49 protein-coding genes and 1 pseudogene (1 of these 50 running past the window's edge) are annotated in these 57,671 nt (G+C 61.8%); 17 read left to right on the top strand and 33 right to left on the bottom strand.

Features of this window, described 5'->3' with window-relative positions:
* From E4M07_RS00250 to E4M07_RS00230, 5 genes are all read left to right on the top strand, one after another.
* Nucleotides 1–2,791 carry the 3' portion of a hydantoinase B/oxoprolinase family protein gene (locus tag E4M07_RS00250; protein ID WP_136656283.1) on the top strand. Its footprint begins 845 nt before the window's first position, so only the last 2,791 of its 3,636 coding nucleotides appear in the window; its start codon lies off the left edge, out of view; its stop codon occupies nt 2,789–2,791.
* A 103-nt stretch (nt 2,792–2,894) separates the two neighbouring features.
* On the top strand, nt 2,895–4,151 hold the full coding sequence (locus tag E4M07_RS00245) for a DUF3419 family protein (protein WP_136656282.1): 1,257 nt from the start codon (nt 2,895–2,897) through the stop codon (nt 4,149–4,151).
* Nucleotides 4,148–4,792 (top strand): class I SAM-dependent methyltransferase, encoded by a 645-nt coding sequence (locus tag E4M07_RS00240; RefSeq protein ID WP_136656281.1) that lies wholly within the window; start codon nt 4,148–4,150, stop codon nt 4,790–4,792. Before E4M07_RS00245 ends, E4M07_RS00240 begins: the two co-directional genes overlap by 4 nt.
* Before the next feature lie 60 nt (nt 4,793–4,852).
* The gene (locus tag E4M07_RS00235) at nt 4,853–5,653 is read left to right on the top strand and encodes a GH25 family lysozyme (protein ID WP_136656280.1); all 801 of its coding nucleotides are present in this window, start codon (nt 4,853–4,855) and stop codon (nt 5,651–5,653) included.
* Nucleotides 5,654–5,694: 41 nt separating this feature from the next.
* The gene (locus tag E4M07_RS00230; protein ID WP_136656279.1) at nt 5,695–6,891 is read left to right on the top strand and encodes a lytic murein transglycosylase; all 1,197 of its coding nucleotides are present in this window, start codon (nt 5,695–5,697) and stop codon (nt 6,889–6,891) included.
* A 3-nt stretch (nt 6,892–6,894) separates the two neighbouring features.
* Here the strand turns inward: E4M07_RS00230 and E4M07_RS00225 are convergent, their stop codons facing one another.
* Nucleotides 6,895–8,271, bottom strand: coding sequence for a cation:proton antiporter (locus E4M07_RS00225; protein WP_281404976.1), 1,377 nt, complete (start codon nt 8,269–8,271; stop codon nt 6,895–6,897).
* A 156-nt stretch (nt 8,272–8,427) separates the two neighbouring features.
* Nucleotides 8,428–8,688 (bottom strand): hypothetical protein, encoded by a 261-nt coding sequence (locus E4M07_RS00220; protein WP_136656277.1) that lies wholly within the window; start codon nt 8,686–8,688, stop codon nt 8,428–8,430.
* Between the two features lie 173 nt (nt 8,689–8,861).
* Between E4M07_RS00220 and E4M07_RS00215 the strand changes: the two genes are divergently transcribed.
* Nucleotides 8,862–9,806 carry a DMT family transporter gene (locus tag E4M07_RS00215; protein ID WP_136656276.1) on the top strand — a complete coding sequence of 315 codons (945 nt, stop codon included), beginning with the start codon at nt 8,862–8,864 and terminating at the stop codon, nt 9,804–9,806.
* A 470-nt stretch (nt 9,807–10,276) separates the two neighbouring features.
* On the opposite strand, the gene E4M07_RS00210 is transcribed toward E4M07_RS00215, so the two are convergent.
* The 7 genes from E4M07_RS00210 to E4M07_RS00180 all read right to left on the bottom strand — a co-directional run bounded on the left by E4M07_RS00210 (nt 10,277) and on the right by E4M07_RS00180 (nt 16,643).
* Nucleotides 10,277–10,867: an NAD(P)H-dependent oxidoreductase gene (locus E4M07_RS00210; RefSeq protein ID WP_136656275.1), complete on the bottom strand. Its 591-nt coding sequence runs from the start codon at nt 10,865–10,867 to the stop codon at nt 10,277–10,279.
* Nucleotides 10,868–11,007: 140 nt separating this feature from the next.
* Complete coding sequence (metF, locus tag E4M07_RS00205) at nt 11,008–11,931, bottom strand: methylenetetrahydrofolate reductase [NAD(P)H] (RefSeq protein WP_136656274.1); 924 nt, start codon at nt 11,929–11,931, stop codon at nt 11,008–11,010.
* Nucleotides 11,932–11,933: 2 nt separating this feature from the next.
* Complete coding sequence (locus tag E4M07_RS00200; RefSeq protein ID WP_136656273.1) at nt 11,934–12,953, bottom strand: metalloregulator ArsR/SmtB family transcription factor; 1,020 nt, start codon at nt 12,951–12,953, stop codon at nt 11,934–11,936.
* A gap of 185 nt (nt 12,954–13,138) precedes the next feature.
* A complete protein-coding gene (locus tag E4M07_RS00195) occupies nt 13,139–13,735 on the bottom strand; it encodes an MOSC domain-containing protein (RefSeq protein WP_136656272.1) in 597 nt (198 codons plus the stop codon).
* 12 nt (nt 13,736–13,747) lie between these two features.
* The gene (locus E4M07_RS00190; RefSeq protein ID WP_136656271.1) at nt 13,748–14,428 is read right to left on the bottom strand and encodes an SDR family oxidoreductase; all 681 of its coding nucleotides are present in this window, start codon (nt 14,426–14,428) and stop codon (nt 13,748–13,750) included.
* Nucleotides 14,429–14,452: 24 nt separating this feature from the next.
* Nucleotides 14,453–16,102: an energy-dependent translational throttle protein EttA gene (gene ettA / locus E4M07_RS00185; RefSeq protein ID WP_136656270.1), complete on the bottom strand. Its 1,650-nt coding sequence runs from the start codon at nt 16,100–16,102 to the stop codon at nt 14,453–14,455.
* A 193-nt stretch (nt 16,103–16,295) separates the two neighbouring features.
* Nucleotides 16,296–16,643, bottom strand: a complete 348-nt coding sequence (locus E4M07_RS00180; protein WP_136656269.1) for a hypothetical protein — start codon at nt 16,641–16,643, stop codon at nt 16,296–16,298.
* A gap of 104 nt (nt 16,644–16,747) precedes the next feature.
* Here E4M07_RS00180 and E4M07_RS00175 point away from each other — a divergent pair, with 104 nt between their 5' ends.
* The 4 genes from E4M07_RS00175 to E4M07_RS00160 all read left to right on the top strand — a co-directional run bounded on the left by E4M07_RS00175 (nt 16,748) and on the right by E4M07_RS00160 (nt 20,622).
* Entirely contained in the window at nt 16,748–17,485 is a 738-nt protein-coding gene (locus tag E4M07_RS00175; protein WP_136656268.1) for a hypothetical protein, read from the top strand.
* A 41-nt stretch (nt 17,486–17,526) separates the two neighbouring features.
* On the top strand, nt 17,527–18,495 hold the full coding sequence (locus E4M07_RS00170; protein WP_136656267.1) for an alpha/beta hydrolase: 969 nt from the start codon (nt 17,527–17,529) through the stop codon (nt 18,493–18,495).
* A 146-nt stretch (nt 18,496–18,641) separates the two neighbouring features.
* Complete coding sequence (locus tag E4M07_RS00165) at nt 18,642–19,451, top strand: tellurium resistance protein TerC (protein WP_136656266.1); 810 nt, start codon at nt 18,642–18,644, stop codon at nt 19,449–19,451.
* The gene (locus E4M07_RS00160; RefSeq protein WP_136656265.1) at nt 19,444–20,622 is read left to right on the top strand and encodes a CaiB/BaiF CoA-transferase family protein; all 1,179 of its coding nucleotides are present in this window, start codon (nt 19,444–19,446) and stop codon (nt 20,620–20,622) included. Before E4M07_RS00165 ends, E4M07_RS00160 begins: the two co-directional genes overlap by 8 nt.
* A gap of 6 nt (nt 20,623–20,628) precedes the next feature.
* Here E4M07_RS00160 and E4M07_RS00155 read toward each other — a convergent pair whose 3' ends face one another.
* The 15 genes from E4M07_RS00155 to glpD all read right to left on the bottom strand — a co-directional run bounded on the left by E4M07_RS00155 (nt 20,629) and on the right by glpD (nt 38,029).
* Nucleotides 20,629–20,967 (bottom strand): TIGR01244 family sulfur transferase, encoded by a 339-nt coding sequence (locus E4M07_RS00155; RefSeq protein ID WP_136656264.1) that lies wholly within the window; start codon nt 20,965–20,967, stop codon nt 20,629–20,631.
* A 74-nt stretch (nt 20,968–21,041) separates the two neighbouring features.
* Entirely contained in the window at nt 21,042–22,613 is a 1,572-nt protein-coding gene (locus E4M07_RS00150) for a hydantoinase B/oxoprolinase family protein (protein ID WP_136656263.1), read from the bottom strand.
* Between the two features lies 1 nt (nt 22,614).
* Nucleotides 22,615–23,700 carry a Xaa-Pro peptidase family protein gene (locus E4M07_RS00145; RefSeq protein WP_246660327.1) on the bottom strand — a complete coding sequence of 362 codons (1,086 nt, stop codon included), beginning with the start codon at nt 23,698–23,700 and terminating at the stop codon, nt 22,615–22,617.
* Nucleotides 23,701–23,746: 46 nt separating this feature from the next.
* Complete coding sequence (locus E4M07_RS00140) at nt 23,747–24,577, bottom strand: aspartate/glutamate racemase family protein (protein WP_136656261.1); 831 nt, start codon at nt 24,575–24,577, stop codon at nt 23,747–23,749.
* A gap of 24 nt (nt 24,578–24,601) precedes the next feature.
* Nucleotides 24,602–26,263, bottom strand: coding sequence for a hydantoinase B/oxoprolinase family protein (locus E4M07_RS00135; protein WP_136656260.1), 1,662 nt, complete (start codon nt 26,261–26,263; stop codon nt 24,602–24,604).
* Between the two features lie 10 nt (nt 26,264–26,273).
* A complete protein-coding gene (locus E4M07_RS00130) occupies nt 26,274–28,340 on the bottom strand; it encodes a hydantoinase/oxoprolinase family protein (protein WP_136656259.1) in 2,067 nt (688 codons plus the stop codon).
* A complete protein-coding gene (locus E4M07_RS00125; protein WP_206057146.1) occupies nt 28,340–28,840 on the bottom strand; it encodes a GAF domain-containing protein in 501 nt (166 codons plus the stop codon). Before E4M07_RS00125 ends, E4M07_RS00130 begins: the two co-directional genes overlap by 1 nt.
* Nucleotides 28,830–29,660, bottom strand: a complete 831-nt coding sequence (locus E4M07_RS00120) for an ATP-binding cassette domain-containing protein (protein WP_136656258.1) — start codon at nt 29,658–29,660, stop codon at nt 28,830–28,832. The genes E4M07_RS00125 and E4M07_RS00120 overlap by 11 nt, the downstream gene beginning before the upstream one ends.
* Nucleotides 29,657–30,529: an ABC transporter ATP-binding protein gene (locus E4M07_RS00115; RefSeq protein WP_136656257.1), complete on the bottom strand. Its 873-nt coding sequence runs from the start codon at nt 30,527–30,529 to the stop codon at nt 29,657–29,659. Before E4M07_RS00115 ends, E4M07_RS00120 begins: the two co-directional genes overlap by 4 nt.
* Nucleotides 30,526–31,359 carry an ABC transporter permease gene (locus E4M07_RS00110; protein WP_136656256.1) on the bottom strand — a complete coding sequence of 278 codons (834 nt, stop codon included), beginning with the start codon at nt 31,357–31,359 and terminating at the stop codon, nt 30,526–30,528. The genes E4M07_RS00115 and E4M07_RS00110 overlap by 4 nt, the downstream gene beginning before the upstream one ends.
* Nucleotides 31,356–32,387, bottom strand: a complete 1,032-nt coding sequence (locus tag E4M07_RS00105) for an ABC transporter permease (protein ID WP_136656255.1) — start codon at nt 32,385–32,387, stop codon at nt 31,356–31,358. The genes E4M07_RS00110 and E4M07_RS00105 overlap by 4 nt, the downstream gene beginning before the upstream one ends.
* 86 nt (nt 32,388–32,473) lie before the next feature.
* Entirely contained in the window at nt 32,474–34,078 is a 1,605-nt protein-coding gene (locus E4M07_RS00100; RefSeq protein WP_246660326.1) for an ABC transporter substrate-binding protein, read from the bottom strand.
* 43 nt (nt 34,079–34,121) lie between these two features.
* Complete coding sequence (locus tag E4M07_RS00095; protein WP_206057145.1) at nt 34,122–34,763, bottom strand: cupin domain-containing protein; 642 nt, start codon at nt 34,761–34,763, stop codon at nt 34,122–34,124.
* Nucleotides 34,764–34,945: 182 nt separating this feature from the next.
* Nucleotides 34,946–36,436: a glycerol kinase GlpK gene (gene glpK, locus E4M07_RS00090; protein ID WP_136656254.1), complete on the bottom strand. Its 1,491-nt coding sequence runs from the start codon at nt 36,434–36,436 to the stop codon at nt 34,946–34,948.
* Between the two features lie 69 nt (nt 36,437–36,505).
* The gene (gene glpD / locus E4M07_RS00085) at nt 36,506–38,029 is read right to left on the bottom strand and encodes a glycerol-3-phosphate dehydrogenase (RefSeq protein WP_136656253.1); all 1,524 of its coding nucleotides are present in this window, start codon (nt 38,027–38,029) and stop codon (nt 36,506–36,508) included.
* A 337-nt stretch (nt 38,030–38,366) separates the two neighbouring features.
* On the opposite strand from glpD, the gene E4M07_RS00080 reads away from it, so the two are divergent.
* The 3 genes from E4M07_RS00080 to E4M07_RS00070 all read left to right on the top strand — a co-directional run bounded on the left by E4M07_RS00080 (nt 38,367) and on the right by E4M07_RS00070 (nt 43,353).
* Entirely contained in the window at nt 38,367–39,548 is a 1,182-nt protein-coding gene (locus tag E4M07_RS00080) for a YeeE/YedE family protein (protein WP_136656252.1), read from the top strand.
* 363 nt (nt 39,549–39,911) lie between these two features.
* Nucleotides 39,912–41,864: a nucleoside-diphosphate sugar epimerase/dehydratase gene (locus tag E4M07_RS00075; RefSeq protein WP_169054033.1), complete on the top strand. Its 1,953-nt coding sequence runs from the start codon at nt 39,912–39,914 to the stop codon at nt 41,862–41,864.
* A gap of 73 nt (nt 41,865–41,937) precedes the next feature.
* Entirely contained in the window at nt 41,938–43,353 is a 1,416-nt protein-coding gene (locus E4M07_RS00070; RefSeq protein ID WP_136656250.1) for a mannose-1-phosphate guanylyltransferase/mannose-6-phosphate isomerase, read from the top strand.
* Between the two features lie 5 nt (nt 43,354–43,358).
* Here the strand turns inward: E4M07_RS00070 and E4M07_RS00065 are convergent, their stop codons facing one another.
* The gene (locus tag E4M07_RS00065; protein ID WP_136656249.1) at nt 43,359–44,291 is read right to left on the bottom strand and encodes a GDP-L-fucose synthase; all 933 of its coding nucleotides are present in this window, start codon (nt 44,289–44,291) and stop codon (nt 43,359–43,361) included.
* Between the two features lie 5 nt (nt 44,292–44,296).
* Complete coding sequence (gene gmd, locus E4M07_RS00060; protein ID WP_136656248.1) at nt 44,297–45,382, bottom strand: GDP-mannose 4,6-dehydratase; 1,086 nt, start codon at nt 45,380–45,382, stop codon at nt 44,297–44,299.
* A gap of 814 nt (nt 45,383–46,196) precedes the next feature.
* Here gmd and cysD point away from each other — a divergent pair.
* From cysD to E4M07_RS00040, 4 genes and pseudogenes are all read left to right on the top strand, one after another.
* Nucleotides 46,197–47,102: pseudogene (gene cysD / locus E4M07_RS29450) on the top strand (sulfate adenylyltransferase subunit CysD); the annotation flags it as partial.
* Complete coding sequence (cysN, locus tag E4M07_RS00050; RefSeq protein ID WP_136656246.1) at nt 47,102–48,985, top strand: sulfate adenylyltransferase subunit CysN; 1,884 nt, start codon at nt 47,102–47,104, stop codon at nt 48,983–48,985. The pseudogene cysD and the gene cysN, both read left to right, overlap by 1 nt.
* A 99-nt stretch (nt 48,986–49,084) precedes the next feature.
* Nucleotides 49,085–49,873, top strand: a complete 789-nt coding sequence (locus E4M07_RS00045; protein WP_246660325.1) for an ABC transporter permease — start codon at nt 49,085–49,087, stop codon at nt 49,871–49,873.
* Entirely contained in the window at nt 49,813–50,556 is a 744-nt protein-coding gene (locus E4M07_RS00040; RefSeq protein WP_246660324.1) for an ABC transporter ATP-binding protein, read from the top strand. Before E4M07_RS00045 ends, E4M07_RS00040 begins: the two co-directional genes overlap by 61 nt.
* A gap of 193 nt (nt 50,557–50,749) precedes the next feature.
* Here the strand turns inward: E4M07_RS00040 and E4M07_RS00035 are convergent, their stop codons facing one another.
* From E4M07_RS00035 to E4M07_RS00005, 7 genes are all read right to left on the bottom strand, one after another.
* Nucleotides 50,750–52,627 carry a hypothetical protein gene (locus tag E4M07_RS00035; RefSeq protein WP_136656245.1) on the bottom strand — a complete coding sequence of 626 codons (1,878 nt, stop codon included), beginning with the start codon at nt 52,625–52,627 and terminating at the stop codon, nt 50,750–50,752.
* Nucleotides 52,605–53,300 (bottom strand): HAD family hydrolase, encoded by a 696-nt coding sequence (locus E4M07_RS00030; protein ID WP_206057143.1) that lies wholly within the window; start codon nt 53,298–53,300, stop codon nt 52,605–52,607. The genes E4M07_RS00035 and E4M07_RS00030 overlap by 23 nt, the downstream gene beginning before the upstream one ends.
* Nucleotides 53,284–54,300: a C-terminal binding protein gene (locus tag E4M07_RS00025; RefSeq protein ID WP_136656243.1), complete on the bottom strand. Its 1,017-nt coding sequence runs from the start codon at nt 54,298–54,300 to the stop codon at nt 53,284–53,286. The genes E4M07_RS00030 and E4M07_RS00025 overlap by 17 nt, the downstream gene beginning before the upstream one ends.
* On the bottom strand, nt 54,300–55,079 hold the full coding sequence (locus tag E4M07_RS00020; protein ID WP_169054032.1) for an aldolase/citrate lyase family protein: 780 nt from the start codon (nt 55,077–55,079) through the stop codon (nt 54,300–54,302). Before E4M07_RS00020 ends, E4M07_RS00025 begins: the two co-directional genes overlap by 1 nt.
* A gap of 17 nt (nt 55,080–55,096) precedes the next feature.
* Complete coding sequence (locus E4M07_RS00015; protein ID WP_136656241.1) at nt 55,097–55,861, bottom strand: cytidylyltransferase; 765 nt, start codon at nt 55,859–55,861, stop codon at nt 55,097–55,099.
* Between the two features lie 15 nt (nt 55,862–55,876).
* Entirely contained in the window at nt 55,877–56,695 is an 819-nt protein-coding gene (locus tag E4M07_RS00010; protein ID WP_136656240.1) for a hypothetical protein, read from the bottom strand.
* Between the two features lie 2 nt (nt 56,696–56,697).
* A partial coding sequence (locus E4M07_RS00005; protein ID WP_136656239.1) for an IS256 family transposase occupies nt 56,698–57,671 on the bottom strand: 974 nt, incomplete at its 5' end.

Genomic DNA, 57,671 nt, shown 5'->3' with positions numbered 1-57,671 from the left:
TGCCGGCTTCGATCATGTGATCGGCTTCGACATGGGCGGCACATCCACCGACGTCGCGCATTTCGACGGCGACTATGAGCGCGCCTTCGACACCGAGGTTGCGGGCGTGCGCATCCGCGCGCCGATGATGCGCATCCACACGGTCGCCGCCGGCGGCGGATCGATCCTCCACTACGAGGCCGGCCGGTTCGGCTGCGGACCGGATTCCGCCGGCGCAGATCCGGGCCCGGCCTGCTATCGCCGTGGCGGGCCGCTGGCCGTCACCGACGCCAACGTGATGCTCGGCAAGCTGCAGCCTGATTTCTTCCCGGCGATCTTCGGCCCGGAGCAGGACCAGCCGCTCGACACGGATGTCGTGCGGCGCAAATTTTCCGACCTTGCTGATGAAATCGGTGACGGGCGCGCGCCCGAAGAAGTCGCCGAGGGTTTCGTCAAGGTCGCGGTCGAGAACATGGCCAACGCCATCAAGAAGATATCGGTCCAGCGCGGCCATGACGTCACCCGCTACCTGCTCAACTGCTTCGGCGGCGCCGGCGGCCAGCATGCCTGCCTCGTTGCCGACGCGCTGGGCATGGAGGCGATCCTCATCCACCCCTTCTCCGGCCTGCTTTCGGCCTACGGCATCGGCCTCGCGGGCCTGTTCGCATCGCGGCAGCAGGCGCTTGTCAAGCTGCTCGAGCTGCAGACACAGGACGACATCACGCGCATCATCGACCGTCTGTCGGCGGAAGCGCACGACGAACTCGTGGCGCAGGGCGTTCCCAGCGACGCCATAGCATGGCGCCCGCTCCTGCATCTGCGCTACGACGGCACCGACACGCCGCTGACCGTCGATTTCAGCGACCGGCAGCAGGACAGCGCCCGCATCGCTTTCGAGGCGGCGCACAAGGCGCAATTCGGCTTTATCTACGACAACAAGCCGGTCATCGTCGAAGCCGTCGCCGTGGAGGCCGAGGACGGGCGCAGCAACGCCGCCGCCGAGCCGGATCTGCCGCTCGTGGCGGGCGCGCCGGAAATCAGCGAGACGCGCCGGCTCTTCACCGGCGGCGCCTGGCGCGACGCGCCGGTCTACCTGCGCCGCGATCTGCTTCCCGGCCACACGCTCAAGGGCCCGGCGCTGATCATCGAGGCCAACCAGACCATCGTCGTCGAACCCGGCTGGCGCGCCGAAATCAACGCCAAGGACCACGTGCTGATCCAGCGGCACGAACAGATGGCCCGGCAGGAGGCGATCGGCACCCACGACGCCGATCCGGTCATGCTCGAAGTGTTCAACAATCTTTTCATGTCGATTGCCGAACAGATGGGTATCACGCTGCAGAACACCGCCTATTCGGTCAATATCAAGGAGCGGCTGGATTTCTCCTGCGCCGTGTTCGACCGCAACGGCGCACTTGTCGCAAACGCCCCCCACATGCCGGTGCATCTGGGCTCCATGGACCGTTCCGTCGAAACGATCATCCGCCTGAACGAGGGCAATATCCGCCCCGGCGACGTCTTCGCGCTGAACGCGCCCTATAATGGCGGCACCCATCTGCCGGACATCACTGTCGTCACGCCGGTCTTTGACGATGCCGGGGAGTCGATCCTCTTTTATGCCGCCTCGCGCGGCCACCATGCCGATGTCGGCGGTACGGCCCCGGGCTCCATGACGCCGCTGGCGACGACCGTCGACGAGGAAGGCGTGCTCATCGACAATTTCCTCGTCGTCGACCGCGGCCATTTCCGCGAGGCCGAACTGATCGACATGCTGACCGATCACCCCTACCCGGTCCGCAACGTGCAGCAAAATGTCGCCGACCTGAAGGCCCAGATCGCCGCCAACGAGAAGGGCGTCGCGGAACTGCGCAAGATGGTCGACCATTTCGGCCTGGAGGTCGTCGAAGCCTATATGGGCCATGTCCAGGATAATGCCGCCGAAAGCGTGCGGCGGGTCATCGACGCGCTGTCCGACAGTTCCTACGAATATGCGACCGACACCGGGCAGATCATCCGGGTGAAGATCTCCGTCGATCGCGAGGCGCGCACCGCGACGGTGGATTTCACCGGCACGTCGCCTGTCATGGAGAACAATTTCAATGCGCCGGAACCGGTGACGCGCGCCGCGGTGCTTTACTGTTTCCGGGTGATGGTCGAGGGCGCCATTCCGATGAATGCTGGCTGCCTGCGCCCCATTGACATCGTCCTGCCGGACGATTGCATGCTGAAACCCGCCTACCCGGCCGCCGTGGTCGCCGGAAACGTGGAAACCTCGCAGCACGTCACCAACGCGATCTTCGGGGCGCTCGGCGCCCTCGCCAACAGCCAGGGCACGATGAACAACCTGACCTTCGGCAACGACCGCTACCAGTATTACGAGACCATCTGTTCCGGCTCGCCCGCCGGCCGCATGAATGACGGGCGCGGCTTCAACGGCACCTCGGGCGTGCATGTCCACATGACGAACTCCCGCCTGACCGATCCCGAGATCCTGGAGATGCGCTTTCCCGTGCTGCTCGAAGATTTCCACATCCGCAAGGGTTCCGGCGGAACCGGCCGGTTCAATGCCGGCGACGGCACGATCCGCACCATCCGCTTCCTGGAGAAGATGGAATGCGCGATCCTGTCGTCGCACCGCAACCGGCCGCCGGAGGGAATTGACGGCGGCGGCAGCGGCGAGGTCGGCAGGACCGTTATCCGCCGTCTCGACGGCAGCTATGACGAATTGAAAGGCTGCGACCAGACGGTGCTCGAAGCCGGTGAGGCGGTGGTCCTGACGACGCCGACCGCGGGCGGCTTCGGCAAGAGCTGAACCACGGTCCCCAGGCGAGTCACCGAACCGTCATCGACCTGTCATCCATGTGTCACGACGCGGGAGTACCCGCGTTCCTGCAAATGCGACACACAGGTGATTCATGTCCGATGCGGTAAATGAAGCGGATCTTGCGACCAGCACGATCCGCAATCTTGGCAACGCAGTCTACCAGAACCGGCTCCTATCCCGGCAGGGCCTTTCGGAACGTCTTTTCGCATATTTCTTCACCAGTCTCGTCTATCCGCAGATCTGGGAGGACCCGCAGGTCGACATGGAGGCCATGGCGCTTGATGAGAGCCACCGCATCGTCACCATCGCCTCCGGCGGCTGCAACGTCCTTGCCTATCTCTCCCGCCGCCCCGTGCGCATCGACGCGGTCGACCTCAATGCCGCCCATGTGGCACTCAACCGGCTCAAGCTGACCGCCATGCGGCACCTGCCCGGCCACGGCGATGTGGTGCGCTTCTTCGGCAAGTCCGACCAGGCGCACAACAGCGCCGCCTATGACCGCTTCATCGCACCACATCTCGACGCGAAATCGCGCACCTACTGGGAGCAGCGCACCTGGCGGGGCTCACGGCGGATCGCCGCCTTCAACGGCAATTTCTACAGGACCGGCCTGCTGGGCTGGTGCATAACGGCAGGCCATCTCGTTGCGCGCCTGCACGGCGTCGATCCCGCCGAGATCATGCAGGCGCGGTGTTTGCGCGAGCAGCGGCATTTCTTCGACGAGCGCCTGGGCCCGCTGTTCGAGCGCCGTCTGGTGCGCTGGGCGACCGGGCGCAAGGCCTCGCTGTTCGGCCTCGGGATACCCCCGGCGCAATATGACGAGCTGTTGGCCGCCGGCGATGACGGCACGATGGCCTCGGTGCTGAAAGAGCGCGTCGAGAAACTGGCCTGTCATTTCCCGCTGCGGGAGAACTACTTCGCCCGCCAGGCCTTTTCGCGCGGCTATGGCGACGATGAAGGCGCCTGCGCGCCGCACTATCTGGACGCCGACCACTATGAGGCGATCCGCGACGGTGCCGAAAACGTCACCGTGCACCACTGCAGCTACACCGATCTGCTGAAGCGCAAGCCGGATCGCTCGGTCGACCGCTATGTTCTTTTGGACGCGCAGGACTGGATGAACGCCGAGCAACTCAATGCGCTCTGGGTCGAGATCACCCGCACGGCGGCGCCCTGCGCCCGGGTCATCTTCCGCACCGCCGGCAAGCCGTCCATCCTGGACGGCAAGGTGTCCGGGGACCTGCTTTCGAAATGGGACTACCGCGCCGGGGAATCCGAGCGCCACTGTCGCCGCGACCGCTCGGCGATCTATGGCGGGTTTCATCTTTACGCTAAACTCGGATCATGAGCAGCACGACCCATGCGGCGCTGATGGACGGGGTCTACCGGCGTCAGAAGCACATTTACGACGCGACGCGCAAATATTTCCTGCTCGGCCGCGACCGGATGATCGGGCAGTTGAGTGTCCCGCCGGGCGGTACCGTTCTGGAACTGGGCTGCGGCACCGGCAGGAACCTCATCCTGGCGAACAGGCACTATCCAGAGGCGCGTTATTACGGCCTCGACATTTCCGCCGAGATGCTCGATGCCGCCGAGAAGGCGACGGCCAGGGCCGGATTCCGGCCGGACCTCGCCCGCGCTGACGCGACCGCCTTCGACGCGCGGGAGCTCTTTGACCGCGACCGCTTCGACCGGATCTTCATCTCCTACGCGCTGTCGATGATGCCGGCCTGGGAACTGGCGATCGACCGCGCGCTGGAACTTCTCGCGCCGCACGGCTCCCTGCATATCGTCGATTTCGGGCAGCAGGAGCGGCTGCCCGAATGGTTCCGTGGGGGTCTCCACGGATGGCTCGGGCGCTTCCATGTCAGCCCGCGCGAAAAACTGTTTGAAATCGTTTGCGAAAAAGCAACCGATATCGGCGCAGCATGTTCCTGTGAGCCGCTTTATCGCGGCTTTGCCTGGCACGCGGTCGTTCAAACGACGTGACCGGCACGGAATTGTCCATTACAAGACGATGCAGTGATTCGTGATTCGGCCCGCTTCGATATGCTCCGATTTGGATTTGCTCTGATCCCGCTGCTCGCGCTGCTTATGTCTTGCACGACCAACGATCTGGGCCTTGAACCGCAGGTTTCGCCCTCGCGCTACGGCGATGCCGATCCCCAGTATTTCGGTGAAAGACACCCGGCCACCCATGAAATACACGGGATCGACGTGTCGAAATGGCAGGGCGACATCGATTGGAGAAGGCTCCGCAGGGCCGACATCGCCTTTGCCTATATCAAGTCCACGGAAGGCGGCGACCACCGCGACGAGCGTTTCCTCGAATACTGGCACAACGCCAATCGCGCCGGAATCCCACGCGGCGCCTATCACTTCTACTATTTCTGCCGGCCGGCCGGCGAGCAGGCCGAGTGGTTTATCGCGAATACGCCTGCCGATCCCTCCGCTTTGCCGCCCGTGCTGGATATCGAATGGAACCACCATTCACCCAGTTGCAAGAAGAGACCGCCGCCGCACACGGTGCGCAGCGAGATGCGCATATTCCTCGAGCGGGTCGAGGCGCATTACGGCAAGCGGCCGCTGATCTATACGACGGTCGACTTCCACCGGGAAAACCTTGAAGGCCATTTCAGCGATTATCAGTTCTGGGTCCGGTCCGTCGCCGACCACCCGGACGCCGTCTATCGCCGGCGCACGTGGCACTTCTGGCAATACACCGGCACCGGGCGATTGCCGGGCATAGACGGCGATGTGGACATCAACGTCTATGCGGGCGACCAGGAACAATGGACAACATGGCTGACGGGCGCGACAGGCCAACAAAATCCCCAATTCGAACGGTAACCGAAGAACAGGCAGTCAAACATCTTCAGACGGGACAAGACATGAAAACACCGATCACGCGCTCCGCAGTCAAAATCCTTGGTGCCCTCTCCATTGCGCTGGCGTCGCCGTCCCTTGCCGCCGAATGCGGCGGCAATCTCGGCCAGTTCCTGAACAGCGTGAAGCAGGAGGCCGTATCGCAGGGGATCTCGGCGCGCGCCGCCAACCGGGCGCTGGCAAATGCCGCGATCGACAACAAGGTCCTGCGGCGCGACCGGGCGCAGGGCGTCTTCAAGCTGACTTTCCTCGAGTTTTCGCGGCGCGTGATCAGCCAGAACCGAATGGATCACGGCCGCAGGAATATGGCGAAATACGCCGCCACATTCGATCGGGCTGAACGCGAATACGGCGTCCCGCGCGCGGTGATCACCGCCTTCTGGGGACTTGAGACCGATTTCGGCGCCGTCCAGGGGGATTTCAATACGATCAATGCGCTGGTCACGCTCTCCCACGACTGCCGCCGGCCGGAACTCTTCCGTCCGGAACTCATCGCCGCGATCAGGATGGTGGAGAACGGCGACCTCGATCCGGTGCGCACGACCGGAGCCTGGGCCGGCGAGATCGGACAGGTGCAGATGCTGCCCGTCGACATACTCCAGTTCGGTGTGGACGCCGACGGCGACGGTCAGGTGCGCCTGAAGGCGAGCGCGCCCGACGCCATCCTGACAGGCGCCAATTTCATCCGCCATCTCGGCTGGCAGGCCGGCCAGCCCTGGCTCCAGGAGGTTGTCGTCCCGTCCGACCTCGACTGGCAGAACACCGGCCTCGGCAAGGCGCTGCCGGTCGGTGAATGGTCGGCTCGCGGCGTAGAGGCCCGCGAAGGCTCCCTGCCCTCCAACGACATGTCCGCGGCGCTGCTCCTGCCGCAAGGCCGCAATGGCCCGGCATTCCTCGCCTATCCGAATTTCTCGATCTACCTGGAATGGAACAAGTCGTTCATCTATACGACCAGCGCCGCCTATTTCGCGACCCGCCTCGCCGGGGCCAGCCGCTATGACGCAGGCAATCCGGATCCGGGTCTTTCCGATGCACAGATGAAGAACCTGCAGCGGATCCTGGCGGGCAAGGGACACGATGTCGGCAAGATCGACGGCATCCTCGGCGCCGGCACGCGCGCCGCTGTCCAGAAGGAACAGCTTCGCCTCGGGATGCCCGCCGACGCCTGGCCGACACCGCAGCTGCTGGCACGCCTTCAGTAGCTGTTACTGGGCGGCCTCGCCGGCATCTTCCTTCTTCGGCGCTTCCGCTTCGGTCTCTTCGGACGCGGCCTGTTTGGCCGCCTTCTCGACGCGCCGGTGATAGAGCGCCAGCCGTGCCGCCCGGTAGCGCAGCCGTGCGTGGAACACGGCCCGGTCGACCGCCTGACGGCCGCGCTGCATCTCGCCGATCTCGGTCGCATAGGCCTCCATCAGCGCCGACCTGTAGGACGTCAGCCCGGCCGTCGCGACGCGCTCGACCCGGCGCATCAGGTTCGCCCACAAGGGCGAGATTAACAGCGAGATGGCGATCACGGCGATCGCCAGGCGGTAGGCATCGCCGCTGAGCGCAGCAACGCTGAGGCCGGCGGCGGCAAGCACGAAGGAGAACTCGCCGATCTGGGCCATCGACAGGCCGGCGACCAGCGCCGTCTGCTCGCTTGAACCCGTCAACCGCAACAGGACGATGTTGAGAATGGATTTGGCGGCGATCACCGCCAGGGAGGCGGCAATGACCAGCAGCAGGTTGTCCCAGATGAAGCTGAGATCCATGAGCAGGCCGATCGACAGGAAGAACACCACCAGAAGAACGCTCTGGATCGGTTCGATCACCGGGATGACGCGGCTGCGCAGCGTCGAGTTGCCGATCAGGATGCCGGCGACGAATGCGCCGTAGACCGGCGAAAGGCCGGCAATGCCGGACGCCGCCGCCGCCGAAAAACACAGCGCCAGCGAGCCGAGCGCCAGGATCTCGACCTTGTTCTCGATCTGCTCGGTGAACGGCACGCGCAGCTTGCCCCGCCTGCCGAGCCACCACAAAAGGCCGCCGAGGAACGCGACGGCAACGACGACCTTGAGCGCGACAGCCGCGAAATCGATGTCGCCCGAACCGAAGCTGCTGACGAAGATCAGCATCGGGACGACCGCGATATCCTGGGCGATGAGAACCCCGACCGCGATGCGCCCTTCCTCGCCGCGCAGGACGCCCATGTCGTCGAGCATCTTCATGGCCACCACCGTGCTCGACATGGCGATGATAAAACCGAGGATAACGGATTCGGCGAGACCGATGCCGAGCCCGAGGCCGATCAGAATGGCGACGATCAGCGCCGCTGTGATTTGCCCGCCGGCAACCAGCAATGCCTGTCTGAGTGTCAGCACGAACGCCTTGAGCGACAGCTCCATGCCGATAAAGAACAGGAGGACGAGAACGCCCATTTCTGCAAGCAGATTGACGCTTTCCGAATCCGGAATGACGCCGAATCCCGTGGGGCCGAGGGCGACGCCTGCGAGTATGAATCCGACGAGCGGCGGCTGCCGCAACCAGATGAGACCCAGGCCCATAATGCCGGCGACGGCGGCGACGAATGCGAGACTGCTCAGGGCTGCGCCGTGCGAAGCGGTTTCTGCAACCGCTGCTGGGACTGTTCCTTCCAGATAACTTCTCCCGCGACGGCGGGGCCGGCGGCCCCGCTGTTGAACGATCGCCCGATTTTTGCACGCTGCCGGACGACCGGCAACCCGCGGGCCGCCGGCGGATCAGACCTTGTCGAAATCGTCCTTGTCGGTCGGCAGCAAAAGGACGGCGGTCGTCAGGTAAGCGAAGCCGAAAGTGATCCCGAACGAGAAGAACATGATGAAAAGCGCCGTTGCGACATGCCGCGATTCCAGGACCAGGCTGCCGAAGCCGTTGATGTCGAAATAGACGACCGCAGCGGCCAGCGCCCAGCCGATGCACATGCCGATAAAGCTGTTGGCGATGACAAAACGCACGAGTTTCGGCAATTTCGCTGCCGTCATGGCCGAGTTTCCCAGGAATTGGCAGATGCGGTTCAGGGTCACATTCTACCGCAAGACCGGCCTCCGGGTCACTGCTACAGATTGTCCGTGATGGCGAAGCAAGAATCGGATGGCGGGACGCACGTTCAGGGCTTAAGAACGATTCCATTCAATACGCGATCGGCAGAGCGGAAATGAGCGACAATACACATCCCATCACACCGTTGACCTGGCTGTTGCTGTTCCTGCTCGGCGCCATCTGGGGCGGTTCGTTCTTTTTTGCCCGTGTGGCCGTCGAATATGTGCCGCCGCTGACACTCGTGTTCCTGCGCGTGTTCCTGGCGGCGGTGGCGCTGCATCTCTACCTCTTCGCTCGCAACGGGCTCTACCGCAGCATCCTCGCCCGCTGGCGCGCATTCCTCTTGCTTGGCCTTCTCAACAACGCCATTCCCTTCACGCTGATCTTCTTCGGCCAGACCGAGATCGGCGCCGGTCTTGCAGCCATATTGAACGCAACAACGCCGCTGTGGACCGTGGTGGTTGCCAATGTACTGACCAACGACGAGAAAATGACGGTCCTCAAGGTCGCCGGCTGCCTGCTCGGACTGGCCGGAACCGCGGTCCTGATCGGTCCTTCGGCCATCACCGGGCTCGGGGCACCGGTTTGGGCGCAGCTCGCCATCGTCGGCGCGGCCGTCTCCTACGGCTTCGCCGCCACCTACGGCAAACGCTTCAGCGATCTGCCGCCGGTGGTCACCGCGACCGGCCAGCTGACGGCGTCTTCGGTGATCATGCTGCCGGTTATTCTGGTCCTCGACCGCCCCTGGACGATCCCGTTCCCGCCGGTCGATATCGTGGCCGCGATATTGCTGCTCGCGGTCCTGTCCACCTCGCTCGCCTATATCCTCTTCTTCCGGATCATCGCCTCGGCGGGTGCCACCAACACATCGCTGGTGACCCTCATCGTCCCGCCCAGCGCGATCCTGCTCGGCGTCGCATTCCTCAATGAACAGATGACATTCGAAGCCCTGGCCGGATTGCTGCTCATCGGTCTCGGCCTGCTGACGATCGACGGAAGACTCGTGCACTACATAAAAAATAAAACAAAATTAATGCGTTATAGGAAAAGTGAAGGCTAGAAACCGGACCGGTCTGACGTCAAAAACCCTTTGAATTTAAAGGTCCCGCCACAAAGTCGCCACGAATACGCCCTTCGCAGCCGCAGCAATCGCGGTCAATCTGACCCATGATTCACACTTTTTTGGCACCAAACTAAGTCAATGAATTTCATGCGCTTAAAAAGCTAAAATTTGAAATATCCATCGCCCGTTTCGGCGGCGCAGCAACTATTTTGCTTTTCTTTCCGCTTCTGTTGGGCATAGCATTTATCGGTAAACCGCAGGGAGGTCCGCTATGGGATTGGCGCGTTCGCTCAATGTCCTGGTGATCGGTGCAGCGTTCCTATTTATCGCCCTGATGCTTTTCTTGTAAGCTGAGGGCGACCCGCCGCCGGCAGGACCGGCAGGCCCTGAAAAACACAACGGGGATGGTTCACACCATCCCCGCTTTGATTCCGCGGTCAAATTATTCAAACTAAGCCTGACACGCTCTAGGCCGCCGCCTTCTCGATGGCGTCGCGCGCCCGCTTGACGCTGTCATCGGCCGCCATGGCCAACTGGTCGGCGGCAATGAACTCGAAATCCGTCACGCCGAGGAACGCGAACACGTGCTTAAGATACGGCGTGACGAAATCCGCCGGGCTGCCGGCCGGAACGCCGCCGGAGGCATTCACCACGTAAACTTTCTTGCCCGCAAGGAGGCCCTCGGGCCCCTGTTCGGTGTAGCGGAACGTACGGCCCGGTTGGGCGATGTGATCGATCCAGGCTTTCAGGGCCGCCGGAACGCCGAAATTATAGGTCGGCGCACCGACGACGACGATGTCGGCACCGACCAGTTCTTCGACGAGCGCGTCGGTTTCTGCCAGGGCGGCGTGCTGCTGGTCCGTCCGGTCGCCCTTCGCGAGCACGCGGTCCGAGACCCAGTTCTCGCTCGGGAATGTCAGCCCGTCGGCAACGTCCCGCGTCTGCACCGACGCATCGGCATGTTTGCGTGTGAGACGTGAAACCAGCTCGTCGGTCAGTTTCCGGCTGACGGAATCACTGCGCCGCGCCGAGGAGTGGATCGTCAGTATCTGGGTCATGAGTGCTTCTCTCCGAGGGGAATGCTCGCGGCCGGTATCGGGCCGGTTATCCACGCAGAGATAGTCACGATCGGGCCCAGCATAAGCCCCTGAATGCAGGACGTACTGTTCAACAATATTGAACGAATTCGCTTTTGTCGTTAAGCGGCGGCGATCGAGGTCACCGTGCCGCTGCCCTTCGGCGCGCGCAGGCCGAGCAGATGGCAGATCGCGTAGACGAGCTGTGCCCGGTTCATCGTGTAGAAGTGGAAATCCTGCACGCCGCGCTCGACGAGATCCATGACCTGATCGGCGGCAACCGCCGCGGCGACAAGCGCGCGGGTCTGCGGATCCTTGTCCAGCCCCTCGAAGCGCGTTGCTAGCCAGTCCGGGATCGAGGCCCCGCAAAGTCCGGCGAATTTCGCGACCTGGCTGAAATTGTGCACGGGGAGGATGCCCGGGACGATCGGAATGTAGATCCCGGCGCGCCGCACCCGCTCGACATAGCGCTCATAGGTATCGTTGTCGAAGAAGAACTGGGTGATCGCGCGGGTCGCACCGTTGTCGACCTTGCGCTTGAGCATGTCGATATCGGTCATGAAATCGGGGCTTTCCGGGTGCTTTTCCGGATAGGCCGAGACGGTGATCTCGAAATCGGCGAAGGCCTTGAGGCCGGCCACCAGCTCGGCGGCGTTGCGGTAGCCATCGGGATGCGCCTTGTAGGTCGAGCCGACGCCCTCCTGGGCATCGCCACGCAGCGCCACGAAGTGACGCACGCCGGCCTGCCAGAACTCGCGCGCCACCGCGTCGACCTGGTCCCGGCTCGCGTTGACGCAGGTCAGGTGCGCCGCCGGAGAGAGCTCCGTTTCCTCCAAAATCCGCTTGATCGTCGCCAGCGTCGGCTGGCGCGTGCTGCCGCCCGCGCCGTAGGTAACGGAGACGAAGTCCGGGTTGAACGGCGCCAGGCGCATGATGCTCTCCCAGAGCTGACTCTCCATGTCGCCGCTCCTGGGCGGAAAGAACTCGAACGAGACATTGATTGAATCACCGAGGGGCGACGGGCCGGAACGGCGCAGTACGGACATGGTCAGGCAACTCCTTTTACAGGCGATTCAACATCGGAACCTTCGGCGATGACAAGGCGCGGGTCGCGCGCCAGCCAGATCGTGACCGTCAGTCCCTTCTCAACTTCGTCCTCGGGCGTCAGTGCGACGACCTTCTCGACCTCGAGACCCGCTTCGCCGAGCCAGGTCGAGATGGCGTCGGCCGGAAAGCCGAGCCGCAGATGGGCGTGCTCGTCACGCAGGTACTCGAACTCGTGCGGCGCGAAGTCGACGACGATGATGCGCCCGCCAGGGCTCAGCATGCGCACCGCTTCGGCAATGGCCTCTTCCGGATGCTGCAGGAAGTGCAGCACCTGGTGGATGGTGATCAGGTCGAACGAACCGCGTTCGAGCGGCAGGTTCAGGATGTCGGCATGGCGCACGGACGCATGGGTAATGCCCGCCGCGTCGATATTCGTGCGCGCGACCGACAGCATGTCGCGGCTGGCATCGACGCCGATGCCGCGCCGGTAGAGCGATGAGAAGAGCTGCAGGATGCGGCCCGTCCCGGTGCCGAGATCGAGCATCGAATCGAACGGCGTATCGCCGATCATCTCAAGCAGCGCCTCTTCCACCTGCTCGTCGGAAATGTGCAGCGAACGCAGCTCGTCCCACTCGGCCGCGTTGCGGCTGAAATAGGCCTGGGCGCGGGCGGCCCGTGCCTGCTTGACGGCTCTCAGCCGTTCGCTGTCGCGCGACAGCAGCGGATCCGAGGACGACACCGCATCGACGATGTGGCGCGCCAGCGCGTGCGAGCGGCCGTCGCCGCTCAGGCGGAAATAGGCCCAGGCGCCTTCCTGAAAGCGCTCAACCAGGCCGGCTTCCGTAAGGAGTTTCAGGTGACGCGAAATGCGCGGCTGGGACTGCCCGAGGATTTCCGTCAGGTCGGTGACCGTCAGGTCGCCGCCGAACAACAGCGCCAGCACCCGCAGCCGGGTCGGCTCGCCGGCCGCCTTCAGCACGTCCACTGCCTTGTCCAGGTTCAGCTTGTTGTTGTCCAGCATGGCTTCCTCGATCAGCCCGCGCGCGGCAACACGCCACTCACGAAATCACATAAAGATATCTTTATATCATTTTGTCATTTGACGCAATACAAAATCAAAATGTCGCGCACAAGAAAGAATGGTCGCCATTTGCGACCCGGAGATGAAGAAACGGCATGGAAGCTTCTGATTTCGAGGCGCTTCGGCTAGGCGCCCGTCCCCGCCGTATAGATCCACTGCTCCGGGATCTGGGCCCTGACCGCCTCGCCGGCACGGATCGTCCCGGGAAGCTCCACCCAGGCGATGAGGCCGCGGCGGCGTCTGGCCGCCTTCACGAAGTCCAGCGAAAGTGCCGTCGGGTCGCGGTCGGGATAGTGTTCCGCGATGGCCGTTCCCGAAACACGGCATGGCAGGTTCAGGAAATCAACCTTGAGCGTCACGCCCCCCTCGAAGAACAACAGCGTACTGGCCGGCAGCATGGACAAGTTCGGGATGCCTTCGATCGTGATATTGCCGCCGATCCATTCCGGTTTGATCTCGGCGATGCCCATGTCACTTGCAACGCCCGCAAGGTCTTCCGGGCTCAGCAGCGTGAGCTGCCGCTCGTTGCGTATCTCGGTGCCGCGCGGATACCACGGCTCGCGCCCGCCCGCCCTTCGCGTCAACCCGGCATGGTGGTCGCCGGCAATACCCTCGAATGTCAGCTCCAGGCTGTCGACCGGTTCCGTCGTGAAGGAGCCTTTCGTCGCTGAATAGACGCCGCCGACTTTGCCGATGGCCCGCTTTTGGCCGATGATTTCCATGTACGCTCCCGGTTACCAGGCCAGTTGCTCGCCGTCCCAGTTCCAAAAATGCCCGGTCGCGGTGAGTTCCAGCCGCTCGCACAGGTCGAGAACGCTGGCGGCGCTTTCCTCCGGGCTGAGATCGGCGAACTTACCGCCCATGTCGGTGCGCACCCAGCCCGGATGCGCGGTCGCCACGGTGATTCCTTGCGGGCGCAATTCGCTGGCAAGACCCTGCATCACCTTGTTGACCGCCGCCTTCGAGGCCCGGTAGGCCATGGTGTCGGACTTGGCATGTGACATGGAACCCATGAAGCTTGACAGTGTCAGGATACGGGCATGGTCGCTGCGCTTCAGGTGCGGCAGGAAGGCGTGCACGACCCGCAGCGGTCCGACCGTGTTGATCGCCAGCGTGTCGGAAAATCCGTCGAAATCCATGTCGAGCACCGACTGCCGTTCCGGTCCGATCACCCCCGAGCAGTTGACCAGGATGTCGACCGGCCCCGCGACCGTCGCAGCGGCCGCCTCGACCGCTCCTCCGTCGCGCACGTCGAAAACAAGCGGGGTAAAGCGCTCCGCCGCAAGGTCGCGAAGAAGATCGGCATGGGATTGCTGTCGCACCGACCCGATCACGGTCCAACCCCTGTCGAGTGCCTGCCTGGCCATCTCATGGCCGATACCGCGCCCGACGCCGGTAATTAGGATCGTCGTCATGCCTGCCTCCCGTGTGCCGTTATGTCACCGCGTCAGCCGCTTGTAGGTCACCCGTTTCGGATTGACGCTGTCGGGGCCGAGGCGGCGGATCTTGTCCTTTTCATAGTCCTCGAAATTGCCCTCGAACCATTCCACGTGGCTGTCGCCCTCGAAGGCCAGTATATGCGTTGCGAGCCGGTCGAGGAACATGCGGTCGTGGCTGATGATGACGGCGCAGCCGGCGAAATTCTCCAGCGCGTCCTCCAGCGCGGCGAGCGTTTCCGTGTCGAGGTCGTTGGTCGGCTCGTCAAGCAGGATCACGTTGCCGCCAGATTTCAGCATCTTGGCAAGGTGGACGCGGTTGCGCTGCCCGCCCGACAGCGTTCCCACCTTCTGCTGCTGATCGCCGCCCTTGAAATTGAAGTTCGAGCAATAGGCGCGCGAGTTGATCTCGTGTTTGCCGAGCTTGATGAGGTCGTTGCCGCCGGAGATTTCCTCCCACACGGTCTTGTCGGCGGCGAGTGCGTCGCGGCTCTGGTCCACATAGGCAAGATCGACGGTCTCGCCCACATTGATCGAGCCGCCGTCCGGATCCTCCTGGCCGGTGATCATGCGGAACAGCGTCGTCTTGCCAGCGCCGTTGGCGCCGATCACGCCGACAATGCCGCCGGGCGGCAGCTTGAATTCCAGGTCGTCGATCAGCAGCTTGTCGCCATAGCCCTTGGAGATATGGTCGGCGTCGATGACCGTCTGACCCAGCCGCTCGCCGACCGGAATAACGATCTGCGCGTCGCCCGGGCGGCGGTCCGCTGCCGCTTTGACCAGTTCATCATAGGCCTTGAAGCGGGCCTTGGACTTCGCCTGACGCGCCTTGGGGCTGGAGGCGATCCATGCCTGCTCGCGCGACATGGCCTTTTGCCGGTTGGCCTCCTCGCGGCCCTCCTGGGCGATGCGCTTGGCCTTCTTTTCAAGATAGGCCGTGTAGTTGCCCTCGTAGGGAATGCCCCGGCCGCGATCGAGTTCCAGGATCCAGCCTGTGACATTGTCGAGGAAGTACCGGTCGTGGGTGATCATCAGGACGGCGCCCGGATATTCGCGCAGGTGCTTTTCCAGCCAGGCGATCGTCTCGGCGTCGAGATGGTTGGTCGGCTCGTCGAGCAGCAGCAGGTCCGGCTGCGACAGGAGCAGCTTGCACAGGGCGACGCGGCGCTTTTCGCCGCCGGAAAGGTTGGTGACGGCGCTGTCGCCCGGCGGGCAGCGTAGCGCGTCCATCGCCATTTCCACCTGGCTGTCGAGGTCCCACAGGTTCTGCGAATCGATGATGTCCTGAAGCGCGGCCCCCTCCTCCGCCGTTTCGTCGGAGTAGTTCATCATCAGCTCGTTGTAGCGGTCGACGATCGCCTTCTTTTCGGCAACGCCCTCCATGACGTTCTCGGCCACGGTCTTGGTTTCGTCGAGCTCCGGCTCCTGCGGCAGGTACCCGACCGTTGCACCCTCGGCCACCCAGGCCTCTCCGGTGAACTCGGTATCGAGCCCGGCCATGATGCGCAGCACCGTCGACTTGCCGGCGCCGTTCGGGCCGAGGATGCCGATCTTTGCGTCCGGATAGAATGAGAGGTGGATATTCTCGAGGACCTTCTTCGAGCCGTAGGTCTTGTTCAGCCCGGCCATGTGATAAATGAACTGGCGTGCCATTGCGCGCAAATTTCCTTATGGATTTGACGAATTCGGGATTGCCCTGCTTTTAGGCAAACCATGCCGTTAGGGCAATGCAAATGTTTGGCCCCGTCCAACGCCCGGACCGGGTCCTCACGCAACCGGCCGGAACACTCACACAAGGTGCCTGTTTGTAAGATATTGTGAGGATTTAGGAATTCGGCCTCGACCATCACATCAGCCTCGCAAAAGCGTGATCCTGCGCCATCCCATCGTTACCCCACTTTGCGCCGCCATCGTTTAGTTTGCGGCGGACCGAAATGGATTTTCGGCGCAACCCAGAGGAGAACTCGATGAACAGCAAATCAAAGAAAGCACTGGCCATGATGGTTGTCGGCGGCGGCCTCGCGGCAGCGGTCGCGGCAACGCCGGCAGTCGCAAGCTGCGCGGCCTGCGGATCGTCCAAGGTCAGCGCCTGCAGCGCATGCGGTGCCTGCGGCGCCTGCGGTGCCAAGAAGAAGGTCTGCGGCGCCTGTGGCGCATGCGGTGCCTGCGGCGCATGTGGTGCGAAGAAGACCAACTGATCAGCTTCCGGATGCCGGGAGCCTGTGGTTCCCGGCAGCCATTGTATCCGGGAAAGACGCTCGCTAAGTTTCTGCGACAGTTTTCATAGAGACGGAACCGATGAATATTCCGGTCAGCGACAATCCCGAAATCGATTTCAAGACACTGCCGCGCGCCGATCTCCTGGCGATGCAGAAAGCCGCCGACGAGATGATCGCGGTGCTCGAACAGGCTGCTGAAGAACAGAAGCACATCCTGATCGACGTCCTCAATTCAACGGCGCCAGATGCCTTCACCCAGTGGCAGCACTATCCGCCGGGCGACGTGCACGACCGCGAAAAGGGCGCGCTGTGGTTCTATCACGCCCATTCGGAGGATCCCGAATCCCGGCCCTGGAGCGAGCACGGACATTTCCACCTCTTTGTCTGGACCGAGCATGTCCAAGAGGGCATCGAGCCCATCGCCCTGCCGCCGAAGCCGGATTTTGAGAACGGCGGCTTGTGCCACCTCGTCGCCATTTCCTTCGACAATGCCGGCACGCCCATGCGCATCTTCACCGTCAATCGCTGGGTGGCCATGGAATGGCAGTATCCGGCCGAGGAGGTGATCCGCCTTCTCGACTTCTTCGACCTCGACAACGAGGAATACGCGCTCACGTCGAAATGGCTCGTCGCGGCGCTGAAGGTTTTCCGGCCGCAGATCGAATGGAGCCTGCGCGAACGGGACCGGGTGATCGAAAAACTGCGCGAAAAGGACCCGGACGGCTTTTCCGAGGATGAGGATGTCGAGGTGCTTTCCTCATTCCCCTTCGACCTCGGTGCCCAGATCGACGCCATCGAGGAAGCGCTCGGGAACTGACGGCCATTGCACTTTGCATCGGTCGCGGGCATGGTCCGCCCATGAGCGGATTCGACGAGCAGACCACCCTTAAATCGCCGACCGGCGCCGAGCTCAACCTCCTGCACAAGCGGACGAATGAGAAGCTCCGCGCCGTCGTGCAGATCAACCACGGCCTTGCCGAACACGCCGCGCGCTATGCACGCTTTGCCGACTATCTGTCCGATGTCGGCTTCGCGACGTTTGTCCACGACCATCGCGGCCACGGCCACACGAAAGCACCCGATGCACCGCTCGGAACGTTCGGAAAGGCACCGGCCGGCGAGGGCTGGAAACTGGCCGTCGCCGACACGCTTGCCGTTCACGACCGCGCCCGAACGGCCTATCCGGATGCGCCGTTCATCACCTTCGGCCACTCCATGGGCGGAATGATCGCCCTGAACTTTGCCCTGTCGCACCCGCACAGGCAGGCCGCGCTTGCCGTGTGGAACGCGAACTTCAAGATGGGCCTCGAGGGGCGCATTGCCCAGGCGGCTCTTGCGGGCGAGCGCATGTTCAAGGGCTCCGACGTGCCAAGCGCCATTCTGCCGAAACAGACCTTTGCGGCATGGGGCAAGGCGATCAAGGACGCCCGGACGGAATTCGACTGGCTTTCGCACGACCCGGACCAGGTCGCCGCCTACATCGACGATCCGCTGTGCGGCTGGGACGCTTCCGTTGCCCTGTGGCAGGACATCTTCGCGATGGGTTTCCGCGGATCCGATCGCAAGGCTCTTGCGGCCCTTCCGCAATCAATGCCCATCCATCTCGTCGGCGGCGGCCAGGATCCCGCCACAAACAACGGACGCGCTGTCACCTGGTTGGCAACGCACATGAGGGCCTGCGACCTTGAGGACGTGACGGGCCGCATCTATGATGAGATGCGCCACGAAACGCTGAACGAATCGGCCCTGCCCGCTGCACGCGGCGCCATGGAGGACTTTGCCGCCTGGGCGGTTTCCGCGCTTCAACGTTCGCGCACATTCGATTGAAATGAATCGATAATCACGCGTGCTCCCACACAGCATGAAGTCGCGGTTTCACGCCGGGCGTGCGCCGCCGGCGAATTTGTCGTGGCGCCCTTTGACCTGTTTTGCTACCACGGACCGAATGCAGGTAGGCAAGACGGGGACAGCCTATGCTCGAAACTCTCTTCACCATCGACAATCTGACCACATTTCTGGTGCTCACGGCGCTGGAGACCGTGCTCGGCTTCGACAATCTCCTCTATATCTCCATCGAGGCGAAAAAGGTTGACCCGGCGCGCGAGGCCTGGGTGCGGCGCATGGGCATCATTCTCGCCATCGCCCTGCGCATCGTATTGTTATTTGTGATCCTGCAACTGATCAGCCTCATGCAGGCGCCGCTGTTCACGATTGACCACCCGTGGGTCTCGGGCGCCGTCAGCGGCCATGCCCTGATCGTGCTCGCCGGTGGCGTGTTCCTGATCTATACGGCGATCAAGGAGATCTATCACATGATCGGTGTCGACGACCTCGAGCACGAGGCCGATTCGGCACCGCGGCGAACGGTCCGGCGGGCCCTCTTCTGGATCGTTGTCATGAACCTTGTGTTCTCCTTCGACACGGTCCTGTCCGCGGTCGCGCTGACCGACCATTTTATAGTCATGACGGCGGCGATCGTCATTTCAGGCGCCCTGATGGTCATCATGGCCGATGCCGTCGCCTCGTTCCTGCAGCGCAACCGCATGTACGAGGTGCTCGGCCTGTTCGTGCTGCTGCTGGTCGGCGTCATGCTGATGTCGGACGGCGGCCACATCGGCCACCTCGCCTTCTTCGGCTTCCCGATCGAACCGATGGCGAAATCAACATTCTACTTCGTGCTGATGACGCTCGTCGCCGTCGAGGTGGTGCAGAGCCGCTACCAAAGGCGCATCCTTGCCGAGGCCGCGGCTAAGCGGAAGCATACACAGGCGCACCATGGCTGACGCACCGCTCAAGGGCATTCGCGTCCTGGAAATGGCGCGGGTGCTTGCCGGGCCCTGGGCGGGCCAGTTGCTCGCCGATCTCGGGGCCGATGTCATCAAGGTCGAAAACCCCGATGGCGGTGACGAGACGCGCCAGTGGGGCCCGCCCTTCATGACGGACGCGGGCGGCGAAAATCTCAGCGCCGCCTATTTCCACGGCACCAACCGCGGCAAGCGGTCGGTCACGGCCGACCTGCGTAATGACAAGGACCTGGAATTCGTCCGCCGGCTGGTCGCCCGGTCCGACGTGCTGATCGAGAACTTCAAGACGGGTGGGCTCGCCAAATTCGGCCTCGACTACGGGACCGTCCGCAAGATCAATCCGAAACTTGTCTATTGCTCGATCACCGGCTTCGGCCAGACCGGTCCCTATGCCGGCCACGCCGGCTACGATTTCATCATCCAGGGCATGTCCGGTTTCATGTCGGTGACGGGAGAGCCGGACGGGCAGCCGATGAAGGCGGGCGTCGCATTCGCGGACCTTTTCACCGGCATCTACGCGGTATCCGCCATCGAGGCGGCGCTGATCCACGTGATGAAGACCGGTGAAGGCCAGCACATCGACATGGCGCTGATGGACAGCCAGGTCGCCGTGCTCGCCAACCAGAACATGAACTTCCTTGCAACCGGCAACAGCCCGCAGCGGCTGGGCAATTTCCACCCCAACATCTCGCCCTACGAGGTCGTGCCGACGCTCGATGGCCATCTGATCCTGGCGGTCGGCAATGACGGGCAGTTTGCCCGGCTGTGCAAGGTTCTTGGCCTGGAACCCCTGGCCGCCGACCCGAAATTCGCCACCAACAGGGACCGCGTCGCCAACCGGGACGAACTGCACGAGCAGATTTCGGCCAAAACGGAGCTCTTCGAGCGCGACGAACTCCTCGACCGCTGCGCGGACAACGCCGTTCCCGCCGGTCCGATCAACTCCATCGGCGAAATGTTCGACGATCCCCAGGTCAGAGCGCGCGGCATGCGCCTCGAGTTGGATGACATCCGGGGCGGAACGCTTCCGGGCGTTGCATCACCGATGAAAATGTCGCAAACGCCGCCGAATTACAAGCGACCGGCACCGCGCCTCGGCGAGCACAATGACGAGGTGAGAGCCGAACTCGACCGGCTTGAGAAAGAGTAGTACGTATCAGGCGCGGATATGCAGCGTCTGCTGGTAGATGGCCGTCGAGCGGGCGCCGGACCGGCAGTAGCCGAGCATGGGGCGTTCCATCTCGTCGAGCGCATCGACGAATTCCTGGACTTGCTCGAAGCCGACGCCCTCGCGGCCGACCGGAATGTGCCGGGTCTCGATGCCCAGAGCCTTGGCGGCTTCGGCGATTTCCGCGAAGCTCGGCTGCCCTTCGACTTCGGCGTCCGGCCGGTGGCAGACGATCGCCTTGAACCCCATCCCCGCGACGGTCGCGAGATCCTCGACGGTGATCTGCCCGGCGACGGAATACTCATCATTGATCTGGCGGATTTCCATGTTTCTGTCCCTGCGGTGATGGTGTTGCCCGCTTTATAGAGCAACTGTCCCGCAAAGAGAATATCGCCCGTCGCTCAGGCCTTGCCCCATCCGCCGCCATTGGCCGTGTCGATGAAGATCCGGTCGCCGGCCTGCAGCGACACGCCGCTGGCGAAGGCGCGTGCGTCGCGCTCGCCATTCCGGTGCACCACCGCGAAACCGTTGGTGCCGCCCGGCGCGCCGCCCTCAAGCCCCCAAACAGGGATGCGGTTGCGGCTGTAGCCGGCGGAAAATACCGCGTTCCCGCGCATGCGGTAGCACAGCGAGAGACCCTTGCCGCCCCGGTGCCGGCCCTGCCCTTCGGTGCCGTCGCTCAACGATTTGTAGTCGACCGCAAGCCCGTAGCGCGCTTCAGCGATCTCGATGGGGCAGTTGAAGGTCTCGCCATGGCTGCATGAATACATGGCGTCGAGGCCGTCCCGTTCCGCGGTCGCGCCCCAGCCGCCCATCTGCGGCTCGACCATCGTGTAGCGGCGACCGGTGTCCGGATGCACACCCGCCAGTACTGTGCCGCAGATCGAGGCGAAATGCCCGGCCGGCAGCCGCTCGGGCATCGCCCGTGCCAGGCACTGCCACAGCATATCGTAGAGCCGGATACGGGTTTCGAAGTAATAGCCGTGCGGTGCCGTGCCGGTGGCATGGAAGATGGTGCCGGGCTCCGTCAGCACCTCGAGCGCCCGGAACGAGCCCGCATTGGCGAACAGCGACGGGTCGGTCAGCGCCTTGAAGATCATCTGCGCCGATATGACCGCGCCGTCGCGGCTCGTATTGTAGGGCGCATCGCGCACCTGCGGATTGTCCCGAAGGTCGACGGTGAAACGTTCCGGCGAAATGGTGATCGCCGCCCGCCACAGCGCGCCGTCATCCTGTTCCTCCTCGATTTCGAACGTTCCTTCCGGCAGGCTCCTCAGCCCGGCAAGGCCGCGCCGCTCGCCCTCATCGAACAGCGCTTCGAGCGCGCGCTCGAATGCGCGAACGCCGTGCGTTTCGACGAGTTGGACAATGCGTCGCTCGGCGATACGGCTGGCCGCGATCTGTGCCCACAGATCGCCGTTGGAAAATTCCGGCAGCCGCGAATTGGCGGTAATGATCTCGAACACCGGCCGCACCCTTTCACCGGCGTCGAACAATTTGACCGCAGGCAGCCGCAGCCCCTCCTGGAAGATCTCGGTCGCTTCGGTGGACATCGAGCCGGCGACGCGCCCGCCGACATCGTTCCAGTGGGCGATGGACGCCGTCCAGGCGAGCAGGGCGCCGTCCGCAAACACCGGCAGCGCGATCACCACATCGTTGAGATGGGTGACGCCGCCGAAATAGGGATCGTTCGTGATGAAGGCGTCGCCGGGGCGGATATTGTCCCGGCCGTGGATGTCCAGGATGCGACGCACCGCCTTGTCGAGCACGCCGACGAAGGTGGGGATACCGGCACCGGAACTGACCAGGTTGCCGTCGGCGTCGGTGATACCGGTGCCGACATCGAGAACCTCGTAGATGATCGGGCTCATCGCCGTCTTGCGCAACACCGCGAACATCTCGTCGGCGGCGGCAACGAGGCTTGCCTGGATAACGGCCGCGGTGAATGGATCCGTTTCGTTTGGCGCGGTCATGTCAGGCCTTCACAAATTGCGCGTCGCGCGGCAGCTCGGAAAGGATTTCCGGCCCGTCGTCGCGCAGGATGACGATATCCTCCAGCCGGATGCCGAAACGGCCGGGCAGGTAGATTCCGGGTTCGATGGAAAACACCATGCCGGTGTCGAGCACGACGTCCGAAGTCGATGTGATATAGGGCGGCTCGTGGCCCTCGACACCCATGCCGTGGCCGGTGCGGTGGACGAAATAGTCGCCATAACCGGCCTCGGCGATGAGGTTTCGCGCCGCGGCATCCACTTCGCTGGCCCTCACGCCGGGACGCGCGGCGCGCATCGCCGCCTGCACCGCGGCCTCGACGATGCCGTGCACCTCCTCGTAGCCTTCCGGCGGATCGCCGATCACCAGCATGCGGGTGATGTCGGAGGAGTAAGTACCCTTGCGCGCGCCGGTATCGATGACGACGGCGTCGCCCGCGGCGAGCACCGTATCGCCGGTCTGGTGGTGCGGAAAAGCGCCATTGCCGCCGGCGCCGACGATTCGGAAGAGCGGGGTTGCGCCATTCGCGGCAAAACTGTCCGAGATCACATCGGCCAGCTCGATTTCGCGCATGCCCGGCCGGGCGGCAGCAAATGTGGCACGCATCGCCTCATCCGCGAGACCGGCATTCATCTTGAGCCCGCGAAATTCCTCCTCGTTCTTGCGCATGCGCAACGCGCCGAGCGTTGTTCCCGTGAAAGAGTGTTTGGCGCCCGGTATCGCATCGAGCACCAGCAGCGCAAAATCGGCGCGCATCGCCTCGTCCACGACAACGGTCCCGGCACGCTCTGCGCCGACGGCCGCGAGCGCGGCTTCCAGTGCGGTGCCCGGACCGTCCGCGTCGTCCCAGGTGTGAAAGGCGATATCCGTCTCCTGCCGGCTTCCCTCTGCGTTGAGCGCCGGCATCAGGAAGGCTTCCGCGGTGGGGCCGACGAACAGCATGCTCGGTCGCTCGTCTGGATGCGGGTAAAATCCCAGCAGCCACTTCATGTGCGCGCCGGGCCCGATGGCGACCAGGTCGGTGCCGTTTTCGGACATTTTCTCGCGCAACTGGGTCAAACGGTTCACTTGATCAGCCTTCCGCATTTGTTCCGTCCTCGTCTTTGCGGCGTTCTTACGCGGCGCTCGCGGTGATCGTCTCGGCCGGCACCACGATGCGGCTGCCGAAGAACTCGCCGTCGTCGAAGCCGCCGAAGCGGGCGATCTCGTCCTCGGGCGGCGCCTCGCACGACCATTTGCGGCTCGGAATCCAGCCGCACTGCCGTTTCAGCAGCGCCGCGTATTCGGCGCGCTTGAACGCGGCGATCGACGGATCGATCACCGGAACGCCGAGTTCCTTTTCGAGTTGCTTGTAGAAGCCGATCTCCAGCGTGCAACCAAGGATCAGCGCTTCCGCGTAGTCCTCTTCAACAGCTTTCCGCCCGGCTTCCAGAAGCAGGTTGTTGGTCCGCCGATGGTCGGTCTGGAAGTCATTGACCCCGAGTTCGACATGGTAGAATCCCGACAGCCGGTCGCCCTGGCCGTTGGAGCGCACCGTCGCCTCCATCTGGTCGACCCATTTGCGGCGGCCGACGATGACGCCGAAGCGGTTGGCAAGGCTGGTGGCAATCTCGATCGAAGCCACACAGGGCGCGGTGACGATCATCTCGCCGGAAATCTCCCGCGCGTCGTGCAGCGCCGTGTCGTAGAAGCAGCCGATCGCCAGCGCATCGAAACCCTCGCGGGCCGCGGCCCGGGTCGCCCGGATGATGCCGCGCGTCACCATCGCCTCGTAGGAACGGAACTCGATATGCGAGAACGCGCCGTCCTGCGCCGGAAGCGACGTGACGTGGACTTCCGTGTTCGGCAGTTTGTGCGCAGCCGTCATATCGGCGAAGACCTGGTCGTAGTCGTCCCGTCCCGTCGGGCTGAGATACATGACCTTGAGCGGTTTGTCGGTTTGCATGACCGTTCCTCCCATCCTGTCCGTTCAGATCTTGACGCCGTAGACCTCTTGGGCCCGCTCCGGCGTGATCAGTTCGTTCTTCACGTCCCTGCGCACGGCATCCGGGTCGCGCTCCTTCGGATCGCCGAGGCCGGCACCGTTGCCGGTCACCACCCGGATGACGTCGTCCCGCTGGGTCGTCAGACCCGAGACGAAGGCGAAGCGCTGCGTCTCGCCCTCCTTCGGCCGGAACTCCACATAGTTGGACGATCCCTCATTGCCGCCGTCGAGCGACCAGGCCGGGAACCTGGAGCGCGTGTAGCCGGCGGTGAGGAAGCCGTTGTCGGCGCGCACCCGGTAGTCCATGACGATGCCCCGTCCGCCGGTGAACTTGCCCTCGCCGCCCGGTTCCATGTTCAACTTCAGGCAATCGACGTAAAGTCCGTTGCGGGCTTCGTTTATTTCCGCCGGGCAATTGTAGGTTTCCCCGTGGAAGCCGCAGAAGACCGCGCTGTTGCCGTCGCCGTCGCGGCTGGCGCCCCAGCCGCCGAGCTGCGGCTCGATGATCGTGTATTGCCGGCCGGTATCCGGGTGAATGCCGCCGATGAATGTGCCGCAGACCGACGCGAAATGTCCGGCGGCCAGCCGCTCAGGCATATGCGGCGCCAGGCAGCGCCACATGATGTCGTAGACCCGAAGCTCGATCTCGTAATAGAAACCGATCGGCGCCGGCTCCTTGGCATGGAACACCGATCCTTCACGGGTCAGGAGGTTGATCGGCCGGAACGAGCCGCCGTTGGCCGGCGAATAGGGGTCGGTCAGCGACTTGAAGATCATCTGCGCACAGACCATCACCCCGTCTCGGCTGGTGTTGACCGGATTGTCCGACTGGTCCGGGTTGTCCCGCAGGTCCACCGTGAACTCCTCCGGTCCGATGGTGATCTTCACATTGAAGATGCGGCCGTCATCCTGCTCTTCCGAGAGTTCGAAGGTCCCCTGCGGAAGGTCGGCCAGCGCCGAGAGCGACACTTTCTCGCCGAAATCCATGAAGGATGACATCGCCCGCTCGAAGGTTTCGGTGCCGTATTTGGCGGCCAGCTCCTTGAGGCGTTTTTCGCCGACGCGCACCGACGCGATCGCAGCCCACACATCGCCCTCCAGCACGTCCGGCATGCGCGAATTGGTCTTGATGATCTCCATGACCGGCTGGATCGGCTCGCCTTTTGAGATGATCTTGATCGCCGGCAGGCGCAGCCCCTCCTGGAAGATCTCCGTCGCCTCGCCGGACAGCGAACCCGGCGCCATGCCGCCGACGTCGGAATTGTGGGCGATATTGGCCGTCCAGGCGATGATCCGCCCGTCGGCGAAGACCGGCATCGCGACGACGATGTCGTTGAGATGCGTGACACCGCCGTAATACGGATCGTTGGTCGCGAACACGTCGCCCGGCTCGATGTCGCCTGGCTGGTCGAACTTGTCGATGAAGACCCGCACCGCCTTGTCGAGCACGCCGATAAAGGCAGGAATCCCGGCCCCGGACGATGCGAGCATGCCTTTCGCGTCCATGATGCCGGTGCCCATGTCGAGCACCTCGTAGATGATCGAGCTCATCGCCGTCTTGCGCATCGCCGCGAACATCTCGTCGGCGGTCGCCTGCAGGGAGTTCTGGATGATTTCCAGGGTGATCGGATCGTTGGAACTGCTCATCTTCGCCTCCCTAAAGTTCGATGTGGATATTGCCGTAGGCATCCACACGGGCACTGGCGTTCGGATTGACGACAACCGTGGTTCCGGGGTCCTCGACAATCGCCGGTCCGGAGAATTCCATGCCGGGTTTTAGGGCCGGGCCATCATAGATGTCGCTTTCATGCTCGCCCTCGAGGGCGAAATCGACGACCCGCCGGCCTTTCAGCGCCGGCCCGGCGTCCTTGTCGCCCAGCGGCTGCGGCGCCATGGTCAGCTTGCCGACCTCGGCTGCGGCAACCAGATGGATGCCGACCATCTCGACCGGGGCGTCGAGCCGGTATGTATATTCCCGCTCGTAGGTCTCATGGAACAGCGCCTCGATCTCCGCGAGCCGCGCCTCGCTGACCTCCCCTTCCGGCAGCAGCACCTCGGTCGTGTGCTCCTGGTTCTGGTAGCGGAACTTACCGAAGCGGTGGAAGGTCACCCGCGACGGATCGATGCCCTCGGCCTCGAACTGGCCGCGCGCCTGCGCTTCCGTCTCGGCGAACAGTTCCTCGATGGCCTTGGCGCCGCCTTCCTGCAGGTCGACCAGCCGGGTGACGAAATAGTCGCGCCGCAGGTCCGACATCATCATGCCCCAGGCCGAGAACACCGAGGCGCCGGCCGGCACGACGACCTTCTTGACGCCGAGTTCCGCCGCCAGCGCGACCGCGTGCATGGCACCGCCGCCGCCGAAGGCGACCAGCGTGAAGTCGCGCGGATCGAAACCGCGGTTGAGCGAGACGAGCTTGAGCGCGTTGACCATGTTGTTGTTGGCAATGCGCACGATGCCGCGCGCAGCTTCCTGGGGTGTCACGCCGAGCTTGTCGGCGATCTTCCCGATCGCCGCGTTCGCCGCGTCCATGTCGGCATCGATCTCGCCACCGCAGAAATAGTCCTTGTTGATGCGTCCGAGGTGAAGATTGGCGTCGGTTGTTGTCGCCTCGGTGCCGCCCTTGCCATAGGCCGCCGGTCCCGGCAGCGCGCCGGCCGATTGCGGGCCGACATGCAGCTTCTGGAAATCGTCGACCCAGGCGATCGAGCCGCCGCCATTGCCGATCTCGACGAGGTCGACGACCGGCACCATGATCGGATAGCCCGCCGAGGTTCGGTCCTTCTCGATCCAGTAATCGGTCATGATCTTGATCTGGCCGTTCTCGATCAGCGAGCACTTGGCCGTCGTGCCGCCGATGTCGAGCGCCAGCACGTTTGGCTCGCCGATCAGCTTGCCGAGCTCGGCCGCGCCCCAGAAACCCGAGGCCGGGCCCGATTCCACCATGGTGATCGGGATGCGCGAGACCGATTCCAGCGAGTCGACGCCGCAATTGGACTGCATGATATAGGGGCTGCCCGAAAAGCCCTTGCCCGCAAGGCCGTCATTGAGGCGCGACAGATAGCGTTCGGCGATCGGCTGCACATAGGCCGAAAGCACCGCCGTGTTGGTGCGCTCATACTCGCGCCATTCGCGGGTGATCTGGTGCGACGAGACCACCGAAACGCCCGGCCACGATTGCTGCACCTCTTCGAGCACCGCCTGTTCATGCGCCGGATTGGCGTAGGAATGCAGGAAGCAGATGGCGACCGCCTGGACCCCCTCCTCCTTGAAGCCGTCGAGGATCGCCGGCAGCCCGCCCGTGTCGAGCGGTTGCAGTTCCTCGCCGCGATAGCTCATGCGGCCGGGCAGTTCCCTGCGCAGGTAGCGCGGCACGAAGGGCGCCGGCTTCTTGTAATGAAGGTTGAAAAAGTCCGGCCGGTTGCCGCGCGCGATCTCGAGGATGTCGCGGAAGCCTTCGGTGGTGATCAGGCCGACCTTGACGCCCTTGCGCTCCGTCAGCGCGTTGATGACGACGGTCGTCCCGTGGGCGAGAAAATCGACCGTACCCGGATCGACGCCGCCCTTTTCCAGAACGTTCAACACGCCCTTCTCGAAGTCCGGCGGCGTCGTGTCGGACTTTGCCGTGCGCACGCTGGCGACACCGTTTTCATCCGTCTCGAAACAGACTAGGTCGGTGAATGTACCACCCACATCGGTCGCGACACGTATCGTAGAGCTCGCCATCACTGGCCTCCCATGCTCAGTTTTTCCTTGAGAAAGCAAACACTTCCCGGCAATTTCAGAATCTCCGCCGCAGCGACTTTATCCGGCGTGTAAAAGCCCGCCTCATGCAGGAGGTTGATCGTGCCCAGCACCGCCCCGCCGACAACCACCGGCAGGTTAAGCACCGACTCGCAGCCCAGTGACTGGATGAGCGCGTGATCGTTGAAAACCTCGGCGATGCTGCCGATATCGTTGGCGACAAAGTTCTGCTGTCCGTCAAGGACCTGATCCGACCAGCGGTCGCTGTCGACCGTCTTCGTGCTGGAACAGGGATAGGCCTGCGGCATATTGCTGTAGCAGCGGCTGGCAAGTCCCGTCTCCCTGTCGAAGGTCATCAGTGTGAACAGTTTCACGCCGATATGTTCCGCCGTCAGGGCCTCAAGCGCGCGGTGCACCGCCTGGGTATCGGCCGCGCTTTCGGTCGCATTCTTGAAATCCAGCATCATGTCCTCAGCCAGCACTTGTCTCCTCCATGACTTTTCGGCGCAGCGCCTCCTCGTCGTCCGTGATCACCGGGATCGCGCCGATCAGGCTGCGCGTATAGGCGTTTGCAGGTTGCTCGAAGATTGTCTCCGTCGGTGCCTGCTCGACCAGCCTGCCGCGCTCGAACACGGCGACCCGGTCGGCGATATTGCGCACCACGCCAAGGTCGTGGGTGATGAACACATAGGTGAGGTTGCGCCGCTGCCGCAGCTCGTCGAGCAATTTCAGCACCCGTGCCTGCACGAGGACATCGAGCGCCGAGGTCGGCTCGTCCAGCACCAGCACCTCCGGCTCGCAGGCCAGCGCCCGGGCAATGGCCACCCGCTGGCGTTGCCCGCCCGAGAGCGCCGACGGATAGCGGTGCGCGAAATCGGCCGGCAGCCCGACCTCCTCGAGCAGCGCGCCGATGCGCGCCTTGCGCCCCGGCCGGTCGCCGATTTCGTGGACATTCAGGGCAAGCCTCAGCGAAGCGCCGACCATGCGGCGCGGATTGAGCGACGACAATGGGTTCTGCTGCACGAACTGGATCGAGCGGCGCAAGGGCAGCGTCCGCCGCGCCGGCAGGAGTTCACCGTCCAGGAAGAACTCGCCGGTGCTCGGCGGATAGATGCCGAGCAGCATGTTGGCGAATGTCGTTTTTCCCGACCCGCTCTCGCCGACGATGGCCAGGCACTCGCCGCGCACCGCCGTCAGCGACACGGAATCCAGCGCTTTCACCTCATGGGTGCCGGTGAGGAAGATCTTCGACACGTTGCGCGCCTCGACAACCGGGCGGAGATCGGCGACCGCATCGTTCATGACGCCACCCCATGGTCGATCATCGGATCGGTGAACCCGGCATCGGTTTCGGATATCGTCGGAATGCCGCCACCGGTGATACGCGGCACCGCCGCCATCAGCGCCCGCGTGTAGGGATGACGCGGACGGTGGAACAGTTCAGCGGTCTCGCCGTGTTCGACCAGCCGGCCCTTGTAGATCACATAGACCCGGTCGGCGAATTCCCGCACCACGCCGAGATTGTGCGAAATGAAAAGGACGGACGTTCCACGGCGCTCCACGAGGTCGCGCATCAGGTGCAGCGTCTGCGCCTGAACCGTCACGTCGAGCGCCGTTCCCGGCTCGTCGGCGATCAGCAGCGACGGCTCGTTGGCAAGCGCCATGGCGATCATGACGCGCTGGTTCATGCCGCCGGAAAGCTGGAACGGATAGGATACCAGGACCCGTTCGGGTTCGGGGATCGATACATCCTTGAGCAGCGCGACGGCGCGGGCCTCGGCATCCCTTTCGGAGATGTCGGGATTGCCCCTTCGCAGCACCTCGTTGAACTGAACGCCGATCGTATAGACCGGATTGAGCGACGAGGTGGGGTCCTGGAAGATCATCGAGATCTTGGTTCCGCGCAGCGCCAGCCGCGTGCGCAAGGCCAATGCCTCGAGATCCTGTCCCTCGAAATGCACCGACCCGGAAATACGTGCGGATTTCAGCTCCTGCAGCAGGCCGAGGATGATGCGCGCCGTCACCGACTTGCCGGAGCCGGATTCGCCGACCAGTGCGACCTTTTCGCCGCGGCGGACGTTGAGCGAGATGCCGTGCAGGACCTCGACAAGGCCGGCATAGTTCTTGAACGCAAGCTTCAGGTCCCGGATGTCGAGCAGATAATCGTTCATTGATCGCTCCCCAGGACCTGGCGCAGCGCATCGCCGAGCAGGTTGAAGCCGAACACCGCGATCAGGATGGCAAGCGACGGGAACACCGTCAGCCACCAGGAATCGGGCAGGTAATTGCCGCCTTCCGCGACCATCGAACCGAGGTCCGGCGTCGGTGCCTGGACCCCGAGGCCGAGGAACGACAGCGACGAGGCGATGAGGATGACGAAGCCGAGATCGAGCGTCATCTTGGTGACGATGGACGGCACGCAGTTGGGCAGGATCTCGCGGAACATGATGTGCAGCCGCGAGGCGCCGATGATCTCGGCGGCAAGCACGTAGCCTTCCTGCGCCTCCGAGCGGGTCACGTTGTAGACGAGCCGCGCATACCAGGGCCACCACATGGTCGTCACCGCCAGCATGCCGTTGGTCAGGGTCGGCTCGAGAACGCCCATGACGGACATGGCCAGCACCAGCGGCGGGATCGACAGGAAAACATCGGTCAGCCGCATCAGGATGAACTCCGCCCAGCCGCCGAGATAGCCGGCGGCCAGCCCGACCGTCACGCCGATGGGAACCGCGATCGCCAGCACGACGACCCCTAAAAGCAGCGAAATACGGTAGGCATAGAGGATGCGCGAAAAGACATCCCGCCCGACGAGATCGGTGCCGAAGATGTTGGGCCAGTGCGGCGGCTGGTTGAAATTGGTGAAGTCCACCACGGCGCCGCGATGCGACGGGAACGGGGCGATGAGGTCGGCGAAGACGGCCGAGAAGACGACCGTGCCGACGAGGATCAGCCCGATCACCGAAAGCGGGTTGGACAACAGGATCGACAGCGTGCGCCTCATGGCCGCCCCCTCTCCGCCAGCCGGATGCGCGGATTGATATAGGCGATCAGCAGGTCGACGATGATGTTGACGATCAGGAAGGTCGCGGAAATGACGAGCACCGTGCCGACAATGGCGTTGAGGTCCTTGCGCAGGATCACCTGTACGCCGTAGCGGGACAGGCCCGGCCACGCATAGACCGCCTCGACGAGGAATGCGTTGCCGAGCATCGCCGCGAAATCCAGACCGATGATCGTCAGCGACGGGATCAACGACGGGCGGAAGGCATAGCGGTTCGCGATACGGCGGGCCGGAAACCCGTAGGATTGGGCCATCTCGATATAGGGCTTGTCATAGGTCTCGACCATGTTGGACCGTGTCAGCCGGGCCGCCTGCCCGATGCCCGAAAGCGCCAGCGCGAAGGCCGGCAGGATGATGTGGTGGGCGGCGCTCAAAAAGGCCGGGATGTCGCCGGCAAGAAGCGAGTCGACCAAAAGGAAGCCGGTGATCCTCGGCGGCACGGTCAGCGTGTCGGATATCTGGCCGGCGATCGGGAACAGCGGCAGGAAGAAGGCGAAGAGCAGCATCAGGATCACCGCCCAGACGAAGCTGGGCGCCGAAACGCCGAGTAGCGACACGACGCGTATGATGTTGTCGGCGGCCTTGCCGCGATAACGCGCCGAGGCGATGCCCAGCGGGATCCCGAAGCCGATCATGAAGATGCCGGCAACGATTACGAGTTCGAGCGTCGCCGGCAAGAACTGCGCGATGTCCGTAGTCACGGGGCGGTTGGTGTAAAGCGAGACGCCCAGATCACCGCGCGAGAAATCGCGCACGAAATACCCGTACTGGATCCAGATGGGCTCGTTGAGGTGCAGTTTCTCGCGCAATTGCTCGACCTGCTCGGTCGTCGCGTTGGGGCCCAGCGCGATGCGCGCCGGATCGCCGGGTATGACCCGGGCGATGGTGAAGATCAGCATCGATACGCCGATCAAAACGATGATCGAGATCGACAGCCGCTTCACGAGAAGGCGGACGACAGGCGACATGGCGGTTCAGCGGTTCTTTCAACGCGCCAGGGGCGCGGGTTAAAAAGCGGGCCGGCGCATTCGCGCAACCGGCCCGACGCACAGGGTCAGTTCTGATCCTGCATTTCCATCAGGCGGAAGGAAAAGCCCATCCCGTCGAGACCGAACGCCTTGGCCGGATCCGACAGAGCCGGAACCTTGACCCGGTCGCTGGCGGCGAAGACGTTCTGGCGGTCATAGCCGTAGATCGTCGGCGCGATCGCCATGAGCCGGTTGTTGAGCTCGTGGTAGGCCTTGGCGCGGGCCGACTCGTCCGTATTGACCCGGCCTTCTTCGAGCAGCCGGTCGACATCGGCGTCCTTGAGATGTTCCGGCGACTGCCAGGTGCCCGGTGCCTTGGAATCATACATGCCGTAGAGCAGAGTGTCCGGGTCCCCGGTCACCGCATTGTTGAAGATCTGCGAGATATGGGGTGTGTTCTCGGCTTTCGAGACCTGCTCGGCGAAGAGCGCCCAGGGCATTTTCTTGATCTCGGATTTGACTCCGAGCTCGGCGAAATTGGCCTGCATCAGCAGCGCGAAACGCTCTTCCAGTGGCACCTCGGCGATCCAGGAAATCTCGATGGTCTGGTCGCCAGGCGCGTAACGGCAGGAGTTCAAATGCTGCTTTGCTGCATCCAGGTCGCGGACAAGTTCGGCGGATGGCGGATTGGCGCCGAGCATGCCGACCGGGATGGCACCGGTTGCCGGGCTTCCCTGCGACACGTCATCGGTGACCGCGATCATCTTGATCGCCGCCGCGTAGTCGAACGCCTTGGCAAGCGCCAGGCGGCATTCCGGATCGTCGAGCGGCGGCTTGGTGGTGTTCATCTTGACGTAGAAGGCACCGCTGCCGGATTCCGTCAGCAGTTGCGCGCCGTCCTGGGCCAGCGCCTTCAGGACCTCCGGCGGCAGCCACTGAGAGGAGATATCGTGCTCGCCCTGGGAAATAAGCGTGCGCACGGTGGCTGGCTCCAGCCCGTAGCGCAGCCGTACCGTATCGGGCGCGGCGCCGGGTACGCCGAGGAAATAGTCGGCGTTCTTGGCCATCACCGTTTCCTGCTGCGGATTGTGAGACGATACCTTGTAGGCGCCGGTTCCCGCGCCGTTGGCAGAGAGGAAAGCCTGGCCCCAGTCCTTCATCTCGCCGTCGCCCTCGCCAAGATTCTCCATCACCAGCTTCTTGTCGACGATCGGCAGGCGCAGCATGGAGGCAACGAATGGTGCATAGGTCTCTTTCAGCACGAATGTCACCGTGTGATCATCAACCGCCTCGGCCTTCTCGACATTGGTAAAGAGGTAGGAAAAGCCCAGACCAAGTTCCTGCATGCGGTCCAGCGAGAAAACAACGTCCTCCGCCGTCAGCGGATTGCCGCTCTGGAACTTGACGTCCTGGCGCAGTTTGAACGTGTGGCTGTTGCCGTCGGCCGACCAGCTTTCGGCGAGATGCGGCACGAGCCCCGGCGCACCCTGCGCAGGCAGCACCAGCGTGTCGTAGACATTGAACATCAGGATCGAGTCTGCGTAGTCGGTCGCCTTGCCGGGATCGAGTTCTCCGACCGCCACCTCGTCGAGGCGCAGCACCGTTTCGGCAAGCGCCGGCGCCGCCGGCATGAGCGCGAGCGTGCTGACACTCAAAAGTGCCGCAGCCGCTGTTTTCGCAATTCTGTTCATCGGTTCCTCCCTGCACGGTTAGGTTCGCGGTTTGTACGGGCGGTCATTCCGCCTTCTGGTTCTTTTCCTTGTGGAACGGGGTCGCCGGCTCTTCGCAAAAGACATCCATGGTGCCGGCCCACAAAATGGTTGCCGGCTTGTCGGTATGGTTCCAGCTCGAGTGCACGCGGGTCGACGGAAAATGCACGGAGTCACCGGTGCCGAGAATGGTCCTCTCGCCGTCGATCTCGATGGTGATCGTCCCGTCCAGGACGAACATCATCTCTTCGCCCTCGTGGGCAATCGGTTCGCTGCGGTAGCCGGGAGGTTCGCGGATGATGACACTGCGAAGGATGTGGCCGGGAAAGGACGACGAAACCCGTTCATAGGTGACGGAGCTTTCACTGACAGCAAAGACCGGCCGGCCCGGCTGACGGCTCCGCGCTTCATTCTCGTCCGGCTGCGGTTGACTGGTCAAGAAGTCGCCGACATTGACATCGAGCACGCGCGACACCGAGACCAGCGACGAAAGTGACGGAACGGCAATGCCGCGTTCAATCTGGGAAATGAATCCGACGGACAGCCCGGCCGAGTCGGCAACGGCCTTGAGCGTGAGCCCCAGTTCCCTGCGCCGCTCCCGCAGGCGCGTCGCCAGGGCTCCGTGATCCTCCACGTCCTTGGATTTCGCCGTCTCCTGCCCGCTCAATCCTGCCTCCCAAATTTTAGTATTACTAAAACGATGACTCGCATTTTCACCGGAGTCAAGATTTTTTTAGTGATACTAAAATTTCGGAGAAAACACGCGCAAAAACCGGCTCCGAAGAACCGGCTAAGCAGCTATAAATATTATTATTTCCTAATTTCCGGAACCTTGTGCCCGAATCTGCTTCACCGGCTCAAGGTGCGCTGGACGGCATCCTTCCAGCCAGCGAGATCGGCTCTGCGCGACGCATCGTCGATACGCGGTTCGAAGCGGCGGTCGCGGGCCCAGCCGTCGGCAAAGGCGTTCCGGTCCGGCCATACGCCGGCGCGCTGCCCGGCCAGCCACGCCGCCCCGAGCGCGGTGGTTTCCAGGATGACCGGGCGGTCGACCGGCACCCCCAGAATGTCGGCAAGGCGCTGCATCGTCCAGTCGGACGCGACCATGCCGCCATCGACGCGCAGGACCGTCTGTGCATCACCGCCCTGCCAGTCCCCGCGCTTGGCGGTGAGCAGGTCATGCGTCTGGTAGCAGACGGAATCGAGCGTCGCCTTGGCTATCTCGGCCGGGCCGGTGTTGCGTGTCAGGCCGAACAGGGCGCCGCGCGCCTCCGCGTCCCAGTAGGGCGCGCCGAGCCCGACAAAGGCCGGCACCAGATAGACTGCCTGCTCCGGGTCGGCCCTGGCGGCGAGCACACCACTCTCCTCAGCCGATTGGATCAGGCCAAGCCCGTCGCGCAGCCATTGCACGCCGGCGCCGGCGACGAAGATCGACCCCTCAACGGCATAAGTTGTGACGCCGTTAAGCCGGTAGGCGATGGTCGACAGCAGGCGGTTTTTCGAACGCACAAGTTCGTCGCCCGTGTTCAATAGCGAGAAGCAGCCGGTTCCGTAGGTGACCTTCATCATGCCCGGTTCGAAACAGGCGTTGCCGATCGTCGCTGCCTGCTGATCGCCGGCGACGCCGAGGATCGGCGTTCCGGCGAGCGGGTGGTCGGCCTTCACGGTCCCGAAATCATCCGCGCTGTCGCACACGTCGGGAAGCATTCCGGACGGTACCCGCAGGTGGCCCAGGAGTTCGTCGTCCCAGCAGTTCTGTTCGATATTGTACATCAGCGTGCGCGACGCATTGGTCGCGTCGGTGACGTGGCGCGCACCACCGATCAGGCGCCATATCAGGAAACTGTCGACGGTTCCGAAACACAGCTCGCCCCGCTCGGCGCGCGCCCGCGCATCCGGAACGTTGTCCAGCAGCCAGCGCAGCTTGGTTCCGGAGAAATACGGATCGAGCAGCAGGCCCGTCTTGCCGGTAAACATCGGCTCAAGCCCGTCATCCTTCATCTGGCTGCACATCGACGCGGTCCGCCGGTCCTGCCAGACGATGGCATTGAACACCGCCTCGCCCGTCTCGCGATCCCAGACAACCACGGTCTCGCGCTGATTGGTAATGCCGATCGCGGCGATATCCGCGCCGCTCAAACTGGCATTTTCGAGCGCTTCGGCGATCGACCGGTTGACGGTATCCCAGATTTCCTCCGGATCGTGCTCGACCCAGCCCGACCGCGGGAAATGCTGGGTGAACTCTTTCTGGCCCACTCCGGCGACGCTCTGGTCATCGCGAAAAACAATGGCTCGGCTCGAGGTGGTTCCATGATCGATCGCCAGGACATGATTTGCCATACTTTATCCTCCCCGCTTTTCCGCTTGTCGGAATGCGACTGCCGGCAGTCGGCCGGATTTGCCCGGCGCTCAGCCTGCCTTCAACTTTTGCTTTTTGGAAGTGTCGAGATAGGCCGACAGCGCGGAAATCTGTTCCTCCGACATCTGGAGGCCGCGCTTGGTGCGCCGCCAGACGATGTCATCGGCCATCACGGCCCACTCGTTTTCGACGAGATAGTCGACTTCCGCGGCGTAGAGATCGCTGCCGAAACATGTTCCGAGATCCTCGAGGCTGCCGGCGTCGCCCAGGATCGCCGCCGCCCTTGTCCCGTAGAGCCGCGCCAGCCTGTATGCGTGCCCGTCCGCCAGAAAGCCGAAGCGTTCCTTGAGGTCGGTGAGCAACCGGTCGAACTCGCGTACGCCGAAATCGCCGCCGGGCAGACGCGCCTCTGCCGTCCAGCCGGGTTTGCGCTTGCCCAGGCGCCGCTCGACCTTTTCGAGCACAGCCTCGGCCAGGCGCCGGTATGTGGTGATCTTGCCGCCGAATATATTGATCAGCAGGCCCTGATCCGGTGCACCTTCCTCGACGAGGACATAGTCACGCGTCGCTTCCTGCGCCGCCGACGCGCCGTCGTCGTATAGCGGCCGCACACCGCTATAGGTCCACACGACATCGTCCCGCGTTACGGGTTCGGCGAAATACTCGGACGATGCCTCGCACAAATAGGCAATTTCCTCTTCGCTGATTTCGGCCGTATCGAGGTTCTCGTCGAAATCCCGGTCGGTGGTTCCGATCAGCGTGAAATCGCGTTCGTAAGGGATCGCGAAGATGATGCGCTCGTCGCGGTTCTGGAAAAAGAACGCCCGCTCATCCTCGAACTTGCGGTCTATCACGATATGGCTGCCCTGAACCAGCCGGACATTGCGGGCGTCGTTCTCACCGACCGCCGTGCGCAGGACGCTGTCGATCCAGGGTCCTGCCGCATTGATCACCAGCCGCGCGCGGACCGTCTGCGTCTGTCCGGTCAGCGTGTCCTCGATTGACACGGTCCAGGCATCCCCGTCGCGCCGTGTATCGACCACTTTCGTGCGCGTGCGGATAACGGCGCCGCGGTCCGCCGCATCGCGCGCGTTAAGCGCGACCAGCCGCGCGTCGTTCACCCAGCAATCCGAATATTCGAAAGCCTTTGTAAAACCGGGCTTCAGCGGCGCACCGGCCGGGTCCGACTTCAGGTCCAGTACCCGTGTCGGCGGCAGCAGTTTGCGTCCGCCGAGGTGATCATAGAGAAACAGGCCGAGACGCAGCAGCCAGGCCGGGCGCAGCCCTTTCTGATGGGGAAGAATGAAGCGCATGGGCCATATGATGTGCGGCGCCATGCGCCACAGCACCTCCCTCTCCATCAGCGCTTCGCGCACCAGCCGGAACTCGTAATGTTCCAGGTAGCGCAATCCGCCGTGGATGAGCTTCGTCGAGCTGGAGGACGTGCCGCTGGCAAGATCGTCCTTCTCGGCCAGGAAGACCGAGAACCCGCGCCCGGCGGCATCTCGGGCGATACCGCAGCCATTGATACCGCCGCCAATGACAAACAGGTCGTATATGTCGGAACTCTTCATTTTTTTAGGATTTCAACTGCGTATTCAGTCCATTTCGAAAATATATGAAAATATTCGAAAGTCAAATGAAAGAACGGTGGATCCGCTCATCCCGACGTGCCTGTTTCCCTGAGATCGACGTCATGTCGGCACACAGGCGTCGGACGGCGTGATACATGGACGTTTCCGGTGCGGGTTCCGGTGCGCGCGGTCAGCGCACCGTTCCTGGATGGGTGTATGCCGGGCAGGTGTCACCTATGTCACAAAAGTGTATTTGCTTGATTTGGGCCCCGATTAAAGGCGGTGGTACAGCTACCTGCCAGACATCGACCTTCAAGAAAGACGGGTTCCCTTTCCCATGCAGGATCGCGCCATATCGAGACCCGCGGCACTTCAGACCGGCAGCCTGCTGGTCGGTGCGGCGGCTGGCTGTGTCCTGCTGCTGCTCGCCTACCAGGCGGGGGCGGTGCGGCTGTTCCTGGCCGCGTCAATCGGCCTGTTTGCTGGCATTGCACTCTACCACGCGTCCTTCGGCTTCACCTCCGCCTGGCGCAGTTTCGTTTTTGAAGGACGCGGCGCAGGGCTTCGCGCGCAGATCCTCCTGATCCTGCTGACCTGTGCGATCGCGTTTCCGCTGATCGGCTCGCAAGGCCTGTTCGGACGCCCGATTTCAGGCGCCGTCGCACCGTTCGGCTATGCGGCGGCGCTGGGCGCCTTCCTCTTCGGCGTCGGCATGCAGTTCGGCGGCGGCTGCGCGTCCGGAACGCTGTTTACGGCGGGCGGCGGCAACACCCGCATGCTTGCGACGCTTTCCGGTTTCATCGCCGGATCCGTCATCGCAACCGCCCACCTGCCCTTTTGGTGGTCGCTCCCCGCGCTGCCGGCGTTCTCGCTGGTCGAAACCTATGGCGCAGCGTCGGCTTTTGCGATGACCGCACTGGTACTCGGAGCCGTCTATTACATCAGCCGCCGGCGTGAAATCGACCGGTTCGGCGCGCTCGAAAAGGGACCGCAGAAAGTCAGTCTTGTTCGCGGGCCCTGGCCGAAATCCTGGGGCTGCGTCGCCCTTGCGGTTGTGGGCATCGCCACGCTCGTTGTCCTTTCCCGTCCCTGGGGCATCACATCCGCCTTCACGCTTTGGGGCGCGAAGATCGCGCAAAGCGGCGGTGCACAGTTGCAGGACTGGCCTTACTGGTCGGGACGCATGGCATGGTTGAACCAGTCCGTGTTTGCCGACAGCACGTCGATCATGAATTTCGGGATCATCGTCGGAGCCTTCGTCGCAGCGAGCCTCGCCGGCAGGTTTGCACCGAACTGGAAAGTCGATGCCCGTGATGTGGCCATCGCGATCTGCGGCGGCCTGCTGATGGGTTACGGTGCCCGGCTCGCCTATGGCTGCAATATCGGCGCTTATCTTGGCGGCGTCATTTCCGGCAGCATGCACGGCTGGGGCTGGTTGGTTTTCGGCTTCCTGGGCAGCAGCTTCGGGGCCTATGTCGTGATTCGCCTGGATACGGTGCACGCTCAAAAGGGCGTTTGACCAACCACCAGGCCCGAGACCGCGCATCTTCCCGTCCGTGGTTTCGAGTTTCGTGGGGGGTCACATGATCCGCTCGGCCAACAACATCCGCCAACCCGGTGTAACAATTTGCGAATTGACAATTTGCGCCCGGCATTGTTCAACCGTTGTATGCAGGCCGCTCACCACTGCAACCATTACGGTGAGCCGGCAAACGTAAACATATGATTATTTTGTTTTGATCTGTGCTAATTTGCATTGGCCAAAACCGGACTGGCGTGAGATTGTACGATTGATGATTTGCGGGGGCGGTCGCAGAGGCGGGACATGCAGATAGATGATGATCGGCGGGGGGTATTGCCGGCTGGATTCGCGTCAGGACTGATGCGGTCGATCCATCAGACCTTCCTTGAAATGGGACGGCACCAGAAGCGCGCGATTTTCATGGCAATCGACGGCATCGCGATTGTCATGTGCATGGTGGCCGCGATGGCATTCCGTTTCGGCGAACTGGATTTTCCGGATCGAAGCAATCTGACCTGGCTGCTGGTTGCCCTGCCGATCGTCGGAATTGTCGCCTATCAGATTCTCGGCCTCTACAGCGTTTTGATCAGGGCGATGGAAAGCCGCATGATTGCCATCGTCGCCGGCGGCGCGGTTACGCTGATGCTGTTCGTCGCAGCGGCCTCGCACATGGACAGCGGCTTCGATATCCCGAGAGCCGTGCCTCCGATTTTCGCGATCCTCGTGTTTTTTTCGGTGGGGCTGACGCGGGTTATCGCGCGGGCCTACTACCAGCACGTCAACACCGGCCTGAGCATTCGCGAAAATGTCCTCATCTACGGCGCAGGTTCGGCCGGCACCCAGCTTGCCGCGGCGATACAAAGCGGCCACCAACAGCGTGTCGTCGGCTTCCTCGACGACGATCCTTTGCTCAAGGGAACAATGATACGCGGATGCCGTGTCTATGCGCCTGACAGGGTGGCTAAGCTGCAGCAGCGCTTCAATGTGACCCGCGTGCTGTTTGCCATGGCCAATGCGACCCCCACGCAAAGGCGCGGCATTGTCGCCCGCCTGGCGCCCTACAAGCTGGAACTTCAGACAATTCCTCCATTGAGCGACATTCTTCGCGGCAAGGCGGATGTCCAGCAGCTCAAGGAAATTCGCATTGACGATCTGCTCGGCCGATCGGCGGTCAGCCCGATATCACGGCTTTTCGACGAGGCGATCCAGGACAAGAACATCCTGGTGACCGGAGCCGGCGGATCCATCGGATCGGAACTGTGCAGGCAGATTTTGAAGGCAAGGCCCAGGAAGCTGATCCTGCTGGAGATCAGCGAGCTCTCTCTCTACAACATAGAGAAGCGGCTCAACAAGCACTTGCCCGACGACAGCGAAATCGAGATCGTTTATGCGCTCGGTGACGTGCGGGACCGCCGGCGGGTACGCACGCTTCTTCTTCGCCATGGTGTCGACATCGTCTATCACGCCGCCGCCTACAAACATGTGCCGATCGTGGAAGCCAATCCGTCCCAAGGCATCATGAACAACATATTCGGCACATTCACGATCGCACAGGAGGCCGTCAGCAGCGGCGTTGAGCGGTTTATCCTGATTTCGACGGACAAGGCCGTCAGGCCCTCCAACATAATGGGCGCATCGAAGCGTATCGCCGAGCAGGTGGTGCAGAATATCCAGGCAACCACCGATGGCACGGTTTTCGCGATCGTGCGCTTCGGCAATGTTCTCGGCTCATCGGGTTCGGTGATCAATCTCTTTACCGAACAGATCCACAACGGCGGACCCGTCACCGTCACCCATGAGGAGGTTACCCGCTATTTCATGACGCCCCAGGAAGCGGCGCAGCTCGTCGTCCAGGCCGGATCGCTGGCCGAGGGCGGCGAGGTCTTCGTGCTGGACATGGGTGAGCCGGTGCGGATCAAGGATCTGGCACGGCTGATGATCCAGTTGAGCGGAAAATCGGTTCGCGACGACGACAACCCGGACGGCGACATTCCGATCGAGATAATCGGGCTGAGGCCCGGTGAAAAACTGTACGAGGAACTCTTGATCACCGACCGGGTGGTCGGCACCGTCCACCCGAAAATCCTGCGCGCCGAGGAAAAGAGCGACGCGGAAGGTCCGGCGATCGCGGATCTGCTGCGCCGCCTTGAACGCGACATCGAAAGCGAAGACCCGAACCGGCTGCGGTTGACCATCCAGGGCGCCGTCGAGGGCTACACCTCGGACGTCGAGGAGATCACCTATCGGGGCGGGCAGACCGCCGAGGTTCTCAGTCTTGAAGAACAAAGGGCTTTCCGCCAAAAAGGGCACTGAAGCAGGCGCCTCGCTGTTGCTGCTTCCGTCCGCAAGCGGTGGATTGCATACTTTGCTCTAGTCTGGGAACACCATGATCATACCTGTGATTGTCAGCGGCGGTGTCGGATCCCGCCTTTGGCCCGCCTCGCGCCAATCCCATCCCAAGCCGTTTTTACCCGTCGAAAACGGCAAAAGCCTGTTGCTCAACACCTATATCAGGGCGGCATCGCTGGACGGCATCACCGACATTGTGACCATCACGGCGCACGACTCTTCGTTCAAGACCGTCGCGGAATACGAAAAATATGCCGCGCCCGGTGTGACCGATCACCTTCTGCTTGAGCCCATGGGCCGCGATACCGCTGCCGCGACGGCGGCGGCCACGGTCTATGTAGCGAAGAATTTCGGCCGCAAGGCGGTTATCCTCTTCCTGGCCGCCGATCACCTTATCCGCGACACGGCCGGGTTCAACAAGGCGGTCGCCGCAGCCGAGGCGTTCGCCGGGCGGGGCCGGGTCGTCACCTTCGGCATCGAGCCGGACAGGCCCGAAACCGGATACGGTTATTTGGAGGTCGAAGGAGACAACGTTGTCCGGTTCGTGGAAAAGCCCGACGCCGAAACAGCGAAAAACTATCTGGAAGCCGGCAATTTCCTCTGGAACTCGGGCATGTTCTGCTTCCCGGCCGGCGCCATGCTCGACGCCATGGAGGCGCACTGTCCAAAAGTCCTGCAGGCGGCCAGGACGGCGGTGGAAAAGGGCGCGCGACAGGAGATAGCGCCGCATACCACGGAAACGGTCCTCGATGCGGCGGCGTTTGCCGGCGCGCCCAAGATTTCCATCGATTATGCTGTGATGGAAAAGATCGCGAACCTGTCGGTGGTCAGGGCGAATATCGGCTGGAGCGATGTCGGCAACTGGTCATCGCTTTCCGAAAGCTACACGCCCGACAACGAGGGCAACACGACAATCGGCGACGCGGCGCTTGTCGGCTCGCGGAACTGTTTCGTCAGCGCGCAAGGCAGGCTGGTCAGCCTCGTTGGCGTCGAGGATCTGGCCGTGGTCGACACCCGGGATGCCACGCTTGTCGTCAACAAGGCCAGGTCGCAAGACGTCAAGGCCCTGTTCGAGATGCTGAAAGACAAAGGCCACGAGTCCCATGCGAGTTTTCCGACGGGGTATCGCCCATGGGGCTCCTATACGATTTTGGATGAGGGTGCCGGATACAAGGTCAAGCGCATCGAGGTAAAGCCGGGTGGCTGCCTGAGCCTGCAATCCCACAAGCACCGTTCCGAGCACTGGACGGTGGTTCAGGGCGTTGCCCATGTGGTCAATGGCGAGGAGCAGTTGGTGCTCAATCCGAATGAATCGACCTACATCGCGTGCGGCAACGTTCATCGCATGGAAAATCGTGGAGAGGAGCCGATGACTTTGATCGAGGTGCAGACGGGATCCTATCTCGGTGAGGACGATATCGTGCGCTACGAGGACATCTACGGACGTTCGTAGGCGGCTCAGCCGCCGAACCGGTCCAGGTAGTCGGCATAGGCCAACGCAATACCCTCTTTGAGGCCCGTTCGCGCGGTCCAGCCGTTTTCCTTCAGGCGGTCGACATCAAGCAGCTTGCGCGGCGTTCCGTCCGGCTTGGACCGGTCGAAAACGATGGTTCCCGCAAAACCCACGACATCCATGACGGTTTCCGCAAGTTCCCGGATGGTGATGTCCCTTCCCGTCCCGACATTGAATATGCCGGCGCGCATGCCGGATTCCATGACGAAAACGCACGCATCAGCCATGTCGTCGACGTAGAGAAACTCGCGCATCGGCGCGCCCGAACCCCAGACGACGAGCTCCCGCTCGCCACGCTCCTTGGCCTCGTGCGCCTTGCGGATAAGCGCGGGCAGCACGTGGCTGCTCGCGAGATCGTAATTGTCGTTCGCCCCGTAGAGATTGGTCGGCATCACGCTGACATAGCCAGTGCCGTATTGCGCGTTGTAGCTTTCGCAGAGCTTTATCCCGGCGATTTTGGCGATGGCGTAGGGCTCGTTGGTTTCTTCCAGCGGGCCGGTCAGCAGGTATTCCTCCTTGATCGGCTGCGGGCAGTCACGCGGATAGATACAGCTCGATCCGAGGAAAAGCAGCCGGTCGACCCCGGCCCTGTGGGCGCCGTGTATGACGTTCGCCTCGATGATCAGGTTCTGGTAGATGAAATCGCCGCGGGCGGTGTTGTTTGCCTGGATGCCGCCGACCTTTGCCGCGGCAAGGAAGATGTAGTCCGGTCGTTCGGACTTCAAGAATGCAAAGACAGCCGCCTGATCGGCGAGATCGAGTTCCGACCGGTCACGCACAAGCACATTGTCGTATCCGGCCGATTCCAAGCGCCGCACGATAGCCGAGCCCACCATTCCGCGGTGGCCGGCGACGAAGATCTTCGCATTCCTGTCCATGCGTCCTACTCGTGATAATTATAGGCGGAAAATCCGTGGCTTTTGACCAGCTCGTCGCGCGCCGCCGACTGCAGGTCCTCACGCATCATTTCCGCGACAAGGTCTTCAAAGCGCGTCGTCGGCGTCCAGCCGAGCTTTTCCCGCGCCTTTGCCGAATCGCCGAGCAAAGTCTCCACCTCCGCCGGCCGGAAATAGCGCGGGTCTACCGAAACGATGCATTTGCCGTTGTCGTCAATGCCTTTTTCCTCGACGCCCTCGCCTTGCCAGCTAATGGCGATGCCGGCCTCCTTGGCCGCCGCATTCACAAAATCCCGCACGCTGTATTGCACGCCGGTCGCTATGACAAAATCCTCGGGCTGTTCCTGTTGCAGCATCAGCCACATCATTTCCACATAATCCCTGGCGTGGCCCCAGTCGCGCTTGGCATCGAGATTTCCGAGATAAAGACAGTCCTGGAGGCCGAGCTTGATGCGCGACAGGGCGCGGGTAATCTTCCGGGTGACGAATGTCTCGCCGCGCAGCGGACTCTCGTGGTTGAAGAGGATGCCGTTGCAGGCATACATGCCGTAGGCCTCCCGGTAGTTGATCGTGATCCAGTAGGCGTAGAGCTTGGCGACCGCATAGGGCGAGCGCGGATAGAACGGCGTCGTCTCGGTCTGCGGCACCTGTTGGACAAGGCCGTAGAGTTCGGACGTCGAGGCCTGGTAAAACCGCGTCTTTTTCTCCAGCCCGAGAATACGGATCGCCTCCAGCAGCCGCAGCGCGCCGAGCGCGTCCGAATTGGCCGTGTATTCCGGCTCCTCGAAAGAAACGGCGACATGCGACTGGGCGGCCAGATTGTAGATCTCGTCGGGCTGCACCTGCTGGATCGTCCGCACCAGACTCGACGAATCCGTAAGATCGCCATAGTGCAGGATCAGCCTCGGGTTTTCCACATGCGGGTCCTGGTAGAGATGATCGATCCGGTCGGTATTGAACAGTGAGGACCGGCGTTTGATTCCGTGGACGGTGTAGCCCTTGCCCAGAAGGAATTCCGCAAGATAGGCGCCGTCCTGCCCGGTGATTCCTGTAATTAACGCAACTTTGCTCAATGTCCGGTTCCTGTCGTTTGTCTGGCCTGTTCCGACCGCCGCCGTTCCTAGCAATCCGCATCGCCAATTGAAAGCCCAATCCTTGTTTCGTGAGGCGCGCCGCCGGCGGCAATGGCAAGAATCCGGGATTGTCGCAAAATGCATTCGAAGCGAAATAAATTCCCCTATTTACATCAAATTCATTTCGTGCTTCGTATCAATAAGACATATTTTGCATATTGCGACGGAGATTGCCATGGAAGCGTTTCCCGATGAGGCATTGAAGAACCGCCTTGGTCCGGCGGGTCGGCGCGAGCCTTGGACGATTGAACTGCTGCATGCGCTGCTCGAGGAGGAAGGGCCGGCAACCTCGAAACGGACCGTCGAACGCAGTGTCGCGTCAAAAGGCTTGCTTCCGCCGGCGCTTTCGCTTGTCGATATTGTCGATGAAAACGAAATCCCGGTGCGCAAATACGCGGCCGAGGCCCTTTTGCAGAGGGCGCGTTCCGAACGCGCTGTGTCCCTGTTCGTGCAGGTACACCGGACACCCTCAGGCCGCCCGCTGCTGGCGGCCAATGACGGACGGCAGGCGCGGCGCTGGGTCTTTCTGAGCCGCCCTGACCCGGAGGACGAAGAACTGGTCGAAGCGCTTGCCGCGCTGTGCGGCGACGCCGCCGACAAGACGCTGCTGTGGCCGCATGCCGCGCTTTGCGGGCGCTTGCGGGAACTTGCCGACCCGGATTGCAGGATCGCCGGAAATCTGCAGTCCGCGCTCGCTGTCTATGCCCCCTCCTGTGCCGGCCCCGCCGCCGGAAGCGGCCGCGGCACCGCGCCCCGTCCGGCGACCCTGTCTCACCTCGATCGCCTGGAAGCCGAGAGTATCCACATCTTGCGCGAGGTCGCCGCGACTGCCGAAAACCCGGTCATGCTTTATTCGGTCGGCAAGGATTCGTCGGTCATGCTGCATCTGGCGAAGAAGGCCTTTTATCCCTCGCCTCCCCCGTTTCCGCTTCTGCATGTCGACACCGGCTGGAAGTTCCGGGAAATGTACCAGTTCCGCGATCGCATGGCCGCCGAGGCCGGCATGAAGCTGATCACCCACACAAACCCGGAAGGGGTGGAAAGGAACATCAATCCGATCGACCACGGCAGTTCCGTGCACACCGACATCATGAAGACGCAAGGTCTCAAGCAGGCACTGGACGAGCACGCATTCGATGTCGCCTTCGGCGGCGCGCGGCGCGACGAGGAAAAAAGCCGCGCCAAGGAGCGCATATTCTCCTTCCGCACCGCCAGTCACCGGTGGGACCCGAAGAACCAGCGCCCGGAACTCTGGAACCTCTACAACACGGCGATCGGCAAGGGCGAAAGCATCCGCGTCTTCCCGATCTCCAACTGGACCGAGCGTGACGTGTGGCACTATATCCACCGCGAGGAGATTCCCATCGTCCCGCTCTATTTCGCCGCCATGCGTCCCTTCGTCCGGCGCGACGGCATGCTGATCATGCTCGACGACGACCGGCTGCAGCCGATGGACGGCGAGGAAGTCGAATTCGGCAGGATCCGTTTTCGCACCCTCGGTTGCTACCCGCTGACCGGCGCCATCGAGTCGGACGCCTGCGATCTCGATTCCGTCATCCTCGAATTGCTTCGGGCCAGAAACAGCGAGCGCCAGGGCCGCGCCATCGACAGCGACGCGGCCGCCTCCATGGAGAAGAAGAAGCAGGAAGGGTACTTCTGATGACCGCGCGACAAGAGATCGAAGCATATCTCGAAAACCAGGCCGGTCTCGAGACCCTGCGCTTTATCACCTGCGGCAGTGTCGACGACGGCAAGTCGACGCTGATCGGCCGCATGCTGTACGAGGCCCAGATGATCCTCGACGACCAGTTGTCCGAACTTGAAAGGACCTCGTCGAAGATCGGAACGCAGGGCGAGGAGATCGACTTCGCGCTGCTGGTCGACGGGCTGAGCGCCGAGCGCGAACAGGGCATCACCATCGACGTCGCCTACCGCTATTTCGCCACCGATCAGCGAAAGTTCATCGTCGCCGACACCCCGGGGCACGAACAGTACACCCGCAACATGGTGACCGGCGCCTCGACCGCCGACGCAGCGGTGATCCTGGTCGATGCGCGAAAGGGCATTCTCGAGCAGACCCGCCGCCACTCCTTCATCGCCTCGATCCTCGGCATCCGCCATATCGTCCTGGCCGTCAACAAGATGGACCTGGTGGATTTCGACCAGGCGGTCTTCGACGACATCGTCACCGACTATACGGAGCTCTGCGAGCGCTTCGCCTTTGCAACCGTAACGCCAATCCCCGTCTCGGCGCTGGCGGGCGACAACGTCGTTGCCCGTTCCGTCAACACGCCCTGGTATCACGGCCCGACGCTGCTCGGTTTCCTCGGCGCGGTGGACACGCGAAAGGCGCTTGTCGATCACGGATTCCGCATGCCGGTCCAGTGGGTCAACCGGCCCAATCTCGATTTCCGCGGCTACGCCGGAACGATTGTCGCAGGTAAGGTGGCGCCAGGCGACGAGATCCGCATCCTGCCCTCGGGCGAGACCGCGACCGTCAATTCGATCGTCCTCGGCGACACGGAACTCGGCGCCGCCGAGGCGGACCAGGCGGTCACGCTGACGCTTGACCGGGACGTCGACATCTCCCGCGGCGACGTCCTTGTCGCCGCCAGGGAGCCGTGCGAGACGTCCGACCAGTTCGAGGCGAAGCTCGTCTGGATGGCGAAGGACAGCGGCTTTCACGGCCGCACCTATCTGATGAAGACCGGCACGGCAACCGTGAACGCGACGATCTCGGAAATCCGCCACACGTTCAACATCAACACCTTCGAGGAGATGATGGGCCGCTCGCTGGAGCTCAACGACATCTCGGTCGTTAAACTCGCCCTCGACCGGCCGGTCGCCTTCGAGACCTATGCGGACTGCCCGCCGATGGGCGCATTCGTCCTCATCGACCGACAGACCCGCCAGACGGTCGGCGCCGGCATGATCGATTTCGCCCTGCGCCGCGCCGACAACGTGCACCGCCAGGCGGTGACGGTGAACAAGAAGGCGCGCGCCAGGCTCAACGGTCATCCCGGCCGGGTCCTGTGGTTCACCGGCCTTTCCGGCTCGGGCAAGTCGACGGTCGCCAACGCACTTGAGCGGAAGCTGCATGCCAAGGGCTTCCGCACCTATATCCTCGACGGCGACAATGTCCGCCTCGGCCTCAACCGCGATCTCGGCTTCACCGACGCCGACCGGGTGGAGAACATCCGCCGCATCGCCGAGGTCGCCAAGCTCATGGTCGATGCCGGCCTGATCGTCATGACCGCCTTCATCTCCCCGTTCCGCGCCGAGCGCCAGATGGCCCGCGAGATGTTCGAGGAAGGCGAATTCGTCGAGATCTTCGTCGACACGCCGCTGGAAGTCGCCGAGGAACGCGACCCCAAGGGCCTCTACCGCAAGGCAAGGCGCGGCGAACTGCCGAATTTTACCGGCATCGACAGCCCCTACGAGGCACCGGAGCGGCCGGAGTTCCGGCTGGAGACGCAAGGAGGTTCGGCGGAGAAGCTGGCGCGTTCCCTGCTTGAAGAGCTGAATCTGGAAATCAACGACTGAGCCTTTGCAAAGCGGGCCGGATCACGCTAGAAGCGCCGCAGGATAAGGCGGTTTGCAATTCCGGGTTATGCGAGCCTCCACGAACTGGGCGGTGCAACTTTGGGTTCGATCTTTGCCGACGCGATCGGCGATTTCAGGGACGGTCTGTCACGCTGGCGGGTGTGGGTCGCGCTGGCCAGTGAGGACATTGGCGACCAGCACAAGCGAACAACGCTGGGGCCCATGTGGCTGCTGCTCAATTACCTCGCATTCGCGGGCACCTTCATCTTGATCTTCCGCCGCGGCGAAGGCATCCCGCACTACGAAACCTACGTGGCGGTCGGGCTGTTCGTCTGGCTCTACATGTCAGAAGCGATCACGCAAAGCGTGTCGCTTTTCGTTCGCGAGGAGAACTTCATCAAGGGCACGACCCTGCCCCTGTCTGTCTACGTCATGCGGTTGACAATGCAGTCGGCCATCCGCGGCGGTTACATGCTTGCCGGCTGCCTGGCGCTGCTTGCCGTTGTGGGCACGTCGCTGTCCGTTGGCTGGCTTTGGGCAGTGCTCGGGCTTTTGGTCATCGCGCTGACGACACCCGCTGCGATCACGGTGTTCGCCATGGGCGGCGCGTTTTTTCCAGATCTTCAGTTCGTCGTCCAGAACGTCATGCGCCTGGGCCTGTTTCTCACACCGATCTTCTGGACGGTCGGAAGCGGCGGCGGCGTGCGGCGCATCCTCGCCGACTGGAATTCGTTCTCCTATTATCTCGCCATCGTACGGGATCCGGTTATGACGGGCGGCATCCCATTGACGGCGTTCGGCATCTGCCTGGCGATCGGGGCCGTGCTGTGGCTGACGGCGTTTTTGCTGATGGGCCTGTTCCGCAGGCAGATCGTCTTCGTGCTCTGATGGTTTCGATCCGCGTGAAAGACCTCCGCCTGATCTACAGGGTCCGCCAGAAATTGTCGCTGGCGCCGCGAAAGCATCGAATGGCTAAGGCCGGCGGCAACATCCACGGCACCGGCCGCAACCGCTATGTCACGGCACTTGACGGCATCAGCTTCGAACTGAAGGCCGGCGACCGGCTCGGGCTCGTTGGTCCCAATGGCGCGGGAAAAACGACACTGCTCAAGGTGCTCTATGGCATCTATCCGCCGACCAGCGGCAGCGTCGAGATAGAAGGCCGCGTGGATGCGCTGTTCAACATCCGGCTCGGATTCCGCCCCGAAGCCACCGGCCGCCGCAACATCGAACTCCGCGGCCTGATCAACGGCTGGACCAGCGACGAAATCCAGGAACGCATGGACGATATCATCGCCTTCTCCGAGCTCGGCGATTTCATCGACCTCCCCTTCAAATCCTACAGCCAGGGCATGGCCGCAAGATTGGCCTTTTCGATTGCAACCAGTTTCAAGCCGGAGATACTGCTGATGGATGAGTGGATCGGCGCGGGGGACGAGGCGTTTCAGGAAAAGGCGCGAGGGAGGATGATGGAAATGACGGAGAATGCAGGTATCTCGGTATTGGCAAGTCATAACAATACGCTAATCGAAAAATATGCAAATAAAATTCTTCATCTTGATGACTATTAGTTGAATTTTTCAATAAATGAAAAATTCTTGAATATTTACTTTAGGATTGCAGGTATAAAATCAGTATTAGGTCAAGCATAGCAAAACGCATTTGAAGACACATACGGCAACCTGCGGGTTGAGTGATCGTTGATCCATCGCGCACTGAAGCGCGTCCGATTCTCATAAAGTAAAATGCCGGACTGAGTTGTAACTATTGCAACTTAAAATCTGGTGCCACAGTCTTCCATTTTTGAATATAGTCCTCTGCCGCAACATCCCCTTCACGCGCCTTTATGTATAACACAGCATCATTAAGCGCCGCCTGTCCGATTGCTCGATCACGTTCGCTTAAATTTTTTTCCTGCGATAGATCGTGAATCACCGCCTCGGCAAGGCGCGGTGGTGGGACCTTGGCACTACGGTCAGGCCCGAGAAGCTGTGGCGGCATGGCTCGTATTCCAAGCCCCGCAGTCCAAAGATGATCAAACATGAACGTATGCGGCGCAATGTTACGACGAAATCCATTGGGTAGTGCACCTTTTTCCCAGTCCAGCGCCCGCTGCCAAATGTCAGAATAGATATCCATCGCCGCCGACGTACCGTACGCGATCCGATCGCCTATTGAGTCGCGATGCTTCACCTTATCGGCGAAGATTTCAAATGGATACAAGGGCGCGTGCGAAACCATATCGCTGCGCAATTCCTTGTCAGGACGGATGCGAACAACCAGGTCGTAACGCCGTCCAAGGCGACGCTCAGCCTTGCATTTCATCTGATTGGATTTCCAGATGTGATAATACATCTTGATCTGGTTTCGCGGTATGCGTGCGCGAAATAATTTCGCATTGGAGGAAAATCTTTCGGCAATGCGGTTCTCGAACTCATCTTCATCGGCGATAAATATTTCCGCATCCGGATAAAGCCGGGACAGGGCGTCATCCGTAACCAAGTCGCTTTCACCAAGTTCAACCATGACGTCTTCAATTGACGGAAACTTTCTCAAAAAATTGTTGCCGTAATATTCAAGCGGCACGCTATTCACAAAGTGATCATGAAAATAAGTTTGAAGATTAGCGTGAAAACCCGACATCTTTATCCCGCGTCGACGCCAGGTTGAAATGAAAACATCAGCCTGCAGATCATCAATCATGAACTTTTTGATTGTCGGATAGGCGAGATCAAAACCGCGGAGTTGCCCAGAAATGCACACGGCAACCCGATGGCGACCAGGCTCCGGCTGAAACGGTTGTTGCCCCGCAATCGATTCTGAATACGCCTCGTTAACCCTCACCCAATTGGCATCCTCGGCGCGCAACCCTTTTGCTTTGACTTCCCCACGGCGGTACAAAATTGACGCAAATCTAACGCCATCAGTGGAAGCAGGTGACTGCGCACTCTCAACACCATTTTCGAAATACCTTTTCATGGCCGTGAGTTCATCGTCATGTCGACCTGCCGCTGAAAGGTGACGAAAATACTGATGCCAATGAAGCGCGCTACGCACCCTCTCCGGTGTTTTCTCCAACAACCTAAGAGCAGTTTCATGTTCGTTGAGTTCATGAAGGATGTCGGCACATTCCGACGCTAATTCGTCTCTTGCCTTAACAGCGCTCAATGCGACCATCAATATTACGGATGCTTCGGAATACGCACCGCGACGCGCAAGCGTTTTAGCAAGACCGGAGTACCCTTTTGGATTATCCGACCAGCGCAAACATATTTCGCGAAACAGTCGCTCGGATCGCTCGCGCTGGTTTGACGCGAATGCAACCTGCGCGGCGTGGTGAAACACCGCAAAATCATCCTCATAGTCGGCAATGACACCGTCATATATGGCGTTTGAGTCATCCAGCCGTTCAAGTTTTGCTAAATCGCGCCCCGCTGTTACGCGCGCATGCTTGTTTTCCCTTGACGGTACCTTCGTATGCGGAATGATATCCCGCCAAAGAGCGACTGCCGCTTCTATCTTCCCAGCGCGCGAGCATCGTGTCGCCTCGTCGAGCATCTTATCCAGTCTATTTTTTCTCATATGAAAGTTGCTATCGCTTATCACGCCCATAGAATGATTATTGGTGTGCCCGTCGTTCAAAAACACACGTCATAAAATCCTGGAATGTTTCCTGAATCAGCAACGGCACTCGCGATGCGAAGTAGGAACGCCAATCATCAAAATCCGACCAACCATGTAAGAACACGAAATCGAGTCCAGCCCGCGCCGCCGCGTCAGCGTCATATCGGCTGTCACCGATAAATATGCCGGGCCGCGTCATCGCGCCACTCGCAAATTCCCGGGCGAGTATCTCGTCCTTGCTGTCGGGGGAACCGAAAACACCGTCGAAAAAACCGATGAGCCCACGCTCGGAGAGAATAGAACGCAACTCAATTTGCTGGGCGCCGGAAACAACGTAGAGCAAAACACCGTCGTCACGCAGGACCTTCAGCGCCTCACGCAACCCAGGCGCCTCTTCGCAGGCGATGACACCATTCCACAACTCCCGGCTGTAGGCAGTCATCAACGCATTGAAGGCGTCGTCCACTCCTTCCCTAAGACCAACAATCTCGTTCAAAAAGCGATAAAACTTGATCTCCCGCCCAATACCGCAATTGTGCACATGATAATCAACAAGCGCACGCGCGTTGTGTTCACCATACGGCAACGCAGCGCGAAACATCGCGTCGCGTTTTACACTATTGGAATTGAGAATAACGCCATCGCAATCAAATACCCATGTCCGCCAAGGGAATCTAAAGGATTCGGTCACGATTGTCCTCTCCTCGAATTCGGTTACGCTCGATCCCGGCATCAAAGAACAATCTCGCCGTCTCCGCCGCCTTGTACCGCATTTCCCGCCAAGCGCGCTCCGAATAATAAGCCGTATGCGGTGTTATCGTGAAGCGTCCGCGCAGCCATGGTTCTGCTCGGCGCCAAGCATCGATAAGCGGATGATCCGTGGGCGGCTCGCTCGGTAATACGTCAAGCGCTGCTGCGAGAAGGCGACCGGATCGCAAACCGTCCTCAATCACGTCCAGCGAATTGATGAGTGCGCCACGGGCAGTGTTAACCAGAATCGAGCCAGGCTTCATCGCCGCAATAAACGACTCGTCTATCATACCGGTAGTCGATGCATCGGCTGGGCAGTGAACGGTAACAATATCAGCTTGCGACAACAGGGAATGTAAGGATGTGGCGCGCTGATAATCAAGGGCTTTTTCGTGGCCGGACGGGACGTTAGGATCGTACCCGACAAGGCAAACCCCAAAGGGACGCATCCGCCGCATGACCGCCGATCCGATACGGCCAACGCCAACCACGCCGAGCGTCCGGTCGCGCGAGCGCTCCAACGGCGCGAGCGTATGTTCTTGCCAACCTTCGGTATAGTTTCGACATTGGTAATCATATTCGGCGATACGGCGCAGATGCATCAAGATCATAGCAACGGTGGTATCGGCAACTTCTTCCGTGCCATAATCAGGCGTATTGCAAAACGCTATCCCTTGAGCTTCGAGTGCAGCGACGTCAATCTCATCGAATCCGACGCCGTAACGCACGACGATTCGGCATTTTTTCAGCATTTTTGCAACGCGCTCAGTGATCGGCGCGTGCCAGACGAGAAGAGCGTCCAGATCAGCTAGGCGATCTGCGTCGAAGTCCGTTTCTTCATGAGCGTTCAGCCAGACGATTTCCCAATCATTGCCGAGGGCCTCCCGTTCAATCGCATGGGGTTCCTCGACATAATCGGTAACGCCTACTTTGTATGTCATCAAGACATCCGCCCCAATGTTATCTCATTTACGGTTTTGGAGATTTGTGTTGCCGCTTCGTGAAAAATACCCGTGTCGTTCTGATAACAAATCAGGCGCACACCGGCATCACGGACAATTTCTAACATTTCTCGATCATTGCACAACGTGCCACAATGAACGCCGTGCTCGGCGGTCATCGCCGCAATCTTCTTCACCGAGTCAGTAACATCAGGATGTTTTACATTACCGGTCTGTCCAAGCGATTTCGCAAGGTCGTAAAGACCGACGTAGACAACACCCAGTGACTCACCGAACTCTGTGAGAATGTCAGGCAATGCTGTGAGGCCGTCTGTACCTTCGATCAGAATGCCAAGAAATAGTTTCTCGTTCATCTCCTTCATACGCGTGCCGGCATCAACATGGGTGAAGCCGCCCGCGCGCGTAAATGGAGAATGTCCGCGCGCACCCTGCGGCGGATAAAACGCAAATTGAACAAGTGACTGGACTTGCGCAAGTGACGATATATTCGGCACGAGCAAGCCGTGGGCACCGCTATCGAGCGCGCGAAGGATCGCAGACTCATCAACGCCGGGCGGGCGCAGCAAGGCCGCCGCTCCGTGCGCCTCCGCCGCACGAATCTGATCACACGCGCCGACGAAATGATGCGGTCCGTGCTCCATGTCGATGACAACAAAATCAAACCCAGCATCCGCTAGAATCTCTACAACGGTGGGGTCGGGAATAACATTCCACGTTCCAAGTACTGTTTCGCCGGCATCAAGGCGCGCCTTCAGCATGCTACCGTTCCTCATAGCTAGGTCCAGTTCGATGGATCACCAAGGTCATAGGGGATCTTGTCTTCAGTAAACCCGCGATCGCGCAGCCAGAAATCGATAACGCGGAACTGCCATTCGCTATCAACGTCAAAGCCGAAATCATTCATCAGTGCCTTCGACTTGCGACCCATCCACTGGAAGGGCTGCATCCCTTCGGACATGCGAGTGAAGCAACGCCAACGCAGGACTTGAACGGAAAGGTCACAAAAATAAACGCCTCCTTGACTCGACCGGATCGACGAAACTTCGCCATCAAAAGCCTCGAGCGGCACGAAAGGCTCGATATCCCCCTTTTCCGTGACGCGGCGTGCTCGCGTCGGGCTGAACATGTCATAGCGGCAAACTGAGAAAGCTGAATCGTAGGTTTCGTCCATCCGCAAAATTTCGACGCCTTCGTTCAAAAGCTTCACGTCAATAGCTGGATTGTTAGCAAAGAGAAGACAGACAATTTCTGGTGCGCGGCCGATACGACGCTCCATTTCGTCAGCAGCGTGTGTCAAGGCATCTTCTGTTAGCGCGTCGGGCGTCGCGAGTTCAGGTGGCCGCTCAATATGCTCGGCCTTATACTTCGCACCGATCTCCGCAATACGAGGACTGTCGGTGGATGTAAATAACCGGTCAACGCCCATAGCGCGCGCGGCGATAAATCCGTACTCACACATCGGACGCCCGACAATCTCGCGAAAATTCTTTCCCGGAACGCCTTCACTACGATCCTTGCCAATCAGCAATCCACAAATCATCTTCGATTTCCCAGCCTATCGGTTAAACTCAAAATCGTTCGCGCTCACCGAATGGACGGCCACATCTAGCGCCCTCGAGGCGTAGCCCCACTCATTGTCATACCAAGCAACAATCTTAACCAGGCCGCCGCCTATAGCCTTGACCCATTGCATATCAATCACGGCAGACCACGGCTGACCCTGGTAATCTAGCGAAATCAACGATTGCCAATTCAGCGCCACGAAAGGCGAACCGTCGAAGGCGGAATTCAATATGTCTTCAAGCTCCGCCTGAGACAAATTCCGGTCGAGAAGAAGTGTGAGATCAGCGCTTGCGACTACAGTGTTCGGAGTTCGATATGAAAAGCTGCCGATGCGCTCTGCAAGATCACCCAACACCGGCTTCAACGCCTCTACAGCCGTCGTGTTTTTCGGGATTAACGAACCAACACTCGTCCTGCCCAAAGAATAGTCTTTCCAGACGTGTCCAGGATCTCGCTGCGACGCAACCGGCGCATCAAGAAGGTTCTGATAATTCAGCCACGGATGCAGCGTCGTCACGCTACCGCCAATGACACCAACAGCGTCATTCAGCGCTTTCAAAGGATGCGCGATCGCGTTGGCGTCGCAAATTGAACTCGACAACACATGGTCTGCACTCGGATTGTATTCTTTGTGGTTGATACCCATGATGACATGCATGTCTATATCGTTCTTCGGCGAATGCGTGACAACAACCTTTCGAACATCATCCCGTGCAACCAGCTCGTGCGAGGCAACGACATTAGATTTCACCCCGGAGCGGGGATGTCCCGTTCTCTGTTGAAAAAGGAACGGGCAGCGTTGCGGTTTCATGATTAGGCGGCCTGCGCCATGTCGTCAACCTGGTTGCTGTCGCCCGATCCTGCGCCATGTCTGTGGAGAGCGGCTTTGAGGATCGGCAGTTGCTTGCGAGCATTGAGTCGGCGGAAGCCCTTTGCGGCTTCGAGCATGCCTGCGGCGGTCCAGCGCAACGCCATCTTCGCATTGCGCCAGCGCTTGACGTTGCGACAGACCTGGCGGATCACGCTGTTCATCGACTCGATGATATTGGTTGAGGCCAGCGACCGGCGCAATTCCAGCGGCAGCCCGAGGCGGGTGACGGTGAGGATCTCGTCAAGCCCCTCGAGGATGGATTGCGACACGCCGGGAGCATCGTCCTCAAGCCGGCGCGCCAGATTGCGCAACAGCCGTTCCGCCTTTTCGGCGTCGTCCAGTTCCCAGGCCTGCCGCAAGGCCCGGCGCACGGCAACGCGATGCTTCGGGTCGATCCGGTCGGTGATATTGCGGGCCTTGTGGACCTGGCATCGCTGGATCGGGGTGGTGGCGCCGAAGGTCCGGCGGATCGCCTTGGTCAGGGCCTTCGCGCCATCGACGATGAACAGCCGGCAGACTGTCGGATCCAGACCCCGGTCCATCAGATTGTCGAGCAGGGCCTGCACCACGGCGGCGTTCTCCGTCGCGCCCTCGATCACGCCCAACGGGTGCTTCGCGCCGTCCGCGTCGATCCCCACCGCACCGATCATCAGCAGGTTGTCGTCAAGATGAAGCCCGTCGATCTGGATGACCAGAAGATCAAGCTCGGACAGGTCGGACGCCATCCATTCGGCAAGGCGCGCCTCGGTCAGCGCCTTGAAGCGGCGCGAAACCGCCGACTTCGACAGCCCGGCGCCCGCAGCCGCGGGAACACCGGCCTCGGGCAAGCGCACCGCGCGGCCGAACTTGCGCGTCGAGACGTTCATCAGCATCAGGTTCATCGCCCATTGCTGCAGATAGCCGCCTTCGGCCGCTT

The organism is Nitratireductor sp. XY-223 (assembly GCF_004959855.1).
Lineage (GTDB): Bacteria > Pseudomonadota > Alphaproteobacteria > Rhizobiales > Rhizobiaceae > Hoeflea_A.
Note: the sequence above shows the minus strand (reverse complement) of the source record. Positions and strands in the feature narration are given on the sequence as shown.

What these genes read in the sequence shown, in the direction of transcription:
- E4M07_RS00100 (WP_246660326.1), bottom strand. Translation starts at nt 34,078, where the DNA reads ATGAACAGAATTGCGAAAACAGCGGCTGCGGCACTTTTGAGTGTCAGC.
- metF (WP_136656274.1), bottom strand. Translation starts at nt 11,931, where the DNA reads ATGTCCGTACTGCGCCGTTCCGGCCCGTCGCCCCTCGGTGATTCAATC.
- E4M07_RS00160 (WP_136656265.1), top strand. Translation starts at nt 19,444, where the DNA reads ATGGCTGACGCACCGCTCAAGGGCATTCGCGTCCTGGAAATGGCGCGG.
- E4M07_RS00105 (WP_136656255.1), bottom strand. Translation starts at nt 32,387, where the DNA reads ATGTCGCCTGTCGTCCGCCTTCTCGTGAAGCGGCTGTCGATCTCGATC.
- E4M07_RS00110 (WP_136656256.1), bottom strand. Translation starts at nt 31,359, where the DNA reads ATGAGGCGCACGCTGTCGATCCTGTTGTCCAACCCGCTTTCGGTGATC.
- E4M07_RS00015 (WP_136656241.1), bottom strand. Translation starts at nt 55,861, where the DNA reads ATGATTTGTGGATTGCTGATTGGCAAGGATCGTAGTGAAGGCGTTCCG.
- E4M07_RS00070 (WP_136656250.1), top strand. Translation starts at nt 41,938, where the DNA reads ATGATCATACCTGTGATTGTCAGCGGCGGTGTCGGATCCCGCCTTTGG.
- E4M07_RS00140 (WP_136656261.1), bottom strand. Translation starts at nt 24,577, where the DNA reads ATGCAAACCGACAAACCGCTCAAGGTCATGTATCTCAGCCCGACGGGA.
- E4M07_RS00240 (WP_136656281.1), top strand. Translation starts at nt 4,148, where the DNA reads ATGAGCAGCACGACCCATGCGGCGCTGATGGACGGGGTCTACCGGCGT.
- E4M07_RS00065 (WP_136656249.1), bottom strand. Translation starts at nt 44,291, where the DNA reads ATGGACAGGAATGCGAAGATCTTCGTCGCCGGCCACCGCGGAATGGTG.
- E4M07_RS00075 (WP_169054033.1), top strand. Translation starts at nt 39,912, where the DNA reads ATGCGGTCGATCCATCAGACCTTCCTTGAAATGGGACGGCACCAGAAG.
- E4M07_RS00215 (WP_136656276.1), top strand. Translation starts at nt 8,862, where the DNA reads ATGAGCGACAATACACATCCCATCACACCGTTGACCTGGCTGTTGCTG.
- E4M07_RS00210 (WP_136656275.1), bottom strand. Translation starts at nt 10,867, where the DNA reads ATGACCCAGATACTGACGATCCACTCCTCGGCGCGGCGCAGTGATTCC.
- E4M07_RS00080 (WP_136656252.1), top strand. Translation starts at nt 38,367, where the DNA reads ATGCAGGATCGCGCCATATCGAGACCCGCGGCACTTCAGACCGGCAGC.
- E4M07_RS00245 (WP_136656282.1), top strand. Translation starts at nt 2,895, where the DNA reads ATGTCCGATGCGGTAAATGAAGCGGATCTTGCGACCAGCACGATCCGC.
- E4M07_RS00025 (WP_136656243.1), bottom strand. Translation starts at nt 54,300, where the DNA reads ATGACATACAAAGTAGGCGTTACCGATTATGTCGAGGAACCCCATGCG.
- E4M07_RS00130 (WP_136656259.1), bottom strand. Translation starts at nt 28,340, where the DNA reads ATGGCGAGCTCTACGATACGTGTCGCGACCGATGTGGGTGGTACATTC.
- E4M07_RS00155 (WP_136656264.1), bottom strand. Translation starts at nt 20,967, where the DNA reads ATGGAAATCCGCCAGATCAATGATGAGTATTCCGTCGCCGGGCAGATC.
- E4M07_RS00115 (WP_136656257.1), bottom strand. Translation starts at nt 30,529, where the DNA reads ATGAACGATTATCTGCTCGACATCCGGGACCTGAAGCTTGCGTTCAAG.
- E4M07_RS00120 (WP_136656258.1), bottom strand. Translation starts at nt 29,660, where the DNA reads ATGAACGATGCGGTCGCCGATCTCCGCCCGGTTGTCGAGGCGCGCAAC.
- E4M07_RS00200 (WP_136656273.1), bottom strand. Translation starts at nt 12,953, where the DNA reads ATGCTGGACAACAACAAGCTGAACCTGGACAAGGCAGTGGACGTGCTG.
- glpK (WP_136656254.1), bottom strand. Translation starts at nt 36,436, where the DNA reads ATGGCAAATCATGTCCTGGCGATCGATCATGGAACCACCTCGAGCCGA.
- E4M07_RS00020 (WP_169054032.1), bottom strand. Translation starts at nt 55,079, where the DNA reads ATGCTGAAGGCGCGCCTTGATGCCGGCGAAACAGTACTTGGAACGTGG.
- E4M07_RS00135 (WP_136656260.1), bottom strand. Translation starts at nt 26,263, where the DNA reads ATGAGCAGTTCCAACGATCCGATCACCCTGGAAATCATCCAGAACTCC.
- E4M07_RS00175 (WP_136656268.1), top strand. Translation starts at nt 16,748, where the DNA reads ATGAATATTCCGGTCAGCGACAATCCCGAAATCGATTTCAAGACACTG.
- glpD (WP_136656253.1), bottom strand. Translation starts at nt 38,029, where the DNA reads ATGAAGAGTTCCGACATATACGACCTGTTTGTCATTGGCGGCGGTATC.
- E4M07_RS00195 (WP_136656272.1), bottom strand. Translation starts at nt 13,735, where the DNA reads ATGGAAATCATCGGCCAAAAGCGGGCCATCGGCAAAGTCGGCGGCGTC.
- E4M07_RS00165 (WP_136656266.1), top strand. Translation starts at nt 18,642, where the DNA reads ATGCTCGAAACTCTCTTCACCATCGACAATCTGACCACATTTCTGGTG.
- E4M07_RS00170 (WP_136656267.1), top strand. Translation starts at nt 17,527, where the DNA reads ATGAGCGGATTCGACGAGCAGACCACCCTTAAATCGCCGACCGGCGCC.
- ettA (WP_136656270.1), bottom strand. Translation starts at nt 16,102, where the DNA reads ATGGCACGCCAGTTCATTTATCACATGGCCGGGCTGAACAAGACCTAC.
- E4M07_RS00220 (WP_136656277.1), bottom strand. Translation starts at nt 8,688, where the DNA reads ATGACGGCAGCGAAATTGCCGAAACTCGTGCGTTTTGTCATCGCCAAC.
- cysN (WP_136656246.1), top strand. Translation starts at nt 47,102, where the DNA reads ATGACCGCGCGACAAGAGATCGAAGCATATCTCGAAAACCAGGCCGGT.
- E4M07_RS00230 (WP_136656279.1), top strand. Translation starts at nt 5,695, where the DNA reads ATGAAAACACCGATCACGCGCTCCGCAGTCAAAATCCTTGGTGCCCTC.
- E4M07_RS00150 (WP_136656263.1), bottom strand. Translation starts at nt 22,613, where the DNA reads ATGACCGCGCCAAACGAAACGGATCCATTCACCGCGGCCGTTATCCAG.
- E4M07_RS00235 (WP_136656280.1), top strand. Translation starts at nt 4,853, where the DNA reads ATGCTCCGATTTGGATTTGCTCTGATCCCGCTGCTCGCGCTGCTTATG.
- E4M07_RS00190 (WP_136656271.1), bottom strand. Translation starts at nt 14,428, where the DNA reads ATGACGACGATCCTAATTACCGGCGTCGGGCGCGGTATCGGCCATGAG.
- E4M07_RS00010 (WP_136656240.1), bottom strand. Translation starts at nt 56,695, where the DNA reads ATGAAACCGCAACGCTGCCCGTTCCTTTTTCAACAGAGAACGGGACAT.